Source organism: Flavobacterium sp., from assembly GCF_035292545.1.
Classification (GTDB): domain Bacteria; phylum Bacteroidota; class Bacteroidia; order Flavobacteriales; family Flavobacteriaceae; genus Flavobacterium.
Genome location: NZ_DATDPV010000057.1, coordinates 1 through 57,671 on the forward strand (window position 1 = coordinate 1; position 57,671 = coordinate 57,671).

54 protein-coding genes and 1 pseudogene (1 of these 55 running past the window's edge) are annotated in these 57,671 nt (G+C 35.3%); 38 read left to right on the plus strand and 17 right to left on the minus strand.

All coding sequences use genetic code 11. The annotated features are described in order from the left end of the window. The 3 genes and pseudogenes from VI621_RS09115 to VI621_RS09125 all read right to left on the minus strand — a co-directional run. Nucleotides 1–1,163 (minus strand): annotated as a pseudogene (locus VI621_RS09115) (hypothetical protein); the annotation flags it as partial. 440 nt (nt 1,164–1,603) lie between these two features. Beyond that, on the minus strand, nt 1,604–2,461 hold the full coding sequence (locus VI621_RS09120; RefSeq protein WP_324218071.1) for a hypothetical protein: 858 nt from the start codon (nt 2,459–2,461) through the stop codon (nt 1,604–1,606). Between the two features lie 192 nt (nt 2,462–2,653). Further along, entirely contained in the window at nt 2,654–3,706 is a 1,053-nt protein-coding gene (locus VI621_RS09125) for a ferredoxin--NADP reductase (protein WP_324218072.1), read from the minus strand. 149 nt (nt 3,707–3,855) lie between these two features. Here VI621_RS09125 and VI621_RS09130 point away from each other — a divergent pair, with 149 nt between their 5' ends. The 20 genes from VI621_RS09130 to VI621_RS09225 all read left to right on the plus strand — a co-directional run bounded on the left by VI621_RS09130 (nt 3,856) and on the right by VI621_RS09225 (nt 24,718). After that, a complete protein-coding gene (locus VI621_RS09130; protein WP_324218073.1) occupies nt 3,856–5,340 on the plus strand; it encodes a DUF5687 family protein in 1,485 nt (494 codons plus the stop codon). A 43-nt stretch (nt 5,341–5,383) separates the two neighbouring features. Continuing rightward, a complete protein-coding gene (locus tag VI621_RS09135) occupies nt 5,384–6,079 on the plus strand; it encodes an ABC transporter ATP-binding protein (RefSeq protein ID WP_324218074.1) in 696 nt (231 codons plus the stop codon). A gap of 284 nt (nt 6,080–6,363) precedes the next feature. Further along, a complete protein-coding gene (locus VI621_RS09140; protein WP_324218075.1) occupies nt 6,364–9,120 on the plus strand; it encodes a tetratricopeptide repeat protein in 2,757 nt (918 codons plus the stop codon). Nucleotides 9,121–9,122: 2 nt separating this feature from the next. Next, the gene (locus VI621_RS09145; RefSeq protein ID WP_324218076.1) at nt 9,123–9,503 is read left to right on the plus strand and encodes a polymer-forming cytoskeletal protein; all 381 of its coding nucleotides are present in this window, start codon (nt 9,123–9,125) and stop codon (nt 9,501–9,503) included. Next, nucleotides 9,496–9,732 (plus strand): AtpZ/AtpI family protein, encoded by a 237-nt coding sequence (locus VI621_RS09150; protein WP_324218077.1) that lies wholly within the window; start codon nt 9,496–9,498, stop codon nt 9,730–9,732. Before VI621_RS09145 ends, VI621_RS09150 begins: the two co-directional genes overlap by 8 nt. Nucleotides 9,733–9,740: 8 nt before the next feature. Continuing rightward, nucleotides 9,741–10,139, plus strand: coding sequence for a hypothetical protein (locus VI621_RS09155; RefSeq protein ID WP_324218078.1), 399 nt, complete (start codon nt 9,741–9,743; stop codon nt 10,137–10,139). Between the two features lie 118 nt (nt 10,140–10,257). Beyond that, entirely contained in the window at nt 10,258–11,424 is a 1,167-nt protein-coding gene (atpB, locus tag VI621_RS09160; RefSeq protein ID WP_324218079.1) for a F0F1 ATP synthase subunit A, read from the plus strand. 33 nt (nt 11,425–11,457) lie between these two features. Continuing rightward, a complete protein-coding gene (gene atpE, locus VI621_RS09165) occupies nt 11,458–11,649 on the plus strand; it encodes an ATP synthase F0 subunit C (protein ID WP_324218080.1) in 192 nt (63 codons plus the stop codon). Nucleotides 11,650–11,732: 83 nt separating this feature from the next. Next, a complete protein-coding gene (locus VI621_RS09170) occupies nt 11,733–12,233 on the plus strand; it encodes a F0F1 ATP synthase subunit B (protein WP_324218081.1) in 501 nt (166 codons plus the stop codon). A 2-nt stretch (nt 12,234–12,235) separates the two neighbouring features. Beyond that, nucleotides 12,236–12,769 (plus strand): ATP synthase F1 subunit delta, encoded by a 534-nt coding sequence (gene atpH, locus VI621_RS09175; protein WP_324218082.1) that lies wholly within the window; start codon nt 12,236–12,238, stop codon nt 12,767–12,769. A 16-nt stretch (nt 12,770–12,785) separates the two neighbouring features. Continuing rightward, a complete protein-coding gene (gene atpA, locus VI621_RS09180) occupies nt 12,786–14,363 on the plus strand; it encodes a F0F1 ATP synthase subunit alpha (RefSeq protein ID WP_324218083.1) in 1,578 nt (525 codons plus the stop codon). Nucleotides 14,364–14,440: 77 nt separating this feature from the next. Next, nucleotides 14,441–15,301: an ATP synthase F1 subunit gamma gene (gene atpG / locus VI621_RS09185; protein WP_324218084.1), complete on the plus strand. Its 861-nt coding sequence runs from the start codon at nt 14,441–14,443 to the stop codon at nt 15,299–15,301. Between the two features lie 393 nt (nt 15,302–15,694). After that, a complete protein-coding gene (locus VI621_RS09190) occupies nt 15,695–17,494 on the plus strand; it encodes a DUF7619 domain-containing protein (RefSeq protein ID WP_324218085.1) in 1,800 nt (599 codons plus the stop codon). Nucleotides 17,495–17,656: 162 nt separating this feature from the next. Continuing rightward, nucleotides 17,657–18,061 (plus strand): GNAT family N-acetyltransferase, encoded by a 405-nt coding sequence (locus tag VI621_RS09195; protein ID WP_324218230.1) that lies wholly within the window; start codon nt 17,657–17,659, stop codon nt 18,059–18,061. A gap of 96 nt (nt 18,062–18,157) precedes the next feature. Next, nucleotides 18,158–19,624, plus strand: coding sequence for a lipopolysaccharide biosynthesis protein (locus tag VI621_RS09200; protein ID WP_324218086.1), 1,467 nt, complete (start codon nt 18,158–18,160; stop codon nt 19,622–19,624). Nucleotides 19,625–19,736: 112 nt separating this feature from the next. Next, the gene (gene dut, locus VI621_RS09205) at nt 19,737–20,171 is read left to right on the plus strand and encodes a dUTP diphosphatase (RefSeq protein ID WP_324218087.1); all 435 of its coding nucleotides are present in this window, start codon (nt 19,737–19,739) and stop codon (nt 20,169–20,171) included. Between the two features lie 86 nt (nt 20,172–20,257). Continuing rightward, nucleotides 20,258–21,268, plus strand: a complete 1,011-nt coding sequence (locus VI621_RS09210) for a sugar phosphate nucleotidyltransferase (protein ID WP_324218088.1) — start codon at nt 20,258–20,260, stop codon at nt 21,266–21,268. A gap of 17 nt (nt 21,269–21,285) precedes the next feature. Continuing rightward, the gene (locus tag VI621_RS09215) at nt 21,286–22,635 is read left to right on the plus strand and encodes a tetratricopeptide repeat protein (RefSeq protein WP_324218089.1); all 1,350 of its coding nucleotides are present in this window, start codon (nt 21,286–21,288) and stop codon (nt 22,633–22,635) included. Then, a complete protein-coding gene (locus tag VI621_RS09220) occupies nt 22,632–23,429 on the plus strand; it encodes a DUF4292 domain-containing protein (protein WP_324218090.1) in 798 nt (265 codons plus the stop codon). The genes VI621_RS09215 and VI621_RS09220 overlap by 4 nt, the downstream gene beginning before the upstream one ends. A gap of 23 nt (nt 23,430–23,452) precedes the next feature. Then, nucleotides 23,453–24,718 (plus strand): murein hydrolase activator EnvC family protein, encoded by a 1,266-nt coding sequence (locus tag VI621_RS09225; protein WP_324218091.1) that lies wholly within the window; start codon nt 23,453–23,455, stop codon nt 24,716–24,718. 30 nt (nt 24,719–24,748) lie between these two features. Here the strand turns inward: VI621_RS09225 and VI621_RS09230 are convergent, their stop codons facing one another. Together VI621_RS09230 and VI621_RS09235 are read right to left on the minus strand one after the other, a co-directional pair. After that, entirely contained in the window at nt 24,749–25,261 is a 513-nt protein-coding gene (locus tag VI621_RS09230; RefSeq protein ID WP_324218092.1) for an acyl-CoA thioesterase, read from the minus strand. Between the two features lie 61 nt (nt 25,262–25,322). Then, nucleotides 25,323–26,258: an SPOR domain-containing protein gene (locus VI621_RS09235; protein ID WP_324218093.1), complete on the minus strand. Its 936-nt coding sequence runs from the start codon at nt 26,256–26,258 to the stop codon at nt 25,323–25,325. Between the two features lie 102 nt (nt 26,259–26,360). Here VI621_RS09235 and dprA point away from each other — a divergent pair, with 102 nt between their 5' ends. Then, entirely contained in the window at nt 26,361–27,461 is a 1,101-nt protein-coding gene (dprA, locus tag VI621_RS09240) for a DNA-processing protein DprA (RefSeq protein WP_324218094.1), read from the plus strand. Between the two features lie 56 nt (nt 27,462–27,517). On the opposite strand, the gene trpS is transcribed toward dprA, so the two are convergent. Further along, complete coding sequence (gene trpS, locus VI621_RS09245; RefSeq protein WP_324218095.1) at nt 27,518–28,498, minus strand: tryptophan--tRNA ligase; 981 nt, start codon at nt 28,496–28,498, stop codon at nt 27,518–27,520. 71 nt (nt 28,499–28,569) lie between these two features. Here trpS and VI621_RS09250 point away from each other — a divergent pair, with 71 nt between their 5' ends. Beyond that, nucleotides 28,570–29,328 carry a lysophospholipid acyltransferase family protein gene (locus VI621_RS09250; protein WP_324218096.1) on the plus strand — a complete coding sequence of 253 codons (759 nt, stop codon included), beginning with the start codon at nt 28,570–28,572 and terminating at the stop codon, nt 29,326–29,328. Nucleotides 29,329–29,416: 88 nt separating this feature from the next. On the opposite strand, the gene VI621_RS09255 is transcribed toward VI621_RS09250, so the two are convergent. The 4 genes from VI621_RS09255 to recA form a co-directional block, all read right to left on the minus strand. Further along, the gene (locus VI621_RS09255; protein WP_324218097.1) at nt 29,417–31,054 is read right to left on the minus strand and encodes an outer membrane beta-barrel protein; all 1,638 of its coding nucleotides are present in this window, start codon (nt 31,052–31,054) and stop codon (nt 29,417–29,419) included. Then, nucleotides 31,051–31,596 (minus strand): sigma-70 family RNA polymerase sigma factor, encoded by a 546-nt coding sequence (locus VI621_RS09260; protein ID WP_324218098.1) that lies wholly within the window; start codon nt 31,594–31,596, stop codon nt 31,051–31,053. Before VI621_RS09260 ends, VI621_RS09255 begins: the two co-directional genes overlap by 4 nt. Nucleotides 31,597–31,617: 21 nt before the next feature. Next, nucleotides 31,618–32,025, minus strand: coding sequence for a hypothetical protein (locus VI621_RS09265; RefSeq protein WP_324218099.1), 408 nt, complete (start codon nt 32,023–32,025; stop codon nt 31,618–31,620). Nucleotides 32,026–32,118: 93 nt separating this feature from the next. Further along, nucleotides 32,119–33,144 carry a recombinase RecA gene (gene recA / locus VI621_RS09270; RefSeq protein WP_324218100.1) on the minus strand — a complete coding sequence of 342 codons (1,026 nt, stop codon included), beginning with the start codon at nt 33,142–33,144 and terminating at the stop codon, nt 32,119–32,121. 150 nt (nt 33,145–33,294) lie between these two features. Here recA and VI621_RS09275 point away from each other — a divergent pair, with 150 nt between their 5' ends. The 3 genes from VI621_RS09275 to VI621_RS09285 are packed head-to-tail and all read left to right on the plus strand — an operon-like array spanning nt 33,295 to nt 35,731. Next, the gene (locus tag VI621_RS09275; protein WP_324218101.1) at nt 33,295–34,029 is read left to right on the plus strand and encodes a lysophospholipid acyltransferase family protein; all 735 of its coding nucleotides are present in this window, start codon (nt 33,295–33,297) and stop codon (nt 34,027–34,029) included. Between the two features lie 11 nt (nt 34,030–34,040). Beyond that, nucleotides 34,041–35,027: an acyl-ACP desaturase gene (locus VI621_RS09280; protein ID WP_324218102.1), complete on the plus strand. Its 987-nt coding sequence runs from the start codon at nt 34,041–34,043 to the stop codon at nt 35,025–35,027. A 50-nt stretch (nt 35,028–35,077) separates the two neighbouring features. Further along, nucleotides 35,078–35,731, plus strand: a complete 654-nt coding sequence (locus VI621_RS09285) for an HD domain-containing protein (RefSeq protein WP_324218103.1) — start codon at nt 35,078–35,080, stop codon at nt 35,729–35,731. Nucleotides 35,732–35,768: 37 nt separating this feature from the next. Here the strand turns inward: VI621_RS09285 and VI621_RS09290 are convergent, their stop codons facing one another. From VI621_RS09290 to hemH, 5 genes are all read right to left on the minus strand, one after another. Further along, nucleotides 35,769–37,457 (minus strand): hypothetical protein, encoded by a 1,689-nt coding sequence (locus tag VI621_RS09290; protein ID WP_324218104.1) that lies wholly within the window; start codon nt 37,455–37,457, stop codon nt 35,769–35,771. A gap of 3 nt (nt 37,458–37,460) precedes the next feature. After that, on the minus strand, nt 37,461–38,243 hold the full coding sequence (locus VI621_RS09295) for an enoyl-CoA hydratase/isomerase family protein (RefSeq protein WP_324218105.1): 783 nt from the start codon (nt 38,241–38,243) through the stop codon (nt 37,461–37,463). A 10-nt stretch (nt 38,244–38,253) separates the two neighbouring features. Further along, nucleotides 38,254–39,669, minus strand: a complete 1,416-nt coding sequence (locus VI621_RS09300; RefSeq protein ID WP_324218231.1) for a sensor histidine kinase — start codon at nt 39,667–39,669, stop codon at nt 38,254–38,256. Nucleotides 39,670–39,728: 59 nt separating this feature from the next. After that, nucleotides 39,729–40,268 (minus strand): CopD family protein, encoded by a 540-nt coding sequence (locus VI621_RS09305; RefSeq protein ID WP_324218106.1) that lies wholly within the window; start codon nt 40,266–40,268, stop codon nt 39,729–39,731. 133 nt (nt 40,269–40,401) lie between these two features. Next, a complete protein-coding gene (hemH, locus tag VI621_RS09310; protein ID WP_324218107.1) occupies nt 40,402–41,415 on the minus strand; it encodes a ferrochelatase in 1,014 nt (337 codons plus the stop codon). 356 nt (nt 41,416–41,771) lie between these two features. Between hemH and VI621_RS09315 the strand changes: the two genes are divergently transcribed. The 3 genes from VI621_RS09315 to VI621_RS09325 all read left to right on the plus strand — a co-directional run bounded on the left by VI621_RS09315 (nt 41,772) and on the right by VI621_RS09325 (nt 44,092). Next, nucleotides 41,772–42,488 carry a hypothetical protein gene (locus VI621_RS09315; RefSeq protein ID WP_324218108.1) on the plus strand — a complete coding sequence of 239 codons (717 nt, stop codon included), beginning with the start codon at nt 41,772–41,774 and terminating at the stop codon, nt 42,486–42,488. A 13-nt stretch (nt 42,489–42,501) separates the two neighbouring features. Further along, nucleotides 42,502–43,293, plus strand: a complete 792-nt coding sequence (locus tag VI621_RS09320) for a hypothetical protein (protein WP_324218109.1) — start codon at nt 42,502–42,504, stop codon at nt 43,291–43,293. Between the two features lie 64 nt (nt 43,294–43,357). Next, nucleotides 43,358–44,092 (plus strand): hypothetical protein, encoded by a 735-nt coding sequence (locus VI621_RS09325; protein WP_324218110.1) that lies wholly within the window; start codon nt 43,358–43,360, stop codon nt 44,090–44,092. Nucleotides 44,093–44,137: 45 nt separating this feature from the next. Here VI621_RS09325 and VI621_RS09330 read toward each other — a convergent pair whose 3' ends face one another. Further along, on the minus strand, nt 44,138–45,004 hold the full coding sequence (locus tag VI621_RS09330; protein ID WP_324218111.1) for an AraC family transcriptional regulator: 867 nt from the start codon (nt 45,002–45,004) through the stop codon (nt 44,138–44,140). Nucleotides 45,005–45,228: 224 nt separating this feature from the next. On the opposite strand from VI621_RS09330, the gene hemA reads away from it, so the two are divergent. The 10 genes from hemA to VI621_RS09380 all read left to right on the plus strand — a co-directional run bounded on the left by hemA (nt 45,229) and on the right by VI621_RS09380 (nt 55,790). Continuing rightward, nucleotides 45,229–46,485, plus strand: a complete 1,257-nt coding sequence (hemA, locus tag VI621_RS09335) for a glutamyl-tRNA reductase (RefSeq protein ID WP_324218112.1) — start codon at nt 45,229–45,231, stop codon at nt 46,483–46,485. Continuing rightward, on the plus strand, nt 46,482–47,402 hold the full coding sequence (hemC, locus tag VI621_RS09340) for a hydroxymethylbilane synthase (protein WP_324218232.1): 921 nt from the start codon (nt 46,482–46,484) through the stop codon (nt 47,400–47,402). Before hemA ends, hemC begins: the two co-directional genes overlap by 4 nt. Nucleotides 47,403–47,544: 142 nt before the next feature. Beyond that, on the plus strand, nt 47,545–48,210 hold the full coding sequence (locus VI621_RS09345) for a uroporphyrinogen-III synthase (RefSeq protein WP_324218113.1): 666 nt from the start codon (nt 47,545–47,547) through the stop codon (nt 48,208–48,210). 89 nt (nt 48,211–48,299) lie between these two features. After that, complete coding sequence (gene hemE, locus VI621_RS09350) at nt 48,300–49,325, plus strand: uroporphyrinogen decarboxylase (RefSeq protein ID WP_131477278.1); 1,026 nt, start codon at nt 48,300–48,302, stop codon at nt 49,323–49,325. Between the two features lie 34 nt (nt 49,326–49,359). Then, nucleotides 49,360–50,262 (plus strand): oxygen-dependent coproporphyrinogen oxidase, encoded by a 903-nt coding sequence (gene hemF, locus VI621_RS09355; protein ID WP_324218114.1) that lies wholly within the window; start codon nt 49,360–49,362, stop codon nt 50,260–50,262. Between the two features lie 55 nt (nt 50,263–50,317). Continuing rightward, the gene (gene hemB, locus VI621_RS09360) at nt 50,318–51,310 is read left to right on the plus strand and encodes a porphobilinogen synthase (RefSeq protein ID WP_324218115.1); all 993 of its coding nucleotides are present in this window, start codon (nt 50,318–50,320) and stop codon (nt 51,308–51,310) included. Nucleotides 51,311–51,478: 168 nt separating this feature from the next. After that, on the plus strand, nt 51,479–51,949 hold the full coding sequence (locus VI621_RS09365) for a methylated-DNA--[protein]-cysteine S-methyltransferase (RefSeq protein WP_324218116.1): 471 nt from the start codon (nt 51,479–51,481) through the stop codon (nt 51,947–51,949). A gap of 99 nt (nt 51,950–52,048) precedes the next feature. After that, on the plus strand, nt 52,049–53,200 hold the full coding sequence (locus VI621_RS09370) for a serine hydrolase (RefSeq protein ID WP_324218117.1): 1,152 nt from the start codon (nt 52,049–52,051) through the stop codon (nt 53,198–53,200). Next, on the plus strand, nt 53,197–53,910 hold the full coding sequence (locus tag VI621_RS09375) for a 3'-5' exonuclease (RefSeq protein ID WP_324218118.1): 714 nt from the start codon (nt 53,197–53,199) through the stop codon (nt 53,908–53,910). Before VI621_RS09370 ends, VI621_RS09375 begins: the two co-directional genes overlap by 4 nt. Before the next feature lie 440 nt (nt 53,911–54,350). Beyond that, nucleotides 54,351–55,790 carry a nucleoside recognition domain-containing protein gene (locus tag VI621_RS09380; protein WP_324218119.1) on the plus strand — a complete coding sequence of 480 codons (1,440 nt, stop codon included), beginning with the start codon at nt 54,351–54,353 and terminating at the stop codon, nt 55,788–55,790. A gap of 344 nt (nt 55,791–56,134) precedes the next feature. Here VI621_RS09380 and VI621_RS09385 read toward each other — a convergent pair whose 3' ends face one another. Continuing rightward, nucleotides 56,135–57,671: the 3' end of a M4 family metallopeptidase gene (locus tag VI621_RS09385; protein WP_324218120.1), read on the minus strand. The gene runs 1,946 nt beyond the window's last position; the window shows 1,537 of its 3,483 coding nt (coding positions 1,947–3,483); its start codon lies off the right edge, out of view; the stop codon is at nt 56,135–56,137.

Genomic DNA, 57,671 nt, shown 5'->3' on the forward strand with positions numbered 1-57,671 from the left:
GATCCGTCATGACCAAATTTTACAACATCTTCATTATTATCAACATGCAGCATATAAGGTTTGTTTAAGCTGCTTACATTCAATGGGAATGAAGTTGCTGCAATTGTTGTGCTTTCAATTAGCGCTCCGCCCAATTTTACAGTTCCAGCGGTATTGGTTAATGCATTGGTAAAAGTATAAGCATTGGTAGCTGTTTGCCATGAAGCATTCCCGGAAGCATCTGAGGTTAACACTTTGCCGGTTGATTCTAAACCGTCAACAATTCGTACGATTCCACTTCCCGGGGAAGTAATTAGTACGGTATCAATAAAAACCCTGTCTATCGCATCATGTGTTGAGGAATCTTTTAAATAAGTCCATTTTAGATTATGAACCCCACTTGTCAACGCATAGCTGACAGTTGTCCAGGCAGTTGCTCCACTCCATCTTGCTTTTTCCACTCCATCAATATAGAAAACAAGAAAATCAAAGGTTGACTCGCTAGCAGTTTTTAAAGCAAACGAAACATTTCCTCCAGAAGCTGGAACAGAAGCAGTTGTATAGGTTAAGTCCGAAACGGAGGAATTAACACCACCGCCAGATTTTGCGCCTTTCGTTCCAGCATTAAATTCTCCGGCTGCCGATGTTACCGTCCAGTTTCCCCCAGTTCCTGAAGTAGCAAAAGGAGCAATGGTACTATCTTCAAACCCATCGGTTAATAAAGTAGATGCAGACGATCCAACAATATGTAATTTAGTACTTGGCGCATTTGTTCCAATTCCAACATTGCCACCAGACTGTATGCGAATGGCCTCTGCATTATTGGCTTTAATCACAAAGTCTTGAGCATCTGTTGTTCCTAAAAAATTAGTTGCAGGAACTGTTCCCGCGTTTCCGGTCAAAGCCCATCCAGCGGAACCAAACGGCATCCAAGCCGAACCGTTATAATAATAAAAACCTGCAGTACCGTCAGTTTGATATATTAATAAACCTGTGGCTGGTGTAGCAATGGCTGTTTTTTGGGCTTGTGTCATTCTTGGTGCCAATAATCCGGCAGTTGTAGAAGCTATGTCTAAAGCAGAACTGACATCTGGGGTAGTGGTTCCAATTCCGACTTGTGAAAAGGAGTTGATAGAAAATAGAAATAAAATAATGCAAAACGAAATAGGGTAAAGATTCTTCATTAATTATTAGATTGGTTTTTTTGTTAGTTTTTTTTTAAAAACTGTGCAAATCTATCAAATAGTAACAATTAGAAGGTGTTTTGTTAAACAATTTATATTTTTTTCGATTAAGAGCAAAAAAAGCCGACCAAATACATGGTTTGGTCTGTTTTATAAGAAGTTACGCTTGTGTTTCAGTTTCGGATGCTAAAATTTGCTAAATGATTTTTAAAATTGGAAGTGCTTGACGAATCAAGATCAGCCTTTTTGCAAATTCCGTTTCTATTGGAAGTTTCGATTGTTATTTTATCTGGACAACTTTTTCAATGTTTTTGTTATAAAAGTATTTATACTTTGAGTTAAATCAAAACTTTCCACCGTTAATATCCTCCAGAAGACATTCGGTTTTGAATAGAAAACGATTCCAGCGATACGTACATCAGTTTATATATTTAAAATAATTACTTGCCCATATAAGCAATATTTATTTCACATTTATTCCCTAAAGTTCCTAAAGAGCCTACTACATGTGGGTTTGGGGTGGTGGTGTTGTCATTATCGGCTCCAGTGTAAGCACCGTTAAGGGTACAAGTGGCTCCGGAAGTTAAGTTTATTGTAACAATAATAGTCACTTCGTTAAATAATTGATAAAGATCGGATCCGCCAGATCCATTAGCCCCATTACTAGACCGATATAGACTTATTGAATAGGAATATTTATCGTAATTAGTTCCATTTACCGTTAATCTAAAATTCCCTTCGACAAAACCAGTGGCAGCATAGCCATCAATATCTCTTGAGGCACCTACATTGGTAGTCTTTTTGAATACTGGAGTAGCTCCTAGATATCCCGAAAAAATAATTTGATACTCACCATCATAGGGCGCAATAAAGGTTTTTGCATTTAAACCCGTTATATTGGAATAAGCGCCTGAAGTAGTTGCCACAGTTAAAGCATCACTTTGGCTAAAGCTTGTTTTATAATTTCTATGGATTTGAGATACCCATTTAACCCCATCCCAAAAATATAAACCAGGGATTACTCCATAAGTTCCCGCAGTCGTATTTGTATTGAATACCATTGTTCCAATTTCTAGAGCAGGCCCGTTCGGGTTTGTAACAGGAGATGAAACATTTGTTGCTGTAAGCACAATTCGAGGCATTAAAAAACCAGTTGTTGTACTGGTTACATCAAGCGCTCCTTTTGGAGAGGTAGTTCCAACTCCGACTTGAGCATTTAAAAGGGCAGTAAAAAATAAAAAAAAGGTATAGCATAGAATGCTTAAATGATTTTTTAAAACTTTGTTTATGAATGACATAATTCTTGCGTGGTATTTGTTTTTACAATTAAAAAGTTAGCAAGAGTACTCTCTAAAGGTTTATATAAAATTTAAATCTTAACAAACTCGATTAAAAACCAAAAAATCCGACTAAGAACATAATTCCTAATCGGATTTTTCAATATATTTATTATTTCATAGAATTATGAAGTAAAAAATAGTAACGTCCTCTTACACATCATCATAATCTACATAAATTTCTTTTGAAGTAGGATGTGCCTGACAGGTTAACACTAAACCTTGGGCAATTTCGCCATCAGTTAGAATAGAATTTTTCTTCATTTCAGCTGTTCCGGTGGTTATTCTGGCCAAGCAACTGCTGCAAATCCCACCCTGACAAGAATAAGGAGCGTCAATGCCTTGTTTTAGAGCGGCTTCAAGCAAAGTTTGTTTTTGTGACATTTCAAATGTCGTTTCTTCATCATCAACCAAAACCGTTATTTTTGTATGGCCTTCTAATGATTTTTCAATTTTATGTTCCGCTGTTGATGCCGAAAACAATTCGAATTTAATAGCGGATTCTTTAACATTATGCTCTTTCAAAACAGCGCTAACCGTATTAATCATTTCTTCGGGACCGCACAAATAGAACTTATCAAAGTTGATTTCTTTGTGCTTATTATTCAACACAAAATTCACTGTCGATTTTTCTATCCTGCCAAATAATTCATTTTCAACTTTAGCCTTACTGTAAACATAATGAACGAAAAAACGTCCCACATTTTGCAATTGCAAATCATGAAGCTGCTGATGAAAAATAGTTTCTTCGGGCGATTTATTTCCATAAACCAATACAAAGGTACTTTTTGGTTCACTCTTCAAAACCGCTTGAATAATTGACATAACGGGTGTTATTCCGCTTCCGGCCACAAAAGCAGCATAGTTTTTTTGTCTGTCGGCTTGGGGTTCAAATGTAAATTTACCTTCCGGAATTCCAACTTCTATAGTATCGCCGGCTTTTAATTTGGTAATGGCAAATTGGGAAAAAGCACCATTCGAAACGGCTTTTACAGCAATTCGCAATTCCCCACTTTCTGGTGAAGAACAAATCGAGTAGGCGCGACGAATTTCTTTCCCGTCCAAAGTTAATTTCAAATTGATATATTGTCCTGCGATAAAAGTATAATCGGGTTGTAATTCTGCAGGGACATTAAATAAAACAGAAACCGCATCCTTGGTTTCGTGTCTTACTTCTTTTATTTTTAATTTATAAAATGATGACATGGGGGTAATTTTTTTACAAAAGTAGAAAAAAGTATTAAGATGAAGAATATAATTGGCACGACTAATTTTATTTTGTAAAAATCGCAAATTTTGAAATGTAATATTTTCTTACTTTTACACCAAAAATTTAAAAAAACAGAGTAAAAAACATGTTCAAACATTTTATTAATTTGGAATGGAAGGCTTTTTTCCGTTCGGCAAGTGTAGGCAAAAGCATTGGTCTGAAAATTTTCTTGGGTTTTCTGGCGGTTTATTTTCTGGTGTCCTTTTTGGTTTTGGGAATTGCACTTTATCCTTTGCTGCAGAAATTTTTCCCCGAGCAGAAACCTTTGGCTGTTTTAAACGGGTTTGCTGTTTTTTGGCTGGTTGCGGAATTAATATTTAGATTTTTCATGCAAAGTTTGCCGGTAATAAACATCAAACCACTGATGGTTTTGCCGATTAAAAAGCAGGCAGTAATACATTTTGTTTTACTTAAAAGTTTGATTTCCATATATAATATTTTTCCATTGTTGGTCATTATTCCTTTTGGGATCTTTTGTATTTTAAAAGGAAATTACGGCACCTTCAATATATTCATTTGGATGATGGTAATGTATGTTTTGGCTTTAACCGTAAACTACGCCAACTTTTTAATTAAAAAAATCTTTGCCGAAAACATCAAAACATTTGTTCTTATCCTGACTTTAGGATTATTGTTGGTGGGATTGGAATATCTGGAAATATTTAAAACCAGCATTTTCTTAGGAAGCGCTTTGGATACATTAATAAAACAGCCAGTATTGGCTTTGATTCCAATCCTAATTTTAATGGGATTGTATTTTTTAAATTTCAACTTTTTAAAAAGCAATTTTTATTTAGACAGTTCGTTAAAATCGAAAGTTCAAGATGCAAATACTTCTGATTTTAGCTGGACAAAGTGGTTTGGTAAAATGGCGCCTTTTCTGCAATTGGATTTAAAAATGATCTGGAGAAACAAACGACCAAAAACCACGATTTGGATATCAATTATTTTTTTAGCCTATGGATTGTTGATTTATCCGAATCCGAGTTTACAAGAATCTTCAGTAATGTTAGTAATCGTTGGCATACTGATATCGGGAATTTTCATGATAAATTTCGGACAGTTCATTCCATCGTGGGACGGTAATTATTATGCAATGTTGATGTCTCAAAACATTCCCATGAAACAATATTTAGACTCAAAAGCGGGATTAATGTCAGTTTCGGTAATAGTTTTAGCGATTTTAAGTATGCCTTACGTTTATTTTGGCTGGCACATATTAATCCTAAATCTGGCATGCGCGGTTTATAATTTAGGGATAAATATTCCGATTTTATTATTTGCGGGTTCGTTCAACAAAAAACGAGTCGATTTAGAAAAAAGCCAATTTATGAATTATCAGGGAACAGGTGCTACACAATGGATTATCGGGTTACCGTTGATGTTGGCTCCGGCATTACTTTTTTATAGTGCTTCTAAAATTTTCAATACAGAAATTGCCACAATAGTTTTAGCATCAATGGGAGTTCTGGGATTGGCTTTTAGAAATTTAATGATGATTAAAATCTCCGAAGGCTATCGCAAAAGAAAATATGATACCATAAACGGCTTCAAACAACAGGAAAATTAATATTTAGAGCCTACGAGTTCTCGCAAAAAATAAAAATAAAACAATGATACAAGTAAACCAACTATCAAAAACATATAACGGCACCACGGTTTTAAAAATAGAAAATCTAAACATTCCAAAAGGACAAAGCTTTGGATTAGTAGGGAATAATGGCGCAGGGAAAACCACTTTTTTCAGTTTATTATTGGATTTAATTCGACCAACAACTGGAGACATTATCAACAATTCAATTCCGGTTCATACAAGCGAACACTGGAAACCTTTCACTGCTGCTTTTATAGACGAAAGTTTCCTGATAGGTTATCTGACCGCCGAAGAATATTTCTATTTCATTGGAGATTTACGCAAACAAAGCAAAGCCGAAGTAGCGACACTTTTAACAAAACATGAAGAATTTTTCAATGGAGAAATCCTGAAAAACAAAAAATATTTAAGGGATTTATCCAAAGGAAATCAGAAAAAAGTCGGCATAATTGCCACTTTAATCGGAAACCCCGAGGTAGTCATTCTTGATGAACCGTTTGCCAATTTAGACCCGACATCGGTAAATCGACTAAAAAAAATCATCAAAGAATTGGCTGAAGACCCCAATGTCACCATTTTGGTTTCCAGTCATGATTTGCAACATACCGTTGAGGTTTGCAATAGAATTGTAGCATTGACCAAAGGCGAAATTGTAAAAGACATTCAAACTTCGGCGGAAACCCTAAAGGAATTGGAAGCTTTTTTTGCAGTCTAAAAATTTATTTATGGCGTGACCCTGAAAGAAAAATTCACGGTCGGGCTATCCCTTCCGTATAAAATATAATGAGGAAATCTTTGCCCAAAACAAAGGAATAAATACCTAACAGCCACTGGCTGTTCTCCTCTTAATCTCAAATCTCACGCTAAAAACCACAAAATGAACCCTTCGGTTTTCAAAAATACTTGTTTAACAGTTTACCATATCAAAAAGAAACGTATTTTTACAAGTCCATACACTAAATTCAGCTTTTACAAGTTTAAGAATAAAAACGTTTTACATTGAAAAACAACTTACCTAAATATTCGATTATCATAGGATTTTTATTTTTTTTGATAGCTTGTTCTACCAAAAAAAATAGCTTCGTTTCTAGAAATTCACATGCGCTGAGTACGGAATACAATATTTTGTATAACGGCGGAATGGCACTGGAAACAGGAATTACAGAACTCAAATCAACTTACAAAGATAACTTTTGGGAACGATTGCCTATCGAAAGAATGCAAATTAATGAAGAAACACTTCTTCCGGGTCAAACCAAAAACGCCAATTTTGAACGTGCTGAAACCAAAGCCATAAAAGCCATTCAAAAACACTCGATGAACATTGGCGGTGCCGAAAAAAACCCTCAAATGGATGAGGCACACTTAATGCTTGGGAAAGCAAGATATTATGACCAGAGATTTGTTCCTGCACTTGAGGCTTTCAATTATATTTTATACAAATATCCCAACAGTGATAAGATTTATGAAGCAAAAATCTGGAGAGAAAAAACCAACATTCGCATGGAAAACGATGCTTTGGCGGTAAACAATCTGAGAAAATTGCTAAAAGAAATCAAATTTAAAGACCAGGTTTTCGCCGATGCCAATGCCATTTTATCCCAGGCTTTTTTAAACATCGAACAAAAAGACAGCGCTGTTGCAAAAATGAAATTGGCTGTAGAATTCACCAAACAAAAAGAAGAAAAAGCCAGATATCGTTTTATCCTGGCGCAAATCTATGAGGAATTAGGCTATAAAGACAGCGCCTTTGCGACCTATCAATCCGTTATTGATATGAAGAGAAAAGCGCCAAGACAATATGTAATTCACGCCCATGCCAAACAAGCACAACAGTTCGATTTTGAAAAAGGGGACACTATTGCTTTTTTGAAAAACTTCAACAAGTTATTAAAAGACAGAGAAAACAGACCTTATCTTGACGTGTTGAATCATCAAATGGGATTGTTTTACGATAAAAATAAAAAATACGATATCGCCCAGAAATATTATAACAAATCACTTAAAGCGAGATCACAAGACACTTATTTGGCGGCTTCTAATTACCGGAATCTGGCAGATCTTAATTTCAATAAAGCTAAATATTTAACTGCAGGACAATATTACGACAGTACTCTGGTGCAGTTAAATGTAAGGTCAAGAGAGCATAAATTGATTAAAAAGAAAAGAGAAAACCTGATTGATGTTATTAAATATGAAGGAATTGCGACAAGGAATGACAGTATCCTGCAAATGGTTTCCATGTCTCAAACGGACAGGGTTGCTTTTTATGAAAACTACATAACCAAGCTAAAAAAAGAAGACGAAATTAAAAAAGCATTACTGGAAAAAGAAAAAAATAAGACTCAGGAAAACAAGGGTATAGACAACCAGATTGGGAATGTTAAAGAGGAAGCGATTTCTCAGGAAAAATCATTAATGATGCCACCCGGAGCGATGAATGCTGCTATCGAAACAAAACAAAGTGATTTCTATTTTTATAATCCTACGACCGTTGCTTTTGGCAAAACTGAGTTCAGAAAAAAATGGGGCGATAGAGCATATAAAAACAATTGGAGATTATCGACAGAAAAATTAAGTTCTGATGTAAATGATGTTGTTGAAGGGGATGATAATGGAGAAACAATAGGAAGTGAAAAAGTAAATAAATCAGAAGAAAAGTATTCTGCAGAATTTTACCTGAAACAATTACCAAAAACACAAACAGCCATTGATAGTATTGCCAAAGAACGCAATTTTGCTTATTTCCAATTGGGCGTTATTTATAAAGAAAAATTCAAAGAATATCAATTAGCGGCCAACAAATTTGAGCAGCTTCTAAAAAATAATCCGGAAGAAAGATTGGTACTTCCGTCGATGTATAATTTGAATAAAATTTATGAAATTATAGATAAAGACAAAGCGGTGGCGATGAAAAACAACATCGTCAGTCAATATCCGGAATCGCGTTACGCACAGATTCTAAACAATGTCAATTCTGAAGACGCCATTTTAATAGAGACGCCCGAAACGGCGTACAATAAAATGTATAAATTATACGAATCCGGCGATTACAGAACGGTATATACTAATGTAGAAATGGCTATAAGCCAATACACGGGAGAAGAATTGATTCCGAAATTTGAATTATTGAAAGCCAATACAATCGGAAAATTAAAAGGATTAGGCGAATACAAAAAGGCACTCAATTTTGTAGCATTGAATTATCCTTACAGCGAAGAAGGGAAACAGGCCGAAGTTCTTTTAGGAAAAGATATTCCATTGTTGGAGAATTTGAAATTCAATACGGAAGTTTCAAAAAGCTGGAAAATATTGTACAAAGTTGCCTATAACGATGATAAAAACAACAAAACTTTACTGGACAAAATCAATAAATTCCTCACAAGCAGACCATTTGATAAATTAACTTCGTCTAATGACACTTATAGCATGAATGAAAATTTTGTGGTAATTCACGGGATAATTTCAGAAGAATATGCCAAGGGAATTGTATCGATTCTGAAAGAATTTAAAGATTATAAAATCACTCAAATTCCTGTAATAATGTCAAGTTACAATTATAAAGTGGTTCAAATCAAAAAGAGCCTGGAGGAGTATTTAGCGCCAGCTCCGGTTTCAACCGCACCCGTAACTCCGGTTCCGACGCAAAATCCGCCGCCGGCTCCGGTTATTCCAGCACAAAAGTCAACACAACCACCAATTTTAGAAGAGGATTCAACGCCACCAAGTCCAATTTCACCTCCTAAAAAACCGTAAATATGTTTGAAAAAAGCCCAAAATCATACACAGACCTTTTAGGTAAAACCAATAGAATTGTAGAAGGAACCACTATAAATGGCGATATTGTTTCGCCGGCAGATTTCAGGTTAGACGGACATTTGATTGGGAATTTCCAATCAAAAGGGAAAATTGTCATAGGCCCGGCAGGAAGTGTAAAAGGCGATATCATTTGTAAAAACGCAGACATCGAAGGTAAATTTGAAGGCAAAATCGAAGTGACAGAAATTTTGAATGTTAAATCAAAATCGAGTATTCACGGCGAAGTAATTTGCGGAAAATTATCCGTAGAGCCCGGTGCCGATTTTAGCGCAACTTGCGCAATGAAACCTAATGTGAAAAACGTGATTCCAAATGACTGAAAATATTGAGCCCAAGAAAACGAAATCCAATAAATGGATCGCATTGATTAATATTCCTATTCAAATGGGGGTCATTATTTTTTTATTTTCCTATCTAGGCAACTGGTTAGATGAAAATCATCCCCACCCAAAAGTATATTATGTTAAGATTTTAGTGGTGGTCGGTGTTTTTTTGGCTCTCTATAATGTAATGAGACAAGTCAAAGAAATCAACAAATCACCTGAATAATTAAGGAAATGGATTTTAAAAAATATAGGCCAATTTTAGAAGCGTTAATCATTGCAGTTCCTTTATATATTGTTCACAAAATTATTTTTAATGTTTCGAATTTGGCAAAAACAGCCGAGACGTTTGAGTATTCATTAGAGCAATTGTTTGGTTTCTTTTCGGTGGCATCAGTGCTGATACTTTTCATATTAGTAAAAATCAGAGAAAAAAATTTAGACAATGTAGGTTATTCCTTCTTGTTGCTCACAAGTTTAAAAATGGCGGTTTCTTATTTTTTGTTAAGGCCAATATTGCAAAATGGGAATCATAGTCAAGAATCAGAGAAAATCAACTTTTTTATCATTTTCATGCTGTTTTTAGCAATAGAAACCATAATAACGATACGATTATTAAACAATAAACAGTAAAACATTAATTCAGTCATAATAATTACAGAAAAAAATATTTATTGCCTTTGGAATATTAATTTAAAATGTACCTTTGCACCAAATTTTAGAAACGTAAAAATAAAGACATTTAAAAGATATGGGGATTTCAAATAAACCACTCAGATTTATAGTAGCGACTTTAGTAGCGTGTCTTCCGTTGTTCAGTTTTGCAAATCCTGTACAGGATTCAGTGCATGTTACTACTGAAACGCATCAGGTAGCAACAGAAAATGCTCATGAAACAGCGCATGCGGAACCAACAGATGTAAAATCTAAAATTAAAGCATTTGTTAAGCATCACGTTTTGGATTCTCATGATTTTACTTTCTTTTCAGATGAAGAAGCCGGAAAACATTACGGGTTTCCTTTACCGGTTATTCTATGGGATAATGGATTGCAGGTTTTCTCGTCTTCTAAATTTCATCATGGTGAAGCAGTAGCCGAATCTAATGGAAACTTCTACAAAATTAACCACCACGACGGTAAAATATACAAAACAGACGCTTCTGGAACAATAACTGAAGGAGAAAATGGCTTTCCGACAAATGTTCGTCCGTTAGATTTCTCTATTACAAAAACAGTTTTATCGATAATGGTTGCGGCGCTTTTGATGGTTTTATTATTTAGCGGTTTGGCAAAATCATATAAAAAAAATAATGGAATTGCATCTGGAGCAGGTAGAATTTTTGAACCGGTTGTATTGTACATCCGTGACGAAATCGCTATTCCAAATATTGGCGAAAAACATTACAAGAGATACATGAGTTATTTGTTGACTATATTTTTCTTCATCTTATTCTTGAATCTTTTTGGTTTAATGCCATTTGGAATCAATGCTACCGGAAATCTTACCATCACATTTTCTTTAGCGATACTTACTTTTATAATTACGAATCTTACGGCTAACAAAAACTATTGGGGACATATTTTCTGGATGCCAGGTGTACCAAAAGTAATGCGAATCGTATTAGCGCCAATTGAACTTTTAGGAATCATCATTAAACCATTTTCATTAATGATACGTTTGTATGCAAACATTTTTGCAGGACATATCGTTTTGATGAGTATTATTGGTTTAATGTTTATCTTTAAAAGTTGGTTAGGAAGCACTTTGTCATTTGGATTGTCATTTGCGCTTTCTATCCTTGAAATATTGGTTGCATTTTTACAGGCTTATATTTTTACGATGTTATCTGCTTTGTACTTCGGTTCAGCGGTAGAAGAACATCATCATGAAGAGGCTCATCACGAAGAGAGTCATTAATAAATTGAATGTTTAATTTTTAATATATATATTATGCAAATTCCAGAAATTGTAGGAGCAGGATTAATTGTAATCGGAGCAGGTTTAGGTATTGGTAAAATTGGTGGTTCAGCAATGGACGCTATTGCTCGTCAACCAGAAGCTTCAGGAAAAATCCAAACAGCTATGCTTATTGCTGCTGCGTTAATTGAAGGTATTGGTTTTGCTGCGTTATTCGCATCTTAATTAAAACTCAAAAACAATAGTTGCAACGGTTGGTTGTAACTATTGTTTTATTATTAAATTAAATATTTTTTTAAATACATAATATGGAAAAGTTAATAAATCAGTTTGAGTTAGGTTTGTTCTTCTGGCAAATATTGATATTTGTTGGATTAATTCTTTTACTTAAAAAATTCGCTTGGAAGCCTATTCTTGACGCAGTTAATGAGAGAGAAGAAGGAATCAAAAATGCCTTACTTTCTGCTGAAAACGCCAGAAAAGAAATGCAAAATCTTCAGGCAGATAACCAACGTATTTTGCAGGAAGCAAGAATGGAACGTGACACGATGCTAAAAGAGGCGCGTGAAATGAAAGAAAAAATGATTGCTGATTCAAAAACTGAAGCACAAGCTACTGGTCTTCAAATGATCGAACAAGCTAAAGCAGCAATCAATAGCGAAAAAAATGCAGCTATGGCTGAATTGAAATTGCAAGTTTCTACTTTGTCTATCGAAATCGCTGAAAAATTATTGAAAAACGAACTGTCTGACAAAGAAGCTCAAACTAAATTGGTTGAGAAAATGTTAGGTGACGTTAAATTAAACTAACTATGGCAAGTACTAGAGCAGCAATTCGTTACGCAAAAGCAATTCTGGATTTGGCTTCATCAAAAAATGTCGCTGAAGCAGTAAGTAATGATATGTTTTTGATTATGTCAACGATTAAAGGAAATTTGGAATTGAATACTTTTATTCAAAATCCAACCATTAAAGTTGAGATTAAAGAAAATGCTTTACAAGAAATTTTTGCCGAGGTGAACGGAGTAACAAAAGGATTGTTCCATTTGTTATTTGAAAACAAAAGATTTGAAATTTTAGAAGCCATCGCTTCTGAATACAATAAATTATTTGATGAAATGAATGGTGTTGAGGTTGCGAAAGTAACTACCGCTTTTCCAATGGATGCTGATTTAGAAGCTAAAGTTTTGGCTAAAATCGCTACCTTCTCAAATAAAAAAGTAACGATTGAAAACGTAGTAGATGCTTCGATTATCGGAGGATTTATTTTAAGAATAGGCGACAAGCAATACAATGCTTCAGTAGCCAACAGATTACAAGTTTTAAAAAGAGAATTAAGTAACTAGTTATTTATAAATAATTATGGCGGAAATTAAACCTGCTGAAATTTCAGCAATATTAAGAAAGCAAGTAGAAGGTTTTGAATCAGGTGCTACTTTAGAAGAAGTTGGATCAGTACTTCAGGTTGGAGATGGTATTGCTCGTGTTTACGGGTTATCAAATGTTCAATACGGAGAGCTTGTAGAATTCGATAACGGACTGGAAGGGATCGTTTTGAATCTTGAAGAAGACAATGTTGGTGTGGTACTTTTAGGACCATCAACCGGAATAAAAGAAGGTTCAACTGCAAAAAGAACGCAACGTATTGCGTCTCTAAAAGCAGGAGAGCAAATGGTAGGTCGTGTTGTTAACACACTTGGTTTTCCTATTGACGGAAAAGGACCAATCGGTGGTGACTTATACGAAATGCCATTAGAAAGAAAAGCTCCCGGAGTTATCTTTCGTCAACCAGTTACAGAACCATTACAAACAGGGATAAAAGCAGTTGATGCTATGATTCCAGTTGGTCGTGGACAACGTGAATTGGTTATTGGTGACCGTCAAACAGGTAAATCAACTGTTTGTATTGATACCATTTTGAATCAAAAAGAATTTTACGATGCAGGAAAACCTGTATACTGTATATATGTTGCAATCGGGCAAAAAGCTTCGACTGTAGCAGGAATTGCAAAAATGTTAGAAGAAAAAGGCGCAATGGCTTATACCATTATTGTTGCCGCTAATGCTTCTGATCCAGCTCCGATGCAAGTTTACGCTCCTTTCGCAGGTGCTGCCATTGGAGAATATTTCAGAGATTCTGGTCGTCCGGCTTTGATTGTTTATGATGATTTATCTAAACAAGCTGTTGCTTACCGTGAGGTTTCTCTTTTGTTAAGAAGACCACCGGGACGTGAAGCCTATCCTGGAGACGTTTTCTACTTGCACAGTAGATTATTAGAAAGAGCTTGTAAAGTAATCGCTAATGATGACATTGCAAGAAACATGAACGATTTACCGGATTCATTAAAAGGTATCGTAAAAGGTGGCGGTTCATTGACTGCTTTACCAATTATCGAAACTCAGGCTGGTGACGTTTCTGCATATATCCCAACAAACGTAATTTCGATTACAGACGGACAGATTTTCTTGGATGGAGATTTGTTTAATTCTGGAGTTCGTCCGGCGATTAACGTAGGTATTTCGGTATCTCGTGTTGGAGGTAATGCTCAAATTAAATCAATGAAAAAAGTGGCTGGTACATTAAAACTAGATCAAGCACAATTCCGTGAATTGGAAGCGTTTGCTAAATTTGGTTCTGATTTGGATGCCGTTACTTTAAATGTAATTGAAAAAGGAAAAAGAAACGTGGAGATCTTGAAACAAGGTTTAAACGATCCTTATACTGTTGAAGATCAAGTAGCAATTATCTACGCTGGTTCTAAAAACTTATTGAGAAATGTTCCTGTGAACAAAGTGAAAGAATTCGAGAAAGATTTCTTGGAATACTTAAACAACAAACACAGAGATACGCTTAATGCTTTGAAAGCTGGTAAATTAGATGATACTATTACTGATGTTATCGAAAAAGTAGCAAAAGAAATTTCAGCAAAATATAACTAATAATTTGATAGTTTGAAGATTTAAAGAGGAGCAAATCCTTTTTAAATCTTCAGATTACCACATTTTCAAATTAAACAATGGCAAATTTAAAGGAAATCCGTAATAGAATTACTTCCGTTTCATCTACGATGCAAATCACATCGGCAATGAAAATGGTTTCTGCAGCAAAGCTAAAGAAAGCACAAGATGCAATCACAGCGATGCGACCTTATGCCGAAAAATTAACGGAATTGTTACAAAACCTTTCTGCTACACTTGAAGGTGATGCCGGAGGAGAATTTACAACACAACGTGAAGTAAAGAAAGTTTTGGTTGTTGTGGTTACTTCAAACAGAGGTTTGGCAGGTGCTTTTAATACCAATGCAATCAAAGAAGCTAAAAACCGCGCTGCTTTTTACGCCGGGAAACAAGTCGATATTTTTGCTATTGGAAAGAAAGGAAACGATGTTTTAAGCAAAACACTTTCGGTAGTTGAGAATCAAAACGCTATTTTTGATAATTTGACTTTTGATAATGTAGCTCAAATCGCAGAAGCTTTAACAAAGAAATTTTTGTCTGGCGAATATGATAAAATTGAATTGGTGTACAATCAGTTTAAAAACGCCGCGACTCAAATTGTTCAGGTTGAACAATTCTTGCCTTTAGCACCAATAAAATCTGATAAGCCAGTTTCATCAGGAGATTATATTTTTGAACCTTCAAAAGAGGAAATTGTTTTGACTTTGATTCCAAAGGCATTAAAAACGCAATTGTATAAAGGCATCAGAGATTCATTTGCTTCAGAACACGGCGCTCGTATGACGGCTATGCACAAAGCAACCGACAACGCAACCGAGTTAAGAGACCAATTAAAATTAACATACAACAAAGCACGTCAGGCTGCCATTACTAACGAGATCCTTGAGATTGTTGGTGGAGCAGAAGCTTTGAATGGATAAAATTTTATTTATCTAAAATATTTAAGAGCCGGCATTTGTCGGCTCTTTTTTTGTGGTTTATGATGTTTTTTAAAATTATTTGCAATGATAAAATGGTACGGAATTTTGATTTTATAGAATACTGATTTAAGAAGATAACGAAAGTAAAAACAATGTTATATTTGAAGTAATTTAACTACATTTGGTTTGTTAAAAACCTTACTACCAGTATCTGGTATATCGCACAGTTAAGCCTTATATTCGTTTTTATTTTAATTTTCATTTTAGCAATTTTTATGCTTAAAAAATGAAATTAATTCAATAGCCCTATCGGAACTTCCGAATGGTTATTATATGGCTAGATTGCAAAACCAAGCCAACAGTACTATTTTGAAATTAATTAAAAATTAAAATATGAAAAATATTTTATTATCATTCGTAGTATTTACTCTAACTTTTTCGGTTTTTTCACAACCAAGTTGTGGTGGGCAATTTTATGATAATGGTGGAGTAAATGGAGATTATTTGCCTGGCTCTGATCAAGTTGTTACAATTTGTCCAAATAATGTAGGCGACGTGATCTCAGTAACGTTCACTTTGTTTAACACAGAAGCCGGACACGATGGTTTATATGTTTATAACGGAAGTACAGTCACAGCTAATCAATTTGTTAGTGCAAACCCTGCGGGTAATGTTCCGGGAGGATTATCAGGTGCATTTTGGGGCACCACAAATCCCGGACCATTTACATCCTCATCACCTGATGGTTGCTTGACTTTTAGGTTCAGAAGTGATGCTACAACACAAAGTTTAGGTTGGATTGCAAATGTAACTTGTGGTCCAGGAATTTCTACGGGATTTCATTTAAACGCTTTTTTAGACTTAAATGGTAATGGTAATCAAGATTCTGTGGAATATAATTTCCCTTTGGGACAGTTTCAATATGAAATGAACAGCAATGGGAGTGTCGGGAATATTATTTCACCAACTGGATTTTATGATTTTTTTGAAGATAATCCCGCCAATAACTACAATTTTAGTTATACCATTGACCCAGTTTATAGTGCAATGTATAGCCTTGCTGTCTCAAATTATACAAACGTCAACATTGGTGCAAGTTCTGGAGTGGTATCTGTAAATTTTCCAATCACAAGTATAATAAATTATACAGATTTGGCTGCAAATGTTCTTCCTTTAAGTAGTCCAAGAGCTGGTTTTAGTTATGTGAACAGATTGAGTTATACTAATTTTGGTAATCAAACTATAGCAAATGGGAGTTTGACATTTACTAATGATCCTGCGAATACAATTATAGCAACATCAGAAATTGTAAATACTACTTCAAGTGGGTTCACTTATAATTTTAGCAATTTATCACCTTTTGAAACCCGATTTATAGATGTCACAATGTCTGTGCCAAGCATTCCAACCGTTTCGATTGGGCAACTGTTGACCAATTCGGCGAGTATCTCAACAACAGGAACAGAAATATCATTAACGAATAATAACAGTAGTTTAACACAAGTTATTGTTGCATCTTATGACCCGAATGACAAAACTGAATCCCATGGAGAAAAAATTGTATATTCAACATTCGCTCCAAACGATTATTTGACTTATACCATTCGATTTGAAAATACCGGTACAGCTCCAGCAACCAATGTAAACGTTACTGATGTTTTAGATCCAGCAATTGCTGAAACCTCAATAAAAATGATTAGTTCCAGTAATAGTTACGTTTTAGAGCGTGTAGGAAATAATTTGAGTTGGAAATTTGACAATATTCAACTAGCAGTTTCAGTTTCAGGCACCAATATTGGCAAAGGGTATATAACCTTTAAAGCAAAATTAAAACCAGGTTTTATAGTAGGGACGAATGTCCCAAATATGGCAAAAATATATTTCGATACGAATCCAGCAATCGATACCAATATTTTTAACACTGAATTTGTTTCTGTGTTGGCAAACAATAGTTTCGAGTTTAATAATTTATTTAGAATATCCCCGAATCCTGCAACTACGACTTTGAATATCAATACGAACCAAAACGACAGGATTACTGCTATTAGCATTTACAATATACTCGGACAACTAATTTTAGTTATTACGGAACCTAAAATTGAGATTGATATAACGAGTTTGAAAGCAGGGAATTATATCATAAAAGTCAAGTCTGACAAAGGAACTTCAAGCGGCAAGTTCATTAAGATTTAATAAGCAGCGATTACCAACGAAATCTTTGAACGGATAAAAATTTATTTATCTAAAATATTTAGAGTCGGCATTTGTCGGCTCTTTTTTATTGATTAATTTTATAAAATAATTAAACTAAAGTATTGAAAATTGGAAATCAAAGAACTTACCACTATAGAAGAAATGTTGGCTCAAATGGAAACCATGCAATATTTGTATCCAAAACTTGGTATAGAGAAATATGAATCCTATTTAAAAGAAATGGTGCCGCATAACTATACCCAAATTGCTGTTTTTGATAACGAAACCTGCCTTGGAATTACAGGATGTTGGTCCTCAACCAAACTATGGAGTGGAAAATATTTAGAAATAGACAATTTTGTTGTACATCCGGACCATCGATCCAAAGGAATTGGGAAGTTATTAACCGATTTTGTTGAACAAAAAGCAATCGATTTAGGATGTACCAATATTGTTTTAGATGCCTACACAACAAATTTTACCGCGCATCGTTTTTATTACAATCAAGGCTTCGGACCAAAAGGATTTCACTTTGTAAAAATTTTAGATGAAGAAGGATTAACCTGAACCATAAAATCTAACTTTATTGAATCTATAAAACAGTAATAAACCAAAGAATTGGTTATTTTTGTTTCATACAAATTAAAATTTTCAAGTCACATTTTGAGTTTATATAAAAATCTTTTCAAACAAACAGTCATTTACGGACTCGCAACGGTTTTGCCGAGAATGTTCAGTTTTTTACTGGTTCCGCTTTATACCGGTTTGTTGCCAAAAGCTGAATATGGAAAGGTGTCCATCATCTTTGCTTACATAATTTTTTTCAATGTCATCCTGGCCTACGGAATGGAAACGGCATTTTTTAGATTTTACAACAATGAAACCGACAAAAAAACGGTTGTGGAAACAACAACAGTTTCCATTTTCTGGACCTCAATATTGTTTTTATTTGGAGCCGTATTATTTCAAAACACATTAGCCGAAAGATCAGGAATTGATGTGCAATACATACAATACGCCATTTGGATTCTAGTGCTTGACGCTTTGGTTATCATACCCTTTTCAAAACTTAGGGCCTATCAGAAACCCATGGTCTACGCTGCAATTAAAATTGCAAACGTGGTAATCAATCTTACCTTAAGCGTTTTCTTTTTAGTTTTTTTACCCAAAATTGCCCAATCGCATCCGGATAGTTTTTTAGACTCCATATATTTCGAAAACTTCCAAATCGGGTATATCTTTATTGCCAACATCATCGCTAGTTTAGCAACGTTTCTGGTGCTTTCGCCCAATTATTTTCACCTAAAATGGCATTTCGACTTTGATCTCTGGAAAAGAATGATGCGTTATGGCTTGCCAATCTTGGTTGCTGGACTTGCATTTGCCATCAACGAACAATTCGATAAAATACTCTTAGGGGAATTATTGCCAGCAAATATTGCCGAAGCCGAAGTTGGCGTATATTCCGCCTGTTATAAATTAGGACTATTCATGGTTTTATATCGAACGGCATATACCTTAGGAATTGAACCTTTCTTTTTCAGCCACGCTTCAAACGAAAATGCGCCGCAAACCTACGCCATGATTACCAAATATTTCATCATTTTTGGCTCCTTTATTTTATTGGCGGTAATCGTTTTTGCAGATGTTTTAAAATACCTAATGATTCGGGATTCCTCCTATTGGGAAGCCATGAAGGTCGTACCGTTAATCATTCTTGCCAATTTTTTTCTGGGCATTTACACCAATCTTTCCGTTTGGTACAAACTCATCGACAAAACCCATATTGGCGCCTACATTTCGATTATTGGAGCAATAATAACGTTGGGACTTAACTTTTTATTGATTCCCACCATGAGTTATTACGGCTCGGCAATCGCCACTATTGCGGCCTACGGAAGCATGATGTTTATTTCCTATTATTTCGGAAACAAATATTACCCAATTCCGTACGACATAAAAAAAATAGGCGGCTATCTCTTATTATCCATAGGATTTTCAGCCATTTCATTCTATGGGTTCCGAGAGAATTATTTTGTTGGAATCTCGTTATTAATCGTATTCATGTATTTCATATATTACAACGAAAAAGAAACATTAGAACGAATCATTAAACGTAAAAAGAATTAGGAGCTATTTCCCGCTATCCGTTGCAATCTTTTCCTTTTTAAAGAAAAAAGGAAAAGGATTTCCACTTCTATCAGGGCTAGTCAATAATAATCCACAACATTAAATTTATATCATGACCATAAAAATCATCAACAAATCACAACACGCTTTGCCTAATTATGAAACCGTCGCCTCTGCAGGAATGGATTTAAGAGCAAACCTAACCGAATCCATAACCTTAAATCCATTGGAAAGAGCCATCGTAAAAACAGGACTTTTCATCGAACTTCCTATGGGTTTTGAAGCACAAGTGCGCCCAAGAAGCGGACTCGCCGCCAAAAAAGGAATTACCGTTCTCAATTCACCCGGAACAGTCGATGCCGATTATCGTGGTGAAATTGGCGTTATTTTAGTAAATTTATCCAATGAAGCATTCGTTATCGAAAACGGCGAACGCATTGCGCAACTCATCATCGCCAAACACGAACGCGCTGAATGGCAGGAAGTAATCGAATTATCTGAAACGTCCAGAGGCGAAGGCGGTTTTGGTAGCACTGGGGTGAAGTAAATAAATTTAATATTTCTAAAATTGAAAGATTCCATAATCCAATCATTCAATTTTAAATCATTTAATCTTTAAATAAAAAAACATACATGAAAATAATAGTTCCCATGGCCGGACGTGGTTCACGTCTTCGCCCACATACATTAACAGTTCCAAAACCATTAATTCCAATTGCAGGAAAACCAATTGTGCATCGTCTCGTAGAAGACATTGCCGGCGTAATCAATCAGGAAATTGAGGAAATTGCGTTTATCATCCACAAAGATTTTGGTAAACAGGTAGAGGACGATTTGATTGCCATTGCCCAAAAATTGGGATCAAAAGGAACAATTTATTACCAAAATGAAGCATTAGGAACGGCGCATGCCATTATGTGTGCCAAGGAATCTATGCAAGGACCAATTGTGGTTGCCTATGCAGACACACTTTTCAGAGCTGATTTTACGTTAGATACTTCAGCGGACAGTGTTATTTGGGTAAAACAAGTGGAAGACCCAAGTGCTTTTGGCGTGGTGCAATTGAATGAAAACAATCAGATTGTAGATTTTGTTGAAAAACCAAAGGAGTTCGTATCCGATTTAGCCATTATTGGAATTTATTATTTCAAATCAGGCGAAACATTGCGTTCTGAATTACAATATTTGCTCGATAATCATGTTGTTAAAGGAGGAGAATACCAATTAACCGACGCTTTGGAGAACATGAAACAAAAAGGCATGAAATTTGTGCCTGGTAAAGTAGAGGAATGGATGGATTGCGGAAACAAAAATGTAACCGTGGAAACCAATTCCCGTTTATTGACTTTCCTGCACAATGATGGCGAACATTTGGTAGATTATGATGTAAAACTGGAAAATTCAACCATAATTCCGCCATGTTATATTGGTGAAGATGTAATTCTTATTAATGCAACGGTTGGACCAAATGTGTCACTTGGAAAAGGATGCCATGTACAAAACAGTACGATAAAAAACAGTTTGGTGCAAAACCATTCTCATATAAAAAACGCCAATTTAGACAATGCCATGATAGGAAGTCATGCCAGTTTCGATGGTAATTTTACCAGTATCAGCATTGGAGATTATTCGGTTTTAGAATAATATTTTAAAGAATTAGAATGAAAAAATTTGCTTTAGCATTAATCTTCTACGGAATATTCTCTATTCCGACTTCACTTATGGCACAAACGGAGCCGGAAGATATTGCTATGGAAAATGATCAATTTCAAGATTCATTCTACGAATCATTGCTACAAAAAGGAATAGAAAATCATGACAAGGCGATTATAGCTTTGGAAAAATGCCTGAAACTGCAACCTACTAATGCAACGGTCTATTCAGAATTGGGAAGAAATTATCTGGCTCAGAAAGATTATAAAAATGCCTACGAATCTTTTGAAAAAGCCACGAAAATCGACCCGAAAAACAAATGGTTTTGGGTAGGAATGTACGATGTCTGTTACGAAACCAGAGATTTTACACAAGCAATAGTTATTGTCAACAAATTGGTGGAATTTAAAAAAGAATATAAAGAGGAATTGGTTTCTCTCTACATGAATACACAACAATTCGACCAGGCTTTAGACTTGATTAATGAGCTGAATGACCATGTTGGAAAATCAGATTTAAGAGATAATTATAAATCTCAAATCCTGAGAGATTCCAAATATCAAAGTGCCGAAAGGATTAATCTGATTGATCAAATCAAGAAGAATCCGAAAGTCGAATCCAACTATATCGACTTGATTTTCTTGTATTCAGAAAATAATCAGGAAGAAAAAGCGCAGGAAATCGCCAAGAAATTAGAAGCTGAAATTCCAACTTCTGATTGGGCGCAAGTGAGTTTGTTTAATTTACATTTGACTAATAATGATGGGGAAAATGTGGTAAAATCGATGAACTCAGTTTTGGCAAGTGGTAAAATCGATAATAAAATAAAGCACCGCATGCTGAATGAGTTTTTGATTTTTATAAAAGACAAACCCCAATTTGATTCCGATTTGGATAAAGCCATTTCTTATTTCGATAACGACAAAGAAGTAAAAGTCGCCAAAGAAATCGGAAAATTTTATCATAATAAAAAGAATTGGGATAAAGCAGCCCGATACTATGAAATGCATTTGAATAAAAATGCAGAAGATTTAGAAACGGTATTACTTTTGCTTGAGGCATATACTGAAAAAGGACAATTTGACGTTGTAGCAAAGAAAGCGGATGCCATGATGCAGCTTTTTCCGACTCAGCCACACTTTTATTATTATAATGGAATGGCAAACAATCAGTTGAAGAATTATAAAACCGCAAAAGAGGTACTCGAAACGGGATTGGATTTTTTAGTGGATAATATCGGATTAGAAATAAATTTCAACATTCAAATAGGGGAAGCCTATAACGGATTGGGCGATATGAAGAAAAAAGAAGTTTATTTTTCTAAAGCGGAAAAATTATTAAAACAGAAAAAAGAATGAGAAAAAAGATAGGAATGATGTTGTTGGTTTTTGTGTTTTGTTCGGCCAGTTCATTGACGCTAGTGTCATGCAAATCCAAAAAAGCAGTTATAGCAGAGGGAACCGCAAGTAAAATGCTGACAGCAGATAAAATAATTGCAAATCATTACAATAATAAAAAAGATTTTTCTACTCTATATATCAAGTCAAGCGCAAGCTATAAAGACGATAAGCAAACCCAAAATGTTACCGCTGAAATTAAAATCAAAAAAGACGAAAAAATTTTAGTCAGCATTCGATTTCTTGGCATTACGATGGCAAAAGCTTTAATTACGCCAAACGAAGTAAAGTATTATGAAAAAATCAATGGCGAATATTTCGAAGGCAATTATGCCGGGTTAAGTCAGTGGTTGGGTACCGATTTGGATTTTCAAAAAGTGCAAAATATGTTAATTGGTCAGGCTTTTGATGATTTAAACAAGGGAAAATACAAAACCACGATTGAGGATAAATTATACAAACTCGAAAACACCTCGGATGCTAACACCAATAAAGCATTCTATTTTGAAGCCGAACATTTTTTGATAAAAAAACAAGAAATTATTCAAGTATCAAAAGGCAGAATGCTACAAGTTACGTATCCAAATCATAGAGAATATAGCCAAACTGTTTTACCATTAAGTCTAATTATTGAAGCTCTTCAAAAGAAAGGGAAAACAAATATCAGCATCAATTACAACCAAGTTACGTTCAATGAAGAACTTTCTTTCCCATATAGCGTCCCGGATGCCTATGAAAGAATTTTTATTAATTAGATTTGCACAAATATATTTTTAATATGCCAAAATTTATCTTAAGCCTGTTTTTCATCTTTATGACTTTACAAATGTGGAGTCAGGAAGACCAACAACAAAAATTGGAACAACGAAAAGCTCAAATTCAGGAAGAAATTCGTGAAAACGAAAAATTATTACAGTCAGCCAAGAAAAAGGAAAAATCAGTAACGAATTTGATTGCAATTCAAAGCAACAAAATTAAGCTTAAAGAAAAATTAATCAATACGACAGAAAAGCAAACCAAACTTTTGAGTAATGATATGTATATTAATCAAATACAAATCAACAGGCTCAAAAAAGAATTGGTAGAGCTTAAAGAAGATTATGCGGAGATGATTCTAAAATCATACAAAAGCCGTTCTGAACAAAGCCGTGCGATGTTTTTACTGTCATCTGAGAATTTCCTGCAAGCCTATAAAAGAGCACAGTATATGAAACAATATACTAGTTACAGAAAGATGCAAGGCGAGGAAATAAAAAAGAAAACAGAACAACTTACCGTTTTCAATGGTAAATTAAGTGATCAAAAAACAGTCAAACAAAAATTAATCAAAGAAAACGAAAAAGAAAAATTAGGGCTTCAAAAGGAAAAGCACGATCAGGAAATATTGGTCAGTTCCATTAAGAAGGACAAAAAGAAAATTGCTGCCGAAATCAGGAAAAAACAGAGAGAAACCAAGAATATCGACAAACAAATTCAAAGATTAATACGTGAAGCCATCGCGGAAGCCAACAGAAAAGCTGCGGCTGCCAATGCAAAAGCCAATCCTAGAAAAGTTGTTACGGCTGCTGAAGCAAGAGCAGCAGAGTCATCTACAAAAATTGTTTTAACCGCCGAAGGAAAAATCATAGCAGATAATTTTAAAGCCAACAGAGGAAGCTTGCCTTGGCCAGTAGAAAAAGGGTTTGTGTCCTTAGGTTATGGTGATCAGCCACATCCGGTTCATAAATCATTAGTGGTACACAATAGTGGTGTAGAAATCACTACCGATAAAGGAGCAAGTGCCAGAGCCGTTTTTGGCGGGGAAGTAACCAGCGTCATGGTGCTTTCGCCGGTAAATAAAGCAGTAATGATTCAACATGGGGATTATTTTACGGTTTATCAGAATTTAAGCAGCGTAAGTGTCAGTAAAGGCGATAAAGTATCTATAAAACAAACTATTGGAAAAGTGAGAACCAATGGCGATACAGGAAAAACGGTTATCAAGTTTACCATTTCTCAAAATACAACATACACCAATCCAACGGGGTGGTTGTTTAATATGTAAATAGAAAGGGAACCAATTGGTTCCCTTTTTTTATGATATAAATAAAGCTTTTAGTTCGGTAGCTTCTGAAGGTTTCATTTTTCCGGCCAAAACCAAGCTGAGTTGTTTTCTTCTTAAGGCAGCATCGTAGCGTTGTTTTTCCAATTCCGTTTCTGGAATAATTGGTGCTACTTCTACAGGTCTTCCGGTGTCATCAACGGCAACAAAAGTATAAATGGCTTCATTTGCTTTGTTTTTTATTCCGGATTCACGGTCTTCTACCCAAACATCAATAAATATTTCCATAGAACTCCTGAAACTTCTGGATACTTTAGCTTCAACAGTAACTACACTTCCCAAAGGAATTGCTCTATTAAACGCCACGTGATTTACAGAAGCGGTAACCGTAATTCTGCGGGAATGTCTTCGGGCAGCAATACTTGCGGCTCTGTCCATTCGGGCTAATAATTCGCCGCCAAAAAGATTATTCAATGGATTTGTTTCACTCGGCAAAACCAAATCCGTTAAGATGGTTAAAGATTCAGAAGGATGTTTCGGGTGCATAGTTTTTTTACAAAGATAATTACAGTTCATAAAAAATCCCGAAGTTATCGGGATAAATTTTTTATAGTTCTTCGATAAGCAACCAAGCATCGGGATTGTCCGATTTTTGAATTTCGCTCATTGCTTTTTGAGCTTCCGCATAGGTTGGATAACTTCCATAAAGAACAGGAAATAAACCGTTTCTGTTTGGAGCAATCCGTTTGGCCTTAAACCCTTTTTCGTTCAATTCTTTGTAAATTTTTTCTGCATTTCCTTCGTGTCTAAAGGCACCGGCAACAACATGATACGGCATTTTTTCCTCTTTAATGGTCAGCGTCACCGAAGGCAAAGGGTTTGCTATAAAAAAGGTAGCTTCCTGAATTTTATTTTGCACTTGTTTTTGCACTGCTGTTTGAACAAGTAACGTATCGGTTGCGATTTTTTCTTGATATAATTTGAAACCAACACTTCCGGCGGCGGTCATAGCCAAAACAAAAATGGCGGCATATTTCAAATACGGAGTGCTTTTTCTTCTTTCTAAAGTGATAAGGACCGGTTCTTTTTCTTCAAGAACTTCCAACTCTTGTTTGAAGATTTCTCTTTTTATAGTTGGGGAAACAAAAGAACTTAGGCCAAATGAATCTGTCAAATAATTCAGTTGTTCAAAAGGAGTAAAAACAATGTTTCTTTCTGAATTTAACGAAAGTTCGCCGATGTTTTTTAATGTGATTTTTCCGTTTACTTGAAGCGTATTTCTCCAGATTGCAACTTCATTTTCAATAGCGACAACAGCATTTTCGTATGTTGTTTTTTCAGACTGAGCCATATGATTGGCCAATAGTCCGTCATTATTTTTTAAATATGAATTGAAAGAAATCAATTTCTTTGGCGGATAGAACGCATTCGAATTTTTATTCCACTGTGCCGACTGAATTTCGGTCAAAAAAGCACCAAAACCCGGAACCGCTACACATTGGTAACGATATAAAAGTTGCGAAATATATTGTTCTGTCTTCATAGAAACAAAGTTAGACAATCAAAATAGTTATCAAAATTTTATTCACAATTTTTATTAACAATTTCCATAAAAATTTATACTTTTCAGCCTCAAATACTTGCCATGAACGAAAACGAGTTATTTTATTTATTAGCCTTACAAAAAGTTGAAGGAGTGGGTGATATTGTTGCCAAAAAGCTTCTTTCCCATTGCGGAAATGCCGAAACTATTTTCAACACCAAAGCAACACAGCTATCCGCGATTGATGGAGTTGGTTCCGTTTTGATTAAAAAATTAAAAGACAAAACGGTTTTCGAAAAAGCCGAAAGCGAATTGAAATACATCAAAGAAAACAACATTCAGGCTGCATTCTTTCAAGACGAAAATTACCCGGAAAGGTTGAAACACTGTATCGACGGACCAATTTTATTGTTTACTTCCGGAAATATCAATCTCAAAAACAGAAAAATAATCAGCATTGTAGGAACACGGCAAATCACATCTTACGGAACGGAATTTTGTAAAAAACTGATTGCGGATTTAGCACCATTGAATCCTATAATCGTAAGCGGTTTTGCCTATGGCGTTGATATTGTCGCGCATCAGGCAGCCATGGTACATAACCTGCAAACCATTGGCGTAGTTGCACATGGTCTGAACCAAATTTATCCCGGTGTGCACAAAAAGTATGTAGCAAAAATGGAAGAAAATGGTGGTTTTATGACCGAATTTTGGAGTTCCTCCAATCCGGATAAAGAAAATTTTGTGCGTAGAAATAGAATTGTAGCCGGAATGTCAGAGGCCACTGTTGTGATTGAATCGGCTGATAAAGGCGGCTCCTTAATTACCGCCAATATGGCAAACGATTACAATCGGGATGTTTTTGCCGTTCCCGGTAGAACGAGCGATAAGTACAGTCAGGGCTGCAACAATTTAATTAAAACACAAAGAGCCAATTTGCTCACCAGCGCTGCCGATTTAGTTTATATTTTAAATTGGGATTTGGAAAAAGAAACCAAGCCGGTACAAAAACAATTGTTTGTAACACTTGAAAACGAGGAACAAAAAATTTATGATTATCTCCAGAAAAAGGGAAAAGAACTGATGGATATCATTGCCTTAGAATGCGATTTCCCGATTTATAAAATTTCGTCGTTATTATTGAACATGGAATTGAAAGGCGTGATCAGACCCTTGCCCGGAAAATTGTTTGAGGCGATATAACCACCAGTTGAAACAACTCTGTCTTACTTTAATAGTCTGACAGAGTTGTAAATATATTAAATATTAAATCCTAATTTCACTCTGACTCTGCCCAAAACACCATTGGCAATTTTTCCTGCTTTTTCAGCGCCAGTTTTTAAAAGCACATCTACTTCATTTAAATTATTCATGTAGTAATTGTATTTTGCTCTTTCGGTTTTGAATTTTGCTGTAATCAATTCAAATAACGCTTGTTTGGCGTGGCCGTATCCATAATCTCCATTCGCATTGGCGTAATTGACGATCATTTCCTGTAGTTGTTTTTCATCGGCCAACAATTTATAGATGGCAAAAACATTACAGGTTTCTGTATTTTTTGGTGCTTCAAGTGGTGTACTGTCACTTTCAATACTCATAATTTGTTTGCGTAATGCTTTGTCATCCAGGAATATATTGATAATATTATTGGCTGATTTACTCATTTTTCCACCATTGGTTCCGGGAACATACTTCGTGTCTTCCTGAATGTAAGATTCTGGCAAAACAAATGTTTCTCCCATTTGATGATTGAAACGTGCCGCGACATCGCGTGTGATTTCAACATGTTGCAATTGGTCTTTTCCAACAGGAACAAACTCGGCATCATACAACAAGATATCGGCCGCCATTAGCATAGGATAACTAAATAATCCGGCATTTACATCTTCTAATCGATCTGCTTTATCTTTGAAGGAATGCGCCAAGGTCAAGCGTTGAAAAGGAAAAAAACAACTTAAATACCAAGACAATTCTGCTGTTTGGGGTACATCGGATTGGCGGTAAAAAATAACTTTACTAACATCTAAGCCACAAGCAAGCCAGGCTACAGCAGTGCTATAGGTATTTTTTCTTAAGGTTTCGCCATCTTTTATTTGCGTAATCGAATGTAAATCGGCTATGAAAAGAAAGGATTCATTTTCGGGTTTATTGGATAATGCAATCGCCGGAAGGATTGCGCCTAATAAATTTCCCAAATGCGGTGTTCCTGTACTTTGTATGCCTGTGAGTATTTTTGACATTTTGATGTTTCTTTGGCGCAAAGTTAATCCTTTGTATTAAAAATTACATGCAAATGTGTATTTTTGGCAATATGAAAATACTAAAAATTATTTTTTGGGTACTTTGGCGAATTTGGTTCTACATTTTATTGGGAGCTCCTATTCTAATCATGTTCCCTTTTTTATTTATTTCTATTCTTAAAGAAAAATGGTATCCTTATTTTTTTGCTATGGCAAGAATTTGGGCCAAGATTATTCTTTTCGGAATGGGATTTTATTATAAAGTAGAAAGAAGCCAAAAACTTGAAAAAGGGAAGAGCTATATGTTTGTGTCCAATCATACTTCGATGAGTGATATCATGCTGATGCTGGCAGTGATTAAAAATCCATTTGTATTTGTTGGTAAAAAAGAATTGGAGAAAATTCCGTTGTTTGGATTCTTCTATAAACGGACGTGTATTTTGGTTGACAGAAAATGTTCGAAAAGCAAAATGGGCGTTTTTGATCGTGCTCAAAAAAGATTGAATCAGGGATTGAGCATTTGTATTTTTCCTGAAGGTGGTGTTCCGGACAATGAATCGACTTTGTTGGACGAATTTAAAGATGGCGCTTTCCGATTGGCAATTGAACATCAAATTCCGATTGTCCCGATTACTTTTGCAGATAACAAAAAGCGATTTTCTTATACTTTTTTGAGTGGTAGCCCTGGAATTATGCGGGTAAAAATTCATCCTTTAGTGGAAACAAAAGGCAAAACACTTGACGACAGAAGAGAAGTGAAGGAGAAGGTCAGAACAATTATTCACAATCAACTTTTAGAGTTTAAAACAAAAAAAAGAGCACTTAACTAGAGTGCTCCTTTTGTTATTGCTAAAAAAGCAATAACACTTAACCTAACTTAACTAAAACGAAAAACCATAAGGTTTAAACCAAAAAACCTTAAAAACGATAACTTACACCAGTATATAATCCTAAAAAGTAGGGTTTGAAATTACCAGCGTCATTACTGAATGTATTAATTTGATATTTGAACATGGGTTCAAAATTTGCTTGAAATGATTTTAGGAAATTGTATTTGAAACCCAAACCAACGTTTGTGCTAAAATGCATATTGTTTAAATTGTTGGCTTTACCAATATTCATTTCTAATCCGGACGAAACTAAATAAACATCATTTTCATTAAGGTATAGCGTGCTTAATCCACCGATAATTTCCACACCAAATTTTTTATCTATAATTTTATAGGACAGTTCTAATGGAATTTCTATGTAACCCGTTTTTTGATTTATATTTCCATCAAACTTTTTAACGATTGTGTTGTTTGCTGAAATTTCAGGCAAAGCATTTGGATTTTTATTTTCTATTTGAATAATTGAACCCTGAGCGTTATTATCAAGATGTTTGATGGCTACAGCACTTTTATTTTGATAAAAAACGACATCATTAGTATTGTACTCAAGCGCAATAGCGTTTACACCTGTTCTCAGGCTGAATTTTGTGTTCAATGCATATTTTACACCCAAACCATAACCTAAATTTGTTTTGTAATCTTTGCTGTTGTTTTCAAATTTTTCATCTAAAGGAGAACCATTCGATGTTGAACTAAAATAAATAGGAGCCACATTAGGGGTAATTTGCCATTTGTCTGATTTTGGTTCTTTGGCAACGGCAACAACTTTATTTTCCTTTTCCTTCAATAATTCTTCTAATTCATTAGGAACAATTATCGCAATGGAAGCAGAGTCTGTTTTTTTAATAATATCATTATTAGGTGCGATATTAATTTGATTTTTATTCTCTAATATTTGATTGTTAACGGTGTTCTCTAATGATTTATTTTTAGTTGAATTTTGATTTACCAATCCAGAATCAGGAGTTTTGTTTGAATCGATTTTTAAGTTTAAATTCTCGGTAATAGAGTTGCTCTCTTTCTTGGTTTTTAAATCGGTCCCTTTGGTGTTTTTTCTATTATCGTTTTTAGAATCGTTAGAAACGATTGCTTTGTTTGTTTTCGATTTTAAATAAGTATCCGTTTTTGATTTTCCTTCAGTTACAGATAATTTATCGTTAGTTATTCTGTTTGAAGAATTCGGATTGCTGTTTTTTTCTATTTCAGGTTTTGAAACCCCAGATTGTGTTGTGGCATCTTTAGGTGAATTCCATTCTGTTTTATTATTATTTTTTGATTTAGAAATTTCAGATTGGATTATGATTTCGTTAGAAGAATCCGAATTGTCATTTGCTTCTGTTTTTGTTTTTGCAACTTCGGACGACGTGATGATTTCTTTATTTTTTGTTGAATTTAAATCCGAATTTTCAAGACGGCTGTTCTCTTCAATTACAACATTAGAATCGGTGTCTTTATTAGAATTTAATAAAGAATTGGTTATTAAAAAACCAATAAGTAACGTGGCAGCAATCCCGGAAAGTTTCAGCCAAAATGGAATCACTTTTCGATTTCTTTTCTTTTCTTCTAATCTGGATTCGATGTTTTTCCATACTTTTTCTGATGGTTCAACTTCGAAATCTTTAAATTTTTCCTGAAAAAGACGCTCTATGTTTTTTCTCTCGCTCATTTTGCTGAGTGTAAATTATTTATTGTGGTATAATGTTCTATTTTTTCTTTTAAAATCATTTTGGCTCTTGACAAATTCGATTTTGAAGTTCCTGTTGTAATGCTTAGCAGTTCTGAAATTTCCTTATGTGAATAACCGTCAATGACAAAAAGATTAAAAACCAATCGATACCTATCGGGCAATTCCTGAATCAGTTTCATCAAATACTCAAGAGAAATAGCATCCTCATCAATATCAACTTCTGAATCATCGATTATATCCTCATTCACCAGTTCAAGAAAACTAACATTTCGGTATTGTTGAAGCACATTATTTACCATGATGCGCTTTATCCAGCCTTCGAAAGAACCTTTGAATGTGTATTGATTTATTTTATCAAAAATGATTAAAAACCCATCTTGTAAATTATCTTCCGCTTCGGCATAGTTCCGCGAATACTTCAAGCAAACGGAAAACAATTTGGCCGAAAATAATCGGTACAACTGTTCTTGAGCTTTAGCATCATTATTCTTACAATCGGTAATGAGCTTTTCTAAACTCAAGATAAAATAGTTTTAAATTAATTATGGCAAAACCTCAATTTCATAGGTTAGGTATTGATCAACACCACTGGTGTCAGTTCCTGTCCAAAACTTAAAAACATAGATGCCATCAGTAGTTGGCTTAAAACTTAACGGAACTTCAAATAGATTTCCGCTGTCATCCTGACAATTATTTTGATCTAATTTTACAGCATTAATGGCAACAGTTCTGGTGTTTGCATTGATGTCGTAATAAAAACCATTAAAAATATAACAATCAGTAGGTCTGGTGTATTTTACTGTTATTTCTGAAATTGAATCTACAGCATAAGTACTTGGCATTATTACGCTTTCCACGGGCAACACAACAAATTCTGACTGTGGTTCTCCATCCACGCTACAAGAGCTAATGGTGAAAATCAACATAAAAAGGAAAACTAATTTTTTCATTTTAAATTATAATTAATATATTATAAGATACAATTTACAACAAAAGGTTGCGTCCAAAAACAAAAAATCCCGAAAACTTTCGGGATTTAAATGTTATGCGTTATTTTCTTTGATTCGAGCCTTGATTTTTAATTCTAACTCATCGGCCAATTCCGGATTGTCTTTGATTAAAGATTTCACCGCATCACGTCCTTGTCCTAATTTGGTTTCCCCATAACTAAACCATGAACCTGCTTTTTTAACGATCTCAAATTCTACGGCTAAATCTAATATTTCGCCAGTTTTAGAAACTCCTTCACCATACATTATGTCAAATTCGGCCACTTTAAAAGGCGGAGCTACTTTGTTTTTAACCACTTTTACTTTGGTTCTGTTACCAATTACATTATCGCCATCTTTTATTTGTGAAGAACGACGAATGTCTAAGCGAATCGAAGCATAAAATTTCAATGCATTTCCTCCGGTAGTCGTTTCAGGATTTCCAAACATTACACCGATTTTCTCTCTCAATTGGTTGATGAAAAATACCGTACAGTTGGTTTTGCTGATGGTTCCGGTTAGTTTTCTTAAAGCCTGTGACATTAAACGGGCGTGTAATCCCATTTTAGAATCACCCATTTCGCCTTCAATTTCACTTTTTGGTGTCAAAGCTGCTACCGAGTCAATCACGACGATGTCAATCGCTCCGGAACGAATTAAGTTTTCGGCAATTTCTAAAGCCTGCTCTCCGTTATCCGGTTGAGAAATAATCAAATTTTCAATGTCTACCCCTAATTTCTCGGCATAATTTCTGTCAAAAGCGTGTTCTGCATCAATAAAAGCAGCAATTCCGCCAGCTTTTTGTGCTTCTGCAATAGCATGAAGCGTTAAAGTTGTTTTTCCAGAAGACTCCGGACCGTATATTTCTATAATTCTACCTCTTGGATATCCGTTTACACCAAGTGCTAAATCCAGACCTAAAGATCCCGAAGAAATGGTTTCCACTTCTTCTACGGCTTTATCGCCCATTTTCATCACGGTTCCTTTTCCGTAGGTTTTATCTAATTTGTCAAGCGTTAATTGTAAGGCTTTTAATTTGGCTTCTCTCTCTGGATTCCCTTTTTCTTTGTCTGAACTCATCTTTACTTTCATTTATAGTCGCTCTTATTTTTTAGTAAAAATACTTTTTTTTTTTGAATGGCAATGTGCTGATTAAAACAAAGATTATTGCGTTTTCATAATTTAATAAAGAAAAATATATTTTGTACTTTTGCCAATTATCATTTAGTTATGCAAAAACTTATTTCGTATCCAATTTCTTTCATCTGCTATATTCTGTTTTTGTTGCTATTAATCATTTTTCATCCGATTCAATGGATTTGCTTGAATGTTTTTGGTTATCAGGCGCATAAAAAAAGTGTCGATTATATGAATTTGGGTTTGTTGAAAATTGCCAATCTTTTAGGAGCCACTTTTAAATTTGAAAACATAGACAGTATTCCGAAAGACGTTCCAATTATATTTGTATCCAATCACCAGAGCTTGTACGATATTATTGCCATGATTTGGTTTCTGAGACGTTTTCATCCCAAATTTGTCAGCAAAAAAGAATTAGGTAGCGGCGTTCCGAGTGTTTCATACAATTTGCGTCATGGCGGTTCGGTTCTAATCGACAGAAAAGATCCAAAGCAGGCGATTCCTCTTATAAAAGGATTGTCAGAATATATTGAATTGCACAAGCGTTCGGCAGTGATTTTTCCGGAAGGAACAAGAACTAAAACTGGCGCGCCAAAAGAATTTGCGCAAAGCGGATTGAAAATTTTGTGCAAATATGCCCCTTCTGCTTATGTAGTTCCAATCAGTATTAACAACTCCTGGAAAATGTTTAAGTACGGATTTTTTCCTCTTGGTTTAGGAAATCGCCTTACCTTTACAGTCCATAAACCGCTGGCAGTGAAAGATTATACTTTTGAAGAAATCATGAGTAAAACAGAAAATGCTGTAGTTCAGGGAATTAAAATTTAAAAAATAGAATTATGTCTATAAAAAACATGCGTCTGGAAGTGATGCAATTTCTAGAAAACAAGGTTGACAGTTTTGTTGACCAATATCTTATACCGGTTGAAAAAATTTGGCAACCGACTGATTTTTTGCCAAATTCGGAGAGCGATACTTTTTTTGAAGAAGTAAAAGAATTACGTGAATTAGCTAAAGATTTACCTTACGATTTTTGGGTTGCCATGGTAGGTGATACGATTACAGAAGAAGCGTTGCCAACTTATGAATCATGGTTAATGGACGTGGAAGGCGTAGATAATTTAGAACGAAATGGTTGGTCTAAATGGGTACGTCAATGGACAGGAGAAGAAAATCGTCATGGCGACGTTTTAAATAAATATTTGTATTTATCAGGTCGTGTTAATATGCGTGAAGTAGAAATGACGACGCAGCATTTAATTAGTGACGGTTTTGATATTGGTACCGGAAGAGATCCTTATAAAAACTTTGTTTATACCAGTTTTCAGGAATTAGCGACCTATGTTTCACACAATCGGGTTTCGCAATTGGCTAAAAATTATGGCGATAATAAATTGTCTAAGATGTGTAAAATGATTGCCGGTGACGAAATGCGTCATCACCATGCCTACAGCCAGTTTGTCACCGAAATTTTCAAGGTAGATCCTAGCGAAATGATGTTGGCTTTTAATTATATGATGAAAAATAAGATTGTGATGCCTGCTCATTTCTTGAGAGAATCAGGTAATAAAATCAGTTCTGCTTTTGAACAATTTTCAGATTCCGCACAACGAATCGGCGTTTATACGGCCAACGATTATGTAGAGATCATGCAAAAATTAATCGAGAAATGGGAGATTGATAAAATTTCCGGATTAACCGATGAAGCCGAAAAAGCTCGCGATTATCTGATGAAACTTCCAGGAAGAATGGCTAAAATATCAGAAAGATTAGTGATTCCGCAAGAATCGCATATTTTCAAATGGGTTGAACCGGCAACCAGATAAATTCACTAAATCCTTTCACTAAACGAAAGGATTTTTTTAATCACTTAAATATGAGTCATAAGGATTTAATAAACAATACCATTATTTTTGTAAAACAACAACTCGAAAATGCCGAAGGCGGACACGATTGGTTTCACATTCAACGGGTTTATAAAAATGCATTATCAATAGCCGATGAAGAAGTATGCGATGTTACCGTTGTAAAGCTAGGGGCTTTGCTTCATGATATTGCCGACAGTAAATTTCACAAAGGCGATGAAACTGTCGGGCCAAGAATAGCACGTGAATTTTTAGAAAGCGAAAACACACCGGAAGAAATCATCGTTCATGTGATTAACATCATTGAAAATATTTCCTTCAAAGGCGGTAATATCGAAAAGACATTTCATTCTATAGAATTGGATATTGTTCAGGATGCCGATCGTTTAGATGCAATTGGTGCGATTGGAATAGCGAGAACTTTCAATTACGGTGGTTTCAAAAACAGACCAATGTATAATCCTTTGATAGCTCCAAAAATGGATATGACAAAGGATGAATATAAAAATAGCGATGCACCAACATTGAATCATTTCTATGAAAAACTACTACTTCTGAAAGACAAAATGAATACCGAAACCGGAAAGCAAATTGCCAAAGAACGCCATCGTTTTATGGAAACGTTTCTTTCGCAGTTTTATGCCGAATGGGACGGTCATAAATAATAAAAAAAGCCAGAAAGTGATTTCTGGCTTTTTTATGTTATAAAGTGACTTTTAACAATTGTTTCTTCTTTCCTTTTCGTCCAAGAAACAAAATAGATTCATCTATAATTGCCCCTTTAGAAACCATAAATGGGACAGGTGAATTTTCGTCATCCAAAATTTCTTCATAATCAAAATCGCCATTCGGATTAATGCGGATTAAATTCAAATTGGATTTGTTTGTTCTGGTTTCCCCAAATTCAATTCTGTCATTTTTTAATTTCTTAATTTTCTCTCCTGTGTTAATAAAAAAGTACGTGGATTCATCTTTTACAATGGAAGTATAGGAGATGAATGGTTCGGAATCAATAGTTTTTCCTTGGCGTTTATTGATGTTTCTTGCCCAAACTAAATCGCCATCGCTATTCATTTTTGCAGATACGATATCATCGTAGTTATAAAAAGTCTGTCCACTGGCGCCATTGGAATGTTGTGTAGTCGTTATATATTCTTCCTGAGCATTGAATATCAGATTATTATTTTTAGTAATAAAACAACTTTTAAATTTTAAAAACTTCAAAGCTTTATCTTTATTTTCACCATATTTATCAATCATAAATTGCTCTGTAAACAGATTGTATTTTGATTGTAAAATTTCTAAAGAATTCGAATCTAACTTAAAGTAGCTGATTCCTTTAAATCTGAAATCTTTAATATCAGAATAGAATCCAAGACAAATAAGGTGATTGTCATGAAAAATTAATTTTAGTGACCCAATAAAATTTTCTTTCACATCAATAAATTGAGATTTTTGAAATTCGGAAGTCATTTTTGTTATTTCAAACAGATATTTACCGCCTTCAGATTTTTTCCTTTCTTCTTCAGTATAAGTTTTCCCTAAGAGATAAACAGAATTCCCGTCGGGTGCTACTTGAATGTTTTGGAATAAATAATTTTTATCTTTAATGTTTCTTGTAAATTCGGTGTCTATTTTTTTATTCAGTTTATTGTCAAACAAATAAAATTTTAAATACTCTGAATTTTCACCATTAAAATCCATGGTAATTGCAAATGCAGTATTAGTTTCATTTACATTCATAATGATATCAGACCCACCTTCATTTTTCGTAGCTCCGTATTTTTTATAGCCTGTAAAATTAAGTTTAGAATAATTTAAAAAACTTTCAGATGGAATATATTCAGATTCGGAATTTAAATTACCGGAATTGTCATTTGTCCACATTTCATTGGCACGCTTATAAAATTTTTGTTCTAAAGAAAACGTACCTATTTTCTTAACCTCTTCTTTAGTTAATCGGAACAACTCTTTTTTAGAAGTTTTAAAATCTTCCGTAATAATATTGGCTTGACAGATATATGTTTTTTCATTCAGATCATAATAAATTTCTATAATCTGAACTTCGTTTCCAATGGAGCAAATCCCTACGACCATATTGAATTTCTGGGAGTTAGGATGCTTCATATCAAATTCAAATTCTTTTTTTAAATCTAAATTCGAATCATAATGTTCCAAATAAAATCCTTGAGTATTCGAAATACCGCTACTTTTATAGGAACGCACCATTAAAACGCCACCTTTACCATCGTCTTTTGTCAGGACAATCGTAGATTTTTTATATTCATCTTCAAATTCACTACTTTTTTGAATTTTAAAAGGAATTGTTTGTGCATAATTGGATAAGAAAAACAATGAGGTAAAAACAAGAAATAATAATTTTTTCATCATTTGTTAATTTCCTTTAAACTCTGCTTTTCGTTTCTCTAAAAAGGCGGTTGTTCCTTCTCTGAAATCTTCGGTGCCAAAACATTTTCCAAAAGCTTTTATTTCAGTTTCAAAACCGTCAACGCCATCTTTGAAATTGGCATTTATTGCTTTTATTGCCTCACTAATTGCAACGGGTGAATTCTTCATTATTTTTTGCCCAATTCCATAACACAATGCTGCTAATTCAGTTTGAGGAACCACATGATTTACCAAACCGTATGTTTTCGCTTCCTCGGCATTGATTACTCCGGCTGTCATAATCATTTCCATGGCGCGGCCTTTTCCGACTAATTGTGGCAAACGCTGCGTACCGCCATAACCCGGAATAACACCAAGGGAAACTTCCGGCAAACCCATTTTGGCATTGTCAGAAGCTACTCTAAAATGACATGCCATTGCCAATTCTAAGCCACCGCCAAGTGCAAAACCATTAATGGCTGCAATAACGGGCGTTTTTAAATTCTCGACAAAATCAAATAATAATTCCTGACCTTGTTTGGCCAATTGCGTTCCTTCTTCTACTGAAAAATTTGCAAATTCCGAAATATCGGCGCCGGCAACAAAGGCCTTTTCACCACTTCCGGTAAGGACAATCACTTTGACTTCAGCATTAGTTTCTAAAGCATAAAAGGCATGATGCAATTCATGAATCGTTGCTTTATTCAGCGCATTTAATTTTGTGGGACGATTAATAATTAAGGTTGCAATTCCTTTTTCGTGTTCAATAAAAATATTTTCGTATTTCATCTTTTTTGAGTTATGATTTAATTATGGGAAGCGAAACTGTGAAAGTGGTTCCTTTTCCGGATTCAGTTTCAAATGTAATTGTTCCTTTGTAATTTTCAATAATGTTTTTTATAATTCCGAGACCTAAACCCATTCCGCTGCTTTTTGTGGTGAATTTTGGTTCAAAAATCCGATTGAGATTTTCTTTTTCCATGCCAATTCCATTGTCTTTCACTACAATCAAAACATTGTTTTGTTCTTTTTTTACCATGACCAAAACCAATTTTTTCTCCTGCTCTTCCGGAATGGATTGAATGGCATTTTTTACCAGATTGGTAATGATTCGAATCAATTGTGTCCGATCCATTTTTGTAATGATTACTTTTTCATTACTTTCAAAAACGATAAATTCTTCGTTAAATATATCAAGAGCCAATTCCACCACATTGACTACATCTAAAGTCTCATTTTGTTGCGCCGGCATTGATGCAAAATTAGAAAATGCCGAAGCTACCGAACTCATTGTGTCAATTTGCTGAATCAATGTTTTGGAATAGTCGTTCAGTTTTTGTTTCAAATCCGGATCGTTCGGATCGAATTTCCTTTGAAAACTTTGTACCGTCAGACGCATAGGCGTAAGCGGATTCTTAATTTCGTGAGCGACTTGTTTTGCCATTTCTCGCCAGGCTTCTTCCCGTTCACTTTGCGCCAGTTTTATAGCGCTCTGTTCAAGTTCGTCAACCATTCTGTTGTAGGCTTTTATCAGTAAATTGATTTCTTTGCTATTGGCTTCCAAAACGATTTTTTCATTTTTTTTAGTCAAACGGGTTTCGCTTAATTTATCTGAAATGGTTTTTAGGGATTTTGTAATATAGGTGGAAAGGAAATAGGCCAAAGCAAAAGCAATTACCAGCATAAAAGAGTACACCTGACCTAATCGGAGTAGGAAATTTTTCAATTCATTTTCATAATAACTGTCATCTTCAACATAAGGCAAGTTCAGAATTCCAAGTGGTTTGAATTTCTCATCTTTAATCTGACTATAGGAAGAACGATTTCGTATGCCGTTAACATTTTTAATGTCCACGTATCTTTTTTCGATGGATGATTGAACCAATTTCAGGATGTATTTCGGAATTGGTGGCGCAACATTGTCTACTGAAAATGAAGCTTTGGAGGACTTTAATAACTTACCGTCCAGTCCATAAATGTTAATTTCAAGACTGTGAATTTGGGCCAGTTCGTGAATTTTATCTTTAAAAATCAGATCTAGATTATTAGTGGTCAAAGGATAAGTTGTGGTAGAAAGCACATAATTAATGTGTTCTTTTATGGCACTTTCTTTGCGCTCTAAACGTTCCTGGTGGTATTCTTTGGCCTCGTTTTTAAACTGAATGATAGAAACAGAAGCCATTAATATTGAGGCAATCAATATCAATACAATCATCGAAAGGAAAATCCTGATTCGTAAGGAAAGCATCGACATTTTGAACCTTTTTTGCATGATTATGACTTATTTCTCTCTCGTATTCGTTTGTACATTTTGAATCCCAACATGATAATTATTGAAAACAGAAAGATTCCGATAACTCCGTAAATCCAATTAACGGCATTTTTTAATATGACTAAAAAAACGACGGCAAACAGTATAATTGTGGCACCTTCATTCCACAATCGCATGAAGTTAGTGGTGTATTTAACTTCGTCATTTTGCAGTTGTCTGAATATTTGGTGGCATTTTAAATGATACAAATAAAGCGCAAAAACAAAGCCAAGTTTTACCTGCATCCAATCCTGACCTAAAAAACCAGGTATTAGATATAATAAGGAGAAGGCAAAAATACTTGCTAATATTGCTGAGGGCCAAGTAATAATGTACCACAATCTATAGGTCATTATTTTGTATTGTTTTTGTAGAATTTCCTTTTCCGGCGAAGGTTTTTCGGCGGCTTCAATTTGGTAAACAAATAACCGCACAATATAAAAAAGTCCCGCAAACCAAGTGATTACAAATATGAGATGTAAAGATTTTAAGTATTCATACATAGAATCGTTTTTAAAAAATTAGCCACGAATAGCACGAATTTACACTAATTATTGAGTTCGTGCAAATTCGTGCAATTTGTGGCAAAAATAGTCTGTTTTTTTCTTAAATATCGATTGGTCTAGAATCAATAAATTATTTGGCCCACTCATTGATCCAGTTACTGACTGTTTTACACCAATCATCGCTGTCATTCAAACAAGGAATGGCTTTAAAATTCTCGCCTCCGTGTTCCTTAAATTGATGGTTGGCTTCCATGGCAATTTCTTCGAGTGTTTCCAAACAATCCGAAACAAAAGCAGGCGTTACAACCGCCAGGTTTTTTATTCCTTTTTCCGGCATTTTATTTACTTCCACATCCGTGTAAGGGGTTAGCCATTTGTCGCCCGCCAATCTGGATTGAAAGGTTTGGCTGTATTTTCCTTCTGGAATTCCAAGATATTTAACTACTTGTTTTGTGGTTTCATAACATTGGTGACGGTAACAAAATTCATGTGCCGGCGAAGGCGTATTGCAACATGAACCATCGATTTTGCAATGAGATTTTGTGATGTCGGTTTTGCGTATGTGACGTTCGGGAATTCCATGGTATGAAAACAACAAATGATCGTAATCGAAACCTTTCAAATGGTTTTTGATAGAATTTGATAAATCCTTGATATAGTCTGGTTTGTTGTAAAACGCAGGAACAATCGTGAATTTCATGTTTGGGAAATATTTTTTTCGGTGCTCTTCCGCTAAAACCAATATGGTTTCTGTTGAAGCCATCGCATGTTGAGGATACAAGGGAAATAGTAAAACTTCATCAACGCCTTGGTCGGCCAATTCCTGAAGTCCGGATAAAAGGGAGGGATTTCCGTATCGCATTGCTAGTGAAACAGGAATTTCAACCTGGGGTTTTACTTTTTCGTGCATTCTTTTTGAAATGACTACAAGAGGAGAACCTTCGTCCCACCAGATTTTCTTGTATGCAGCAGCAGATTTTTTAGGTCTTGTTTGAAGAATAATTCCTCGAACCAATAAGGCTCGCAATAAAAAAGGCACATCGATTACCCTTTCGTCCATTAAAAACTCATCTAAATAGGTTTTAACATCTTTTGGTGTTGGACTTTCCGGGGAACCTAGGTTGACTAATAATACTCCTTTCATTTTTTTTATCAAAAGTAATACTAAATCTATTAAATCAAAAAAGTAATATTATTTATTATGTTCATAACAACTGTTAATGTTTTGTTGCTTATCGATTTTTTTAAACATTTTATCGATTATATGTTATATAAATACGCATGATAATAATATTTATATACATTTAAAAAGTTAAAATTATTTTCAAAGCAAAAAAAAAAAGAGTTCGTATGTAATTATAATGAAAATTATTGCGGACCAATATAATAAGGAAATCATCTAAAATTAACAAAACATTTGAGTTTAAAACATACTATCTGATTCATGACCTTTTAATTTTTATAACTTTTTAACCCTTTTTGTCTAGAAAAATATTGCCTATGAAGAAGTTTTACATCTGTTTTTTATTGTTACTTACTGTTAAAGTAATAGCTCAAACTAGCGGAGTTGGGATAGGGATAGCGAATCCTCAACAAAAGTTACACTTAGCCAATAGTGTTGGAACTGTTAGAATTGAAGGTCTGGATAAAAATCACAATGGTTATAATGGAGGTTTAGTTAGGCCAGCAAATGTAACTTACCCACTTTATGTTGACGGGAATGGTGTTTTGACACTTAAAATGGATCCTTATACCAATAGTGACGGCAGTGATGCAATTGACAATTCTTTATTACCGGCAACTAACTTGGAATTACTTGCTGGGGATACCGATGGTAAAGCAGAAACCACATTTTACACTTATAATATAGTCGTTACCAGACCTATAGTTCTTGAAATAAAATACAATATTAGTTTCGATGTTTACAATAATAGCACACTAACTCTTATCAATGACGGAGGCGCGAGAAGAATATCTACTTTTTATACTGTAGATAGTGGAACCAGAAGATATGGTCCGGCTTCTAAATGTTATTTTAATAATGCTACTGAAGGCGTTACAGGAACATTATACAACTCCAGCACAACTTATATTCCACTGGCTGTGGGTTCCCATGCCATTAAATTTAAAGCTGAAGTTTCTACTGCAACGCCATCTATTGCTACTTATGTTAAATTGGCTGTGGACACCGATGCAGTATTCATGAGATTTTATTAAAGAAATTATAACTATGAAAAAAACTTTACTCCTATTGTTATTCATTACTTTTCATTCTTATGCCCAGGTTGGGATTGGAATAATAAATCCTCAAGCGGACCTTCATATCGGAGGAACTACTTCTACTATTAGAATTGAAAGCTTAAACCATACCAATCAGCCGGTATTAAATGATGGGATTAAACTTGCGCCTGCTTATGTTACTGCTAATGGCGACATCACTATATCGCCTTCAGGCTATGTAGTTGGTGGCCCGGCAGGCTCAGTGGCGCCATTAAATTTCTTGTTATCCTATAAAAATTTCATCCCAGATGGGGCAGAAGGTTCTAGAACTGTAATTAATAATGGTCTTGGAATAACAGTAGTGAATGGATTAGTTTATACTTTACCATTTACCAGTCCTCAATCAGCTTTGATTGAAGTTAAATATGGAATTACCGTTGCTCTTTCTGCAACAGATTTTAATACTGCGAATGTCCCTCTTACCGATCCTCCTACATACGGAACTAATTTCACAGGTTTTTCCAGTCGTACATTCAGATTGTATTTTTGTATAGATTTAAATAACGATGGGCTAAGTGCTGCCGAATTATCAAAAAGATATGGTGTTAAAGGTCAGTCTTACGCTTCTGGAAATCAAGGTAGTCTCGGCTATGCATATATGAATTCACAAGGCTATGCAAATATTCCCGCCGGAAATCATTCATTGAAATTTTTTGGTGAAGTAGAAGATGGCGTAAATAAATACACAAGCGTTAGTTTTGGTTCTGCTCAGGATTATTTAAAACTAAGAATCTATAATTAAGATGATTATGAAGAAAACAATATACATTTTTATCTTTTTATTCTCACTGCTCAGTCACGCCCAAGTGGGAATTAATACATGCGTACCTGTTCAAGGAGTGCATGTCGCGGGAGCTTCCTCTCGAGTTGAGATTGATGGATTAAACAGCACCAATAATTCAAAAAACCTCGGATTAAACAATTCATCAAGAGTTTTTGTGAATACAAATGGAGATTTAGTACTTGGAGATTTAGCAAACAATATAGAAGTTCTTTTTGATGCTGAAAATTATCTGGAAGACCCGCAAACTACCGGAGGAACCCATGCAAACGATGTCTTGCAAACGGGATTGGGATCTGCATACACAGAAGTTGGGTATCCCAGATTAATTGGGCCCGGGTTATCGACATTCACACTTACCAAACCCGCAATTGTTGAAATAAACTACTCGCTTTCCTGGGGTAATATTGAAAAATCAGGGACTCGACTTGACGATGGGAATGCCCGTATTGTTCAGTGTCTAATGTATTTAAGATCAGGAGGGCCAGAAGGGGTAATTGTTGTAAATGATTTAGATGGTCAGCCAATAAGTTTAATTGGGGCTAATGGTCAGTTTTATACAAATAAATCTGGAACCATAGGAGAAAGGAATGGTTTTCACAATATAGGTACAGATTATGTAAAACTACCCGCAGGAACCTATTGTCCTATGTTTAAGGCTCAGCTGGCAGTATCAGATACAGGGTCAATGGGTGCAATTAAAATGTTTTTCGGTGTAGGAAAGGATGAAGTTCAAATCATAGCCCATTATTATAATTAATTCAAAAATAGTATCATAAAAAAGCAACCAATCCGGTTCCTTTTTTTATGTCTTTTTCTCCAGTAAATATTTTTTGGGTGTAGTAGCAAATTTCTTTTTAAATGCCGTAATGAAATGGCTTCCGGTGCTGTAGCCAATTTTCAATCCCACTTCATTTACATTATAGGATCCGGAATCTAATAATTTTCTGGCGTATTCCATCTTGTAATCAAATAAAAAGCCATAAACAGTATCACCATATATTTGTTTGAAACCCATTTTAAGTTTTTTTAAATTCAAGCCAATTTGATCAGCCAGTTCCTGTAGCCCAGGAGGTTCGGCCATATTGGCAATAACAATGTCTTTGGCTTTACGAATTTTCATCACATTCTCTTCATCAATCAAAAACGGACATTGCTCTGCATTTGGGTCTTCAGTTCGGTTGAAATATAAACTCAGTAATTCATACCCTTTTCCTTTGTAGTACAAATTTTTGATGGATGGATGCAGATTATAATGAAACAATTGACTCAAAACTATCGCCATAGAAGGACTGATATTCCCTTCGTTATAATATTTTTTATCTTTATTGTCATTACTCAAAAAGGTGATATAATCGGCTTCGGTAGAAAACAAAGCATGAAACTTTTTTATGGAAACTATGACTGAAATTACCCAGGATTGCGGTGCTAATTCTAAATTTAATGGCAGTTCTTTTTGCGGATTATATAGCAATAATGACTTCTCTTCTTTTAAATCAAGCGCATAATTTCCCTGATTGAAAATATATTTTGCCTTCCCTTTAATACCAAAGTGAAATTGTATCAAACCTTGATTTATAGGTCTTTCTACTCGAAAAACTTCATTTTCATCATTCTGAAAACGAATTAAAATAAAATCATCTTCAATTTTTATTACTTCTTGAGAACCCATAGCGATGTTTTTACGTATATGATTTTGAAACAAGCTTGAAATCTATTTAGAATTATTCTACATAAGACATTGCAAAGGACTTGTATTCAGTACAAATTTAAAATAAATTATGATGTTTATGGTAAATTGGACAAAAATATCTCTTAGCGACACAAATAGTCCCTACAGCGTTACTTTTATAAAAACTATAGTAATAATTTTGTTGAACTTTTAGGAAAGTATATATGGAAAATAATAACTTATCAAAACCTCAATATTTCTACGCCGTTGGATTAAGCTATAAAAAAGCGGATGCCGAGATTAGAGGAAAATTTAGTTTAGATGCTTTAGCCAAAACCCGTTTACTTAAACAAGCTAAGGAAGAAGGTATCGAAAGTTTAATCGTAACTTCTACTTGCAACAGAACCGAGATTTATGGTTTTGCTGAACATCCTTTCCAGCTAATCAAATTAATTTGCGAAAATAGCCAAGGCACCGTGGAATCATTCCAAAGTGTAGGTTTTGTATATAAAAACCAAGAAGCCATCAATCACATGTTTCGTGTAGGAACAGGTTTAGACAGTCAGATTTTGGGTGATTTTGAAATCATCAGCCAGTTAAAAAACAGTTTTGCAGAATCCAGATCTTTTGGATTAATCAATACTTACCTGGACCGATTAATCAATGCGGTAATTCAGGCCAGCAAAAAAATCAAAAACGAAACACAAATCAGTTCCGGAGCAACATCAGTTTCTTTTGCTTCTGTTCAATATATTATCAAAAACGTAGAAAATATTGGCACCAAGAACATCCTGCTTTTTGGGACCGGAAAAATCGGTAGAAATACCTGCGAAAATTTAGTAAAACATACTAAAAACGAGCATATTACTTTAATTAACAGAACAAAATCAAAAGCTGAAAAGATTGCCGGAAAGCTGAATTTAATCGTAAAAGATTACTCTGAATTGCATCTCGAACTGCAAAAAGCAGATGTCGTTGTAGTGGCCACCGGAGCTCAAAATCCAACGATAGACAAAGCCATTCTGAATCTGAAAAAACCAATCCTTATTCTAGATTTATCGATTCCGAAAAACGTGAACGAAGATGTAAAAGAACTGGAAGGCGTAACTTTAATTCACATGGATCATCTGGCTCAAATGACCGATGACACTCTAGAAAACAGAAAAAAACACATTCCTGCTGCCGAAGCCATCATTGCTGAGGTAAAAGAGGAATTTATAGTTTGGACCAAAGCACGAAAATTTGCCCCAACCATTCATGCTTTAAAAGCAAAACTGAATGCTATAAAAATCGCGGAATTGAACTTCCAAAGCAAAAAAATTACTGGTTTTAATGAAGAACAGGCCGAAATAATCAGCAACAGAATCATCCAGAAAATAACAACGCACTTTGCCAATCACTTGAAAGATGATGACACCATGGTGGATGAAAGCATCGAGTGGATTAAAAAAGTGTTCCAAATTGAAGCGACCGCAAAATAATGACTAAAACTATACGCATCGGAACTCGTGACAGCGAACTCGCGCTCTGGCAGGCCCACACAGTCCAAAAAAAATTAAACGATTTAGGCTATAAAACCGAAATTATTGCCGTGAAATCTCAAGGCGATATCATTCTCGACAAACCATTATACGAATTAGGCATTACAGGAATTTTTACCAAAACCCTCGACATTGCCATGATTAATGGCCAAGTAGACATCGCGGTGCATTCCATGAAAGACGTTCCCACGGCTTTGCCAATCGGAATTGTTCAGGCCGCAGTTTTGGAACGTGCCAATACCTTAGATATCTTAGTTCACAAAGGAAATCTCGATTTTCTGGAAGGAAACGGAACTATCGCTACAGGAAGTTTGCGTCGTCAGGCACAATGGCTGCATAAATATCCGAATCATAAAGTGGTGGATTTACGTGGAAACGTAAACACCAGAATGCAAAAACTCAAAGATAACGATTGGGACGGAGCCGTTTTTGCCGCGGCAGGATTAGAAAGAATCAACCTCAAACCTAAAACATTCATCGATTTAGACTGGATGATTCCGGCACCCGCACAAGGCGCAATGGTCATTGTAGCCATGGCAAACGACGAATTCTGCAGAGAAGCCGTTTCTGAACTCAATGACATCGAAACCGAAGTGTGCACCCATATCGAAAGACAATTCCTAAAAACCCTCGAAGGCGGCTGTACCGCACCAATTGGCGCACTGGCAACCTTTACCGAAGACACCATTGAATTCAAAGGCGTTTTGTTCTCCATTGACGGAAAACAAAAACTGGAAATCGAAAAATCAGTTCCTCTCCAAGAATGGAAAAAATTAGGTTATAATGCAGCTCAGGAAATTCTAAACAATGGCGGAGCAGCATTAATGAAAAACATAAAAGAAACATTAAAAAAATAAGGAGCGAAAAGTTCGGGCATTGTATCCAATCATTTTCCCGCTTTTCCTTCCAAATCTTTTTGTTTAAAAAAAACAAAAAGGATTTTCCCTTCAATCGGGGCTAAAAGAATAATTTTAGGCTTCTATTAAAAAACAGTAAAAAATGCAAAATCAAATCAACATACTTTCCACAAAAATACTTTTGCCACATCAAAAGCAAGAACTGGTAAATGCCAATTTTAATGTCATTGAAGCCGATTTTATCTCAACCGAAAACAAAGATTTCGAGTTAAATAAAATCAACGACAATTTGATCTTTACTAGTCAAAATGCGGTAAACAGTATCTTACGTCACCCAAAATGTGAGGAACTTAAGACTAAAAACGTTTTTTGTGTAGGTCTGAAAACCAAAATATTATTATCAGAAAGCGGTTTCAATGTCATCGCCTATACGGGTTATGCTTCAGATTTATCCGAAATCATAACGTTGATTTATTCCATTGAAAGTTATACGTTTTTCAGCGGAAACATGCGTCGCGAAACCTTGCCAAAAGCATTAAAAGAGGCCGGAATCAAATTCAACGAAATTGAAGTCTACGAAACAACGCTGACCCCAAAGAAAATTAAAGATAAAGTTGACAGTATCTTATTTTTTAGTCCGTCAGGCGTAGAAAGCTATTTGAAAGATAATACCATAAAAAAAGAAACCTGTTTTTGTATTGGTGACACGACCGCAGAAGCATTAGCAAAAATAACCAAGAATATAATAATCGCAGAACAACCATCCGTGGAAGATGTGATTGAGGAATGTATAAACGAGTATAGATAATTTTTTAGCCTTAAGCAATAAGCTTTAGGCTGTAGCAAAAAAAACATACCGCTTAAAGCTTATTGCTTAAAGCCAAAAGCCAAAAAAAAATGATAAAGAACGACCTATTTTTAAGAGCATTAAAAGGAGAAACTGTACAACGCCCACCCGTTTGGATGATGCGTCAAGCCGGAAGATATTTACCGGAATTTATAGCACTTCGTGATAAATATGATTTCTTCACCCGTTGTCAAACTCCGGAATTAGCTGCTGAAATCACCGTACAACCAATAAGAAGAATTGCTCCGGATGCTGCGATTTTGTTTTCGGATATTTTGGTAATTCCTCAAGCTATGGGTATTGAAGTGTTGATGAAAGAAAATTTTGGTCCGTTTTTACCAAATCCAATTCGTACGATTCAGGATGTAGAAAAAGTAATTGTTCCGGATGTTCATGAAACTTTAGGATATGTTTTTGACGCAATCAAATTGACCAAAGAAATGTTGAATGATGAGGTGCCGTTAATCGGTTTCGCAGGTTCTCCTTGGACAATTATGTGTTATGCAGTGGAAGGGAAAGGATCTAAAAGTTTTGATATGGCCAAAGGATTTTGTTTCCAACATCCAGAAGCTGCTCATGTTTTATTGCAAAAAATCACCGATACCACTATTTTATATCTAAAAGAAAAAGTAAAAGCGGGAGTAAATGCCGTTCAGATTTTTGACTCTTGGGGTGGAATGTTATCTCCTGTGGATTATCAGGAATTCTCTTGGAAATACATCAACCAAATCATCGAAGCTTTGGCCGATGATGCGCCGGTTATTGTTTTCGGTAAAGGATGTTGGTTCGCATTAGGCGAAATGGGGAAAAGTAGGGCTTCGGCACTTGGTGTTGACTGGACTTGTTCGCCAAGAAATGCACGATACTTGTCTGGTGGAAATATCACTTTACAAGGAAATTTTGATCCATCAAGATTATTATCGCCAATTCCGGTGATTAAGAAAATGGTACACGAAATGATTGATGAATTCGGAAAAGATAAATATATCGTGAATTTAGGTCACGGCATTTTACCGAACATTCCGGTAGATCACGCAAAAGCATTTATTGATGCGGTGAAGGAATACAATCAATAGACAGATTTAAATATTCAGTTTTCAGTTAGAATAAATGAAAGAACAATTCTATACCTACATACAAAACCTGCAAGATCAAATCTGCAAAGGTTTGGAAGCTATTGAAGGTCAAGCCAAATTCCGCGAAGACCTTTGGGAACGTCCGGAAGGCGGAGGAGGAAGAACCCGCGTGATAGAAAACGGAAAAGTTTTCGAAAAAGGCGGAGTCAATATTTCGGCAGTTCACGGGAAATTACCCGAAGCCATGCAAAAAATGTTCAACGTAGGCGAAGCTGATTTTTTTGCCTGCGGACTGAGTCTGGTTTTGCATCCAAAGAGTCCAATGGTGCCAACGGTTCATGCCAATTGGCGTTATTTCGAAATGTACGATGATAACGGAAATGTGATTCAGCAATGGTTCGGAGGCGGACAAGATTTAACACCCTATTATTTGTTTGAAGAAGATGCGATTCATTTTCATCAAACCTGCAAAACCGCTTGCGATAAAAATGACCCGGAGTTTTATCCAAAATACAAGAAACAATGCGACGCCTATTTCTGGAATGCACATCGCAACGAAGCGAGAGGAATTGGCGGCCTGTTTTTCGATTATTGCAAAGCAACCGATGATATGAGCATGCAAAACTGGTTCGATTTCGTATCTGAAGTCGGCAATAGTTTCCTCGAAGCTTACGTTCCAATTGTAGAAAAAAGAAAAAACCTACCGTATACTCCAGAACAAAGAACCTGGCAGGAAATCCGCCGCGGTCGTTATGTCGAATTCAATTTGGTTCACGATAAAGGAACCCTATTCGGACTAAAAACCAACGGAAGAATCGAAAGCATCCTGATGAGTTTACCACCGCATGTGCAATGGGTTTACGATCATCATCCGGAAGTTGGAAGCGAAGAAGAAAAACTAGTAAATGTATTAGAAAAACCAATTGATTGGATTTAAGCGCAAAGTAAAACAACTTTAAACCTTAAACTTTTCAAACTCTAAAAAAAATGATATGTTCCCATTACACAGAGGCAGAAGATTAAGAACTAACGAATCGATTAGAAGCTTAGTTCGGGAAACCAGTTTAAGTCCGGCGGACTTTATGTTTCCCATGTTTATAACAGAAGGTGAAAACATAAAAGTAGAAATTCCTTCTATGGTTGGAATTTACCGTCGTTCGATAGATTTAACCGTCGAAGAAGTCAAAGAAATATTTGCATTGGGAATTCGTGCGGTGAATATTTACGTAAAAGTAGATGAATCTCTAAAAGACAACGCAGGAAATGAAGCCTGGAATCCAAACGGATTAATGCAAAATGCCATTCGCGCCATAAAAGCTGCTTGTCCGGAAATGATAGTCATGCCCGATGTAGCTTTAGATCCATACTCTATTTATGGTCATGACGGAATTATCGAAAAAGGAGATGTTGCCAACGATGCCACTAACGCCGCATTGGTTAAAATGGCTGTTTCTCATGCTGAAGCAGGAGCCGATTTTGTAGCACCTTCTGACATGATGGACGGACGCGTACTGCGTTTGCGTGAAGGTTTAGATGCTGCCGGTTTTCATAATGTAGGCATCATGAGCTATTCTGCCAAATACGCTTCGGCATTTTACGGACCCTTTCGTGATGCCCTGGACAGTGCTCCCGTGGATAATGCTGAAATTCCAGAAGATAAAAAAACGTATCAAATGGATTATGCCAACCGTATCGAAGCCATCAAAGAAGCCCTGTGGGATGTAGAAGAAGGCGCCGATATGGTCATGGTAAAACCGGGAATTGCCTATTTAGACATCGTTCGCGAAGTCAAAAATGCGGTAAATGTTCCCGTGACGGTATTTCATGTTTCAGGCGAATACGCCATGATTAAAGCTGCCGCCGAAAGAGGCTGGCTCGATCACGACAAAATTATGATGGAGCAATTAATGTGCATCAAAAGAGCAGGAGCCAGTTTAATTTCGACTTATTTTGCCAAAGAAGCCGCGATACTTTTAAATAAATAATTCGGGGAGCTAATCCCGCTATTCGCCATATCTTTATGTTTTTAAAGAAAAAACATAAAGATACCGCTTCTATCGGGGCTAAAAAAACAAGAACCATTCGTTTGCTGCGAATGGTTTTTTATTTCCATAAAATCCTCTCCAAACCATAAAAAGATATATCTTTAAAATATGGAAACCGCATATATTAAAACCCCTTTAGGAATTGCTAGAATTGATGGCGATGAAAACGGCATTTCGGTAATCTCAGTTTTGGATGAAGGCGAAGTTTCTGCCGAAATTCCAATGATTTTGCAAGAATCTGTTTTACAATTAAACGATTATTTCGAAGGAAAAAGAAACGATTTCACCTTCAAACTAAATCCAAAAGGAACCGAATTTCAGCAAAAAGTGTGGAAAGGATTATTAGAAATCCCTTTCGGAAAAACAATGTCCTATCTTGAACTGTCTAAAAAACTAGGCGATGTCAAAGCCATTCGTGCAGTAGCATCTGCCAATGGAAAAAACCCGCTTTGGATAGTAGTTCCATGTCACAGAGTCATTGGAACCGATGGTTCGCTCACTGGTTATGCAGGAGGATTGTGGCGTAAAAAATGGCTGCTCGAACACGAAAACCCAACAAATCAGCAAAGTTTATTCTAAAAAAACAAAAAATTTATTTCTGTTTAAAAAAGTAAAAGAGAATTTATGTAAATTAGTACCGATAGCTTTCTGGATTAGAAGCTTTTAAAAAATTGTAAAATGAAATTCATTAAAAAATGCCTCCTTTGGTTTGCCGTTATCATAGCTTCTGTAGTCCTGTTAGCTTATGTTTTTGATGTAGATTATTTGTTAAAAGCGGTGAGAACCATTTATGTAAATGGCCACACAACTGCCTATCTGGAAGACTACAAAGAGTTTGACAACCGACAAATTGAAAAAAGCAATATAGCACAGCCGTGGGCCATCCACAAAGAATACAACAAAGTAACCGCCACGCCGGAATTAGAAAAAACCCATAAAGAAATTGGAACAGTCGCTTTTTTAATCATAAAAAACGATAGTATCTGGCACGAAAGTTACTATGACGGATTTAACAAAGACTCAAAATCCAATTCCTTTTCTATGGCAAAAAGTGTCGTTTCGGCATCACTCGGAAAAGCCATTATGGAAGGAGAAATAAAAAGTTTGGACCAGCTTGTTTCTGAATTTTTTCCAGAATTCAAAGAAGGGAAAGCAGCAAAAATGACCGTTGGCGATTTGTCCTCCATGGCTTCAGGATTGAATTGGGATGAATCGTATTACAGTCCGTTTTCGGTAACCACTCGCGCTTATTTTGATGATGATTTAAACAAAGTGATTCTCGGATTAAAAGTAGTTGAAGAACCCGGAAAAAAATACAAATACCTTAGCGGCAATACCCAATTACTTGCAATGGTTATCGAGAAAGCCACAGGAAAAAGTTTAGCCAACTATGTTTCCGAAAAATTTTGGAGACCCATGGGAGCCGAAAACGAAGCGCTTTGGGAAACTGATGACGAAAATGGAATTGTAAAAGCATTTTGCTGTATTGCAAGCAATGCCAGAGATTTTGCTCGTTTTGGCAAACTATATAAACAATACGGGAAATGGAACGGAAAACAAATTTTAGATAGTGCCTTTATAGCCAAATCGATTACGCCAAGATTTACAGCCTCACCACAATACGGTTATGGCTGGTGGTTGAGCAATCATAATGGCAAAAAAATATTCTCTATGCGAGGTCATTTGGGACAATATGTAATCGTAATTCCGGAGGATGAATTAATTATCGTCAGATTAGGTCACGAAAAAGGATTGCAATCCCCAAAAGCAGCCTATAGCGATGACTTTTTTGTGTATATAGATCAAACTTATAAAATGTTAGGTAAATGATAGAAAAAATTAAACTGGAACACATATTATTCCTTGATATCGAAACCGTTCCGGAAGCATCCGATTTTAATGAACTGGATGCCGAAATGAGAGATCTTTGGGAACACAAAACCCAATACCAGAGAAAAGAAGAATACACGCCGGAAGACTTTTATGACCGAGCTGGAATTTGGGCAGAATTTGGGAAAATCGTCTGTATTTCGGTAGGTTATTTTACGTTCAAAGGCGACATTCGTCATTTTCGGGTAACTTCTTTTTTTGGAGAAGAAACCAAGATTTTACGTGATTTCAGCAATCTGTTAAACAATCATTTCAACCAGCCGCAACATGTTTTGTGTGGTCATAATGCCAAGGAATTTGACATCCCGTTTATAGCCAGAAGAATGATTATCAATCAAATTACCATTCCGAATAAGTTGAATTTATTTGGTAAAAAACCATGGGAAATTCCACATTTGGACACTTTAGAATTGTGGAAATTTGGCGATTATAAGCATTTCACTTCTTTAAAATTACTAACCAAAATCCTCGGAATCCCATCTCCTAAAGGCGATATAGACGGCAGTCAGGTTGGACATGTTTTTTATGTGGAAAAAGATATCGACCGCATCGTTACCTATTGTGAAAAAGACACGATTGCCGTGGCGCAAATTTTCCTGCGTTTACGAAGAGAAGATTTATTGATTGAGGAAGAGATTGTTCATATTTAAATGATTTAGAGACAACTCTTTATTTCGCTGGGGATGAACTATGCTTAAAAGAAAATTTATTTTTAATTATTATCTAAATAAAAAACCAAATACAACATGAAATTATTAAAATATGTATTGCTTATATTCGGGATTTTGGGAGTGATTGCTGCAATTTATAATATGATACATGAAGGTACATTCTCTTATATTAAAACAGTTTTTGTGGGATTATTATTCATTTTAGCTTCATTCAATTTGGAAATAATAATGAACTGGTTTAAAAAACCTAATCCTGAAATTTAGATTTTTTGTCACAGATAAATTTTGAAGATGTTGAAAACGAGATTTTCACAATGACTTTTTGTTTGAAGAGGAAATCATACATGATAAGGATTCAATCATTGTAATTGATAATTGAAATTGTTATTGATTTATTACATTTACAAAAATTATAAATTATGGTATTGAGTAGATTTTGGTTGGCTATTTTTATTTCTTCAATAGTATTTGTCGTTTTCGGTTTATTTTCAGGTAACAGTTATACGATTGATTATATATTAAACGGAAAAAAAGATGATAAAATTTTAGTTAGCGAGAAATATCTCAATCAGATACCGGTTTTTATCAAAGACAGCATCGAAAAAGCGCCTGAGCAAACCATTGTTATTAACAAAAACACCAAGGATTTAGATACGACTTATGTTTTCAATAAAAAGACTGTAAAAATATACAGCGGTGTTCAAAAATCTGATGGTCTTTTACCTACTTGTAAAAATACGCTACTTGACATAATCCTTCCGTTAATTGCCTATCTGGCTTTTTTTTGCGGACTGATGCAATTGCTGATTGACTCCGGTGCAGCCGAAAAACTGGCTAAAAAATTGAGTCCGGTTTTTGTGAAAGTTTTTCCAACAATACCCAAAAATCATGAGTCAATATCGTACATGACCTTGAATTTTGCTGCCAACTTCTTAGGTTTGGATTCTGCTGCAACTCCTTTTGGATTGAAAGCCATGGAGAGTTTGCAAACCATAAATCCAGACAAAGACAAAGCTAGTGACGCGCAAATCATGTTTATGTGTCTGCATGCTGCGGGGCTGACTTTAATACCGACTTCCATCATAGGCTATCGCGCTGCGGAAAATGCCGCAAACCCTGCCGATGTCATGCTGCCTTGTATCTTAACTTCTTTCATTGGAACAATTGCAGCGTTCCTAATTGTTGGTATTAAACAAAAAATCAATTTCAAAAGCGCTTCTTTAGTAGTGGTTTTAATGACAATAATTGCGGCTATTGCCGGTTTGCTTTTCTATATTAATGGATTGGATTTAATCGAAAAAAACTTTTTCACCTCTAATCTTTCGGGTTTAATGTTAGTGGGGATTATTGGTTTTACGTTGGTATTTTCTTTTATAAATGAAAAAAAATTCATAGCTTTAAATACCACCATTTTTGATGCTTTCATTGTAGGAGCCAATAATGGAATTAAGACAGGTGTTGTTATTTTTCCGTATGTCCTGACGATGTTGGTAGCGATTTCGTTTTTTAGAAACAGTGGTTTGTTTGAAATTATCAGTAACGGAATTTCTTTCGTGTTTTCTAACATAGGTGTAAGCAAGGAAATAACAGATTCTTTACCTGTTGCTATGTTACGTCCGTTTAGTTCTGGCGGGTCGAGAGGTTTTATGATTGATTCGATGCGGACTTTTGGAGCCGATTCGTTCACGGGAAGACTGAGCAGTATTTTTCAATGTAGTGCCGAAACTACTTTTTATGTAATTGCTGTTTATTTTGGGTCGGTTAAAATTAAAAATACCCGTTATACTCTTGGCACGATGCTTTTGGTAGATTTAATATGCGTTGTTACCGCTATTTTAGTGGCCACTTGGTTTTTCTAAAATACACCATTTAAAGTTAAATTATAAAGCATGAAAAACATCTTTAATAAAGAATACAATTAAGAACTGATTGAACAATTACATCATGTAACTCCTAATTCAGAAAAGCAATAGAGGATAATGAGGGTTTCACAAATGTTAGTTCATTGCCAAAAACTATTTGAAGTTGCTAAGCAAAATCTATAGTAAAAACGGAATCTTATTAGTTTATTATTTGGAAATATGACTCGGATGAATGGGGAATATTGTTCTATAAACATTTAGACCATCATTTTAATCAGTACAGTGTTTAATAAAAAAGCCTCACATTTCTGTGAGGCTTTTCATTTATCTAAAAAGAAAAATTATTTCTTAATAAATTTCTTAGTCATTGTTTTTTGACCGTCGTTTACTTCAAAGATGTAAATTCCAGCGCCTAATTGGCTAACATTGATAGCATTTCCAGATAATTTACCTGAGTCAACTTGCTGGCCTAAGAAATTAATAACTCGGTAAGAAGCGGCCCTGTTATCTGCCATTCTAACGTTTAAGAAATCGTTAGCTGGGTTTGGATACATAGTGTAATCAAAAATGTTGTTTTCACTGCCTAATTCTCCTGCAATAGTAGAATTAAATCCAGTAATTGCTGCACCTCCAATATTTACCGTATAATCTTCCACTTCTCCATAAGAGAAAGTTTCACAGGCAGTTTGCGCTGCATTGTATTTCATAGAAACTCTCATTCTTGTAGCTCCGGCTAAAGCCGTTGTTGGAACTGTAAAAGTATAAGAAAGATTGGTGCTAAGAGACGAAGATCCAGCTACCATTTGTTCTGCAGTTTCGAAAGTTCCATTTTTATTGAAATCGATCCAAACTCTCCAATATTCCGTGTAAGCAGTAGCGGTAAAGCCTGCACTTAAAACAATGGTATTAGAACCATAAGGAAGATTTCCTGTTATGCTTGTGAAATTGCCATAACCTGCATTTGCTCCGGTTGTGTTTGCAATTCCTCCAATACCAACGTAGTCGATAAATTCATCTGCTACGCTATTTCCTTTAGAAGCACAATAAGTAATTGCTGTTCCTGATGTAGTTACATTTACCACATTACTGGAAGCAGAAATATTTCCGGCAGCATCTTTAGCTTTTACAGAAAAAGTATAAGCGGTGCTTGCAGTCAATCCCGAAACTGCATAGGTAGTTCCAGTTACAGATGCTTTTAAAGTTGTTCCTTGGTATACATCATATCCTGAAACCCCTACATTATCAGTTGCAGCTGTCCAAGAAAGGTTGGTACTAGTAGCAGTCGTTCCGGAAGCAGCTAAGCTTGTTGGTGCTGTTGGCGCTTGTGTGTCGGATGTTCCTGCAACAAGGTTAACGGTATAATCTTCTACTTCTCCATAAGATAAAGCTTCGCAAGCAGTAGGAACTCCGTTATATTTCATAGAAACTCTCATTCTTGTTGAACCAGAAGTTGCTGTAGTAGGAACGGTGAAAGATCCCGAAGCCGGTGTTGCTGTAGAAGCTACTTTGCTCCATACCAACTCACCTGCATCTGCAAAATCTTTATCTCCGTTTAAATCAATCCAAACCGCGTAACCTTCTGCGTAAGCAGTTCCGGTCCAAGTTGGTGTAATAGTGATAGTAGAAGCGCTTCCTTTTGTTAAGCTAGTTGAAATAGCCGTAAAATCGCTATAACCTGTACCTCCTGTAGAAACGTTGTTGATAGTTCCCAATTGTACTCTGCTAATATATTCATCAGCTACGCTATTTCCTTTTGAAGCACAGTAAGTCGCTGTAGCTACGCCTGTAGTCACGGAAGCAGTATTACTTACAGTTGATATATTTCCGGCTGCATCTTTTGCTTTTACTGTAAAAGAATAAGCGGTGCTGGCTGTTAAT

What these genes read in the sequence shown, in the direction of transcription:
- hemF (WP_324218114.1), top strand. Translation starts at nt 49,360, where the DNA reads ATGAAAGAACAATTCTATACCTACATACAAAACCTGCAAGATCAAATC.
- atpB (WP_324218079.1), top strand. Translation starts at nt 10,258, where the DNA reads ATGGGGATTTCAAATAAACCACTCAGATTTATAGTAGCGACTTTAGTA.
- VI621_RS09135 (WP_324218074.1), top strand. Translation starts at nt 5,384, where the DNA reads ATGATACAAGTAAACCAACTATCAAAAACATATAACGGCACCACGGTT.
- atpH (WP_324218082.1), top strand. Translation starts at nt 12,236, where the DNA reads ATGGCAAGTACTAGAGCAGCAATTCGTTACGCAAAAGCAATTCTGGAT.
- hemH (WP_324218107.1), bottom strand. Translation starts at nt 41,415, where the DNA reads ATGAAAGGAGTATTATTAGTCAACCTAGGTTCCCCGGAAAGTCCAACA.
- VI621_RS09315 (WP_324218108.1), top strand. Translation starts at nt 41,772, where the DNA reads ATGAAGAAGTTTTACATCTGTTTTTTATTGTTACTTACTGTTAAAGTA.
- dprA (WP_324218094.1), top strand. Translation starts at nt 26,361, where the DNA reads ATGAACGAAAACGAGTTATTTTATTTATTAGCCTTACAAAAAGTTGAA.
- VI621_RS09300 (WP_324218231.1), bottom strand. Translation starts at nt 39,669, where the DNA reads ATGATTGTATTGATATTGATTGCCTCAATATTAATGGCTTCTGTTTCT.
- VI621_RS09130 (WP_324218073.1), top strand. Translation starts at nt 3,856, where the DNA reads ATGTTCAAACATTTTATTAATTTGGAATGGAAGGCTTTTTTCCGTTCG.
- atpG (WP_324218084.1), top strand. Translation starts at nt 14,441, where the DNA reads ATGGCAAATTTAAAGGAAATCCGTAATAGAATTACTTCCGTTTCATCT.
- hemB (WP_324218115.1), top strand. Translation starts at nt 50,318, where the DNA reads ATGTTCCCATTACACAGAGGCAGAAGATTAAGAACTAACGAATCGATT.
- VI621_RS09215 (WP_324218089.1), top strand. Translation starts at nt 21,286, where the DNA reads ATGAAAAAATTTGCTTTAGCATTAATCTTCTACGGAATATTCTCTATT.
- VI621_RS09210 (WP_324218088.1), top strand. Translation starts at nt 20,258, where the DNA reads ATGAAAATAATAGTTCCCATGGCCGGACGTGGTTCACGTCTTCGCCCA.
- atpE (WP_324218080.1), top strand. Translation starts at nt 11,458, where the DNA reads ATGCAAATTCCAGAAATTGTAGGAGCAGGATTAATTGTAATCGGAGCA.
- VI621_RS09275 (WP_324218101.1), top strand. Translation starts at nt 33,295, where the DNA reads ATGCAAAAACTTATTTCGTATCCAATTTCTTTCATCTGCTATATTCTG.
- VI621_RS09345 (WP_324218113.1), top strand. Translation starts at nt 47,545, where the DNA reads ATGCAAAATCAAATCAACATACTTTCCACAAAAATACTTTTGCCACAT.
- VI621_RS09190 (WP_324218085.1), top strand. Translation starts at nt 15,695, where the DNA reads ATGAAAAATATTTTATTATCATTCGTAGTATTTACTCTAACTTTTTCG.
- VI621_RS09220 (WP_324218090.1), top strand. Translation starts at nt 22,632, where the DNA reads ATGAGAAAAAAGATAGGAATGATGTTGTTGGTTTTTGTGTTTTGTTCG.
- VI621_RS09250 (WP_324218096.1), top strand. Translation starts at nt 28,570, where the DNA reads ATGAAAATACTAAAAATTATTTTTTGGGTACTTTGGCGAATTTGGTTC.
- VI621_RS09155 (WP_324218078.1), top strand. Translation starts at nt 9,741, where the DNA reads ATGGATTTTAAAAAATATAGGCCAATTTTAGAAGCGTTAATCATTGCA.
- VI621_RS09365 (WP_324218116.1), top strand. Translation starts at nt 51,479, where the DNA reads ATGGAAACCGCATATATTAAAACCCCTTTAGGAATTGCTAGAATTGAT.
- trpS (WP_324218095.1), bottom strand. Translation starts at nt 28,498, where the DNA reads ATGTCAAAAATACTCACAGGCATACAAAGTACAGGAACACCGCATTTG.
- VI621_RS09375 (WP_324218118.1), top strand. Translation starts at nt 53,197, where the DNA reads ATGATAGAAAAAATTAAACTGGAACACATATTATTCCTTGATATCGAA.
- VI621_RS09330 (WP_324218111.1), bottom strand. Translation starts at nt 45,004, where the DNA reads ATGGGTTCTCAAGAAGTAATAAAAATTGAAGATGATTTTATTTTAATT.
- atpA (WP_324218083.1), top strand. Translation starts at nt 12,786, where the DNA reads ATGGCGGAAATTAAACCTGCTGAAATTTCAGCAATATTAAGAAAGCAA.
- VI621_RS09120 (WP_324218071.1), bottom strand. Translation starts at nt 2,461, where the DNA reads ATGTCATTCATAAACAAAGTTTTAAAAAATCATTTAAGCATTCTATGC.
- hemA (WP_324218112.1), top strand. Translation starts at nt 45,229, where the DNA reads ATGGAAAATAATAACTTATCAAAACCTCAATATTTCTACGCCGTTGGA.
- VI621_RS09225 (WP_324218091.1), top strand. Translation starts at nt 23,453, where the DNA reads ATGCCAAAATTTATCTTAAGCCTGTTTTTCATCTTTATGACTTTACAA.
- VI621_RS09295 (WP_324218105.1), bottom strand. Translation starts at nt 38,243, where the DNA reads ATGAAATACGAAAATATTTTTATTGAACACGAAAAAGGAATTGCAACC.
- hemE (WP_131477278.1), top strand. Translation starts at nt 48,300, where the DNA reads ATGATAAAGAACGACCTATTTTTAAGAGCATTAAAAGGAGAAACTGTA.
- VI621_RS09370 (WP_324218117.1), top strand. Translation starts at nt 52,049, where the DNA reads ATGAAATTCATTAAAAAATGCCTCCTTTGGTTTGCCGTTATCATAGCT.
- VI621_RS09235 (WP_324218093.1), bottom strand. Translation starts at nt 26,258, where the DNA reads ATGAAGACAGAACAATATATTTCGCAACTTTTATATCGTTACCAATGT.
- recA (WP_324218100.1), bottom strand. Translation starts at nt 33,144, where the DNA reads ATGAGTTCAGACAAAGAAAAAGGGAATCCAGAGAGAGAAGCCAAATTA.
- VI621_RS09290 (WP_324218104.1), bottom strand. Translation starts at nt 37,457, where the DNA reads ATGATGAAAAAATTATTATTTCTTGTTTTTACCTCATTGTTTTTCTTA.
- VI621_RS09145 (WP_324218076.1), top strand. Translation starts at nt 9,123, where the DNA reads ATGTTTGAAAAAAGCCCAAAATCATACACAGACCTTTTAGGTAAAACC.
- VI621_RS09280 (WP_324218102.1), top strand. Translation starts at nt 34,041, where the DNA reads ATGTCTATAAAAAACATGCGTCTGGAAGTGATGCAATTTCTAGAAAAC.
- VI621_RS09305 (WP_324218106.1), bottom strand. Translation starts at nt 40,268, where the DNA reads ATGTATGAATACTTAAAATCTTTACATCTCATATTTGTAATCACTTGG.
- VI621_RS09170 (WP_324218081.1), top strand. Translation starts at nt 11,733, where the DNA reads ATGGAAAAGTTAATAAATCAGTTTGAGTTAGGTTTGTTCTTCTGGCAA.
- VI621_RS09255 (WP_324218097.1), bottom strand. Translation starts at nt 31,054, where the DNA reads ATGAGCGAGAGAAAAAACATAGAGCGTCTTTTTCAGGAAAAATTTAAA.
- VI621_RS09230 (WP_324218092.1), bottom strand. Translation starts at nt 25,261, where the DNA reads ATGCACCCGAAACATCCTTCTGAATCTTTAACCATCTTAACGGATTTG.
- VI621_RS09285 (WP_324218103.1), top strand. Translation starts at nt 35,078, where the DNA reads ATGAGTCATAAGGATTTAATAAACAATACCATTATTTTTGTAAAACAA.
- VI621_RS09150 (WP_324218077.1), top strand. Translation starts at nt 9,496, where the DNA reads ATGACTGAAAATATTGAGCCCAAGAAAACGAAATCCAATAAATGGATC.
- dut (WP_324218087.1), top strand. Translation starts at nt 19,737, where the DNA reads ATGACCATAAAAATCATCAACAAATCACAACACGCTTTGCCTAATTAT.
- VI621_RS09125 (WP_324218072.1), bottom strand. Translation starts at nt 3,706, where the DNA reads ATGTCATCATTTTATAAATTAAAAATAAAAGAAGTAAGACACGAAACC.
- VI621_RS09195 (WP_324218230.1), top strand. Translation starts at nt 17,657, where the DNA reads ATGTTGGCTCAAATGGAAACCATGCAATATTTGTATCCAAAACTTGGT.
- VI621_RS09265 (WP_324218099.1), bottom strand. Translation starts at nt 32,025, where the DNA reads ATGAAAAAATTAGTTTTCCTTTTTATGTTGATTTTCACCATTAGCTCT.
- VI621_RS09380 (WP_324218119.1), top strand. Translation starts at nt 54,351, where the DNA reads ATGGTATTGAGTAGATTTTGGTTGGCTATTTTTATTTCTTCAATAGTA.
- VI621_RS09320 (WP_324218109.1), top strand. Translation starts at nt 42,502, where the DNA reads ATGAAAAAAACTTTACTCCTATTGTTATTCATTACTTTTCATTCTTAT.